General features: G+C 42.9%; 59 protein-coding genes, 1 pseudogene and 1 other annotated feature (1 of these 61 running past the window's edge). Of the genes and pseudogenes, 21 read left to right on the top strand and 39 right to left on the bottom strand.

All coding sequences use genetic code 11. The features are described 5' to 3' along the window. The 4 genes in view from Q0203_RS06105 to Q0203_RS06090 are tightly spaced (at most 47 nt apart) and all read right to left on the bottom strand, a layout consistent with a single transcriptional unit that may run on beyond the window. Positions 1–99, bottom strand: the beginning of a protein-coding gene (locus Q0203_RS06105) for a thymidine kinase (RefSeq protein ID WP_297930383.1). The gene continues 480 nt to the left of window position 1, outside the view; only the first 99 of its 579 coding nucleotides appear in the window; it begins with the start codon at positions 97–99; its stop codon lies beyond the left edge, outside the window. Between the two features lie 2 nt (positions 100–101). Continuing rightward, positions 102–335, bottom strand: coding sequence for a hypothetical protein (locus Q0203_RS06100; RefSeq protein WP_297930380.1), 234 nt, complete (start codon positions 333–335; stop codon positions 102–104). 47 nt (positions 336–382) lie between these two features. Continuing rightward, a complete protein-coding gene (locus Q0203_RS06095; RefSeq protein ID WP_297930377.1) occupies positions 383–1174 on the bottom strand; it encodes a TatD family hydrolase in 792 nt (263 codons plus the stop codon). A 44-nt stretch (positions 1175–1218) separates the two neighbouring features. Beyond that, positions 1219–1731 carry a peptidylprolyl isomerase gene (locus Q0203_RS06090; protein WP_109103932.1) on the bottom strand — a complete coding sequence of 171 codons (513 nt, stop codon included), beginning with the start codon at positions 1729–1731 and terminating at the stop codon, positions 1219–1221. Between the two features lie 99 nt (positions 1732–1830). On the opposite strand from Q0203_RS06090, the gene cysS reads away from it, so the two are divergent. Beyond that, positions 1831–3210, top strand: a complete 1380-nt coding sequence (cysS, locus tag Q0203_RS06085; RefSeq protein WP_297930368.1) for a cysteine--tRNA ligase — start codon at positions 1831–1833, stop codon at positions 3208–3210. Positions 3211–3344: 134 nt separating this feature from the next. Continuing rightward, positions 3345–3572: pseudogene (locus Q0203_RS06080) on the top strand (carboxy-S-adenosyl-L-methionine synthase CmoA); the annotation flags it as partial. 95 nt (positions 3573–3667) lie between these two features. On the opposite strand, the gene Q0203_RS06075 reads toward Q0203_RS06080, so the two are convergent. Next, complete coding sequence (locus tag Q0203_RS06075; RefSeq protein WP_297930365.1) at positions 3668–6223, bottom strand: GDYXXLXY domain-containing protein; 2556 nt, start codon at positions 6221–6223, stop codon at positions 3668–3670. A gap of 299 nt (positions 6224–6522) precedes the next feature. Between Q0203_RS06075 and Q0203_RS06070 the strand changes: the two genes are divergently transcribed. From Q0203_RS06070 to priC, 3 genes are all read left to right on the top strand, one after another. Continuing rightward, the gene (locus Q0203_RS06070) at positions 6523–8601 is read left to right on the top strand and encodes a TonB-dependent receptor (protein WP_297930362.1); all 2079 of its coding nucleotides are present in this window, start codon (positions 6523–6525) and stop codon (positions 8599–8601) included. 774 nt (positions 8602–9375) lie between these two features. Then, positions 9376–9504, top strand: a sequence feature (His leader region). Between the two features lie 102 nt (positions 9505–9606). Beyond that, positions 9607–10956, top strand: coding sequence for a Na+/H+ antiporter family protein (locus tag Q0203_RS06065; protein ID WP_297930360.1), 1350 nt, complete (start codon positions 9607–9609; stop codon positions 10954–10956). A gap of 62 nt (positions 10957–11018) precedes the next feature. After that, positions 11019–11585, top strand: coding sequence for a primosomal replication protein PriC (gene priC / locus Q0203_RS06060; protein ID WP_297930427.1), 567 nt, complete (start codon positions 11019–11021; stop codon positions 11583–11585). 55 nt (positions 11586–11640) lie between these two features. On the opposite strand, the gene miaB is transcribed toward priC, so the two are convergent. The 3 genes from miaB to ispB form a co-directional block, all read right to left on the bottom strand. Then, entirely contained in the window at positions 11641–13065 is a 1425-nt protein-coding gene (miaB, locus tag Q0203_RS06055) for a tRNA (N6-isopentenyl adenosine(37)-C2)-methylthiotransferase MiaB (RefSeq protein ID WP_109128104.1), read from the bottom strand. Between the two features lie 220 nt (positions 13066–13285). Beyond that, positions 13286–14014, bottom strand: a complete 729-nt coding sequence (locus Q0203_RS06050) for an epoxyqueuosine reductase QueH (RefSeq protein WP_006719036.1) — start codon at positions 14012–14014, stop codon at positions 13286–13288. 1 nt (position 14015) lies between these two features. Continuing rightward, positions 14016–15005, bottom strand: coding sequence for an octaprenyl diphosphate synthase (ispB, locus tag Q0203_RS06045; protein WP_297930357.1), 990 nt, complete (start codon positions 15003–15005; stop codon positions 14016–14018). 240 nt (positions 15006–15245) lie between these two features. Between ispB and rplU the strand changes: the two genes are divergently transcribed. Continuing rightward, positions 15246–15557 (top strand): 50S ribosomal protein L21, encoded by a 312-nt coding sequence (rplU, locus tag Q0203_RS06040; RefSeq protein ID WP_005695431.1) that lies wholly within the window; start codon positions 15246–15248, stop codon positions 15555–15557. A 20-nt stretch (positions 15558–15577) separates the two neighbouring features. Continuing rightward, positions 15578–15835 carry a 50S ribosomal protein L27 gene (gene rpmA, locus Q0203_RS06035; RefSeq protein ID WP_005539872.1) on the top strand — a complete coding sequence of 86 codons (258 nt, stop codon included), beginning with the start codon at positions 15578–15580 and terminating at the stop codon, positions 15833–15835. A gap of 163 nt (positions 15836–15998) precedes the next feature. Here rpmA and arsC read toward each other — a convergent pair whose 3' ends face one another. Further along, on the bottom strand, positions 15999–16352 hold the full coding sequence (arsC, locus tag Q0203_RS06030) for an arsenate reductase (glutaredoxin) (RefSeq protein WP_297930353.1): 354 nt from the start codon (positions 16350–16352) through the stop codon (positions 15999–16001). A 74-nt stretch (positions 16353–16426) separates the two neighbouring features. Between arsC and Q0203_RS06025 the strand changes: the two genes are divergently transcribed. Continuing rightward, complete coding sequence (locus tag Q0203_RS06025) at positions 16427–17482, top strand: AI-2E family transporter (RefSeq protein WP_297930350.1); 1056 nt, start codon at positions 16427–16429, stop codon at positions 17480–17482. Positions 17483–17543: 61 nt separating this feature from the next. On the opposite strand, the gene Q0203_RS06020 is transcribed toward Q0203_RS06025, so the two are convergent. From Q0203_RS06020 to glmU, 6 genes are all read right to left on the bottom strand, one after another. Continuing rightward, positions 17544–17981, bottom strand: coding sequence for a SoxR reducing system RseC family protein (locus Q0203_RS06020; protein WP_209364127.1), 438 nt, complete (start codon positions 17979–17981; stop codon positions 17544–17546). An 11-nt stretch (positions 17982–17992) separates the two neighbouring features. Continuing rightward, positions 17993–18952, bottom strand: a complete 960-nt coding sequence (gene rseB / locus Q0203_RS06015; protein WP_297930347.1) for a sigma-E factor regulatory protein RseB — start codon at positions 18950–18952, stop codon at positions 17993–17995. A 78-nt stretch (positions 18953–19030) separates the two neighbouring features. Further along, a complete protein-coding gene (locus Q0203_RS06010) occupies positions 19031–19618 on the bottom strand; it encodes a sigma-E factor negative regulatory protein (RefSeq protein WP_297930345.1) in 588 nt (195 codons plus the stop codon). A 41-nt stretch (positions 19619–19659) separates the two neighbouring features. Beyond that, positions 19660–20235 (bottom strand): RNA polymerase sigma factor RpoE, encoded by a 576-nt coding sequence (rpoE, locus tag Q0203_RS06005; protein ID WP_021615491.1) that lies wholly within the window; start codon positions 20233–20235, stop codon positions 19660–19662. A 121-nt stretch (positions 20236–20356) separates the two neighbouring features. Then, on the bottom strand, positions 20357–20611 hold the full coding sequence (locus Q0203_RS06000) for a succinate dehydrogenase assembly factor 2 (RefSeq protein WP_295973074.1): 255 nt from the start codon (positions 20609–20611) through the stop codon (positions 20357–20359). A 275-nt stretch (positions 20612–20886) separates the two neighbouring features. Beyond that, positions 20887–22254: a bifunctional UDP-N-acetylglucosamine diphosphorylase/glucosamine-1-phosphate N-acetyltransferase GlmU gene (gene glmU / locus Q0203_RS05995; RefSeq protein WP_297930342.1), complete on the bottom strand. Its 1368-nt coding sequence runs from the start codon at positions 22252–22254 to the stop codon at positions 20887–20889. A 178-nt stretch (positions 22255–22432) separates the two neighbouring features. On the opposite strand from glmU, the gene leuS reads away from it, so the two are divergent. Then, a complete protein-coding gene (gene leuS, locus Q0203_RS05990) occupies positions 22433–25021 on the top strand; it encodes a leucine--tRNA ligase (protein WP_297930340.1) in 2589 nt (862 codons plus the stop codon). Between the two features lie 63 nt (positions 25022–25084). Here the strand turns inward: leuS and recX are convergent, their stop codons facing one another. The 3 genes from recX to Q0203_RS05975 all read right to left on the bottom strand — a co-directional run bounded on the left by recX (position 25085) and on the right by Q0203_RS05975 (position 28738). Beyond that, a complete protein-coding gene (gene recX, locus Q0203_RS05985; protein WP_297930337.1) occupies positions 25085–25546 on the bottom strand; it encodes a recombination regulator RecX in 462 nt (153 codons plus the stop codon). Positions 25547–25626: 80 nt separating this feature from the next. Beyond that, a complete protein-coding gene (gene recA, locus Q0203_RS05980; protein WP_297930333.1) occupies positions 25627–26679 on the bottom strand; it encodes a recombinase RecA in 1053 nt (350 codons plus the stop codon). Between the two features lie 133 nt (positions 26680–26812). After that, positions 26813–28738, bottom strand: a complete 1926-nt coding sequence (locus tag Q0203_RS05975; protein ID WP_297930330.1) for an ABC transporter ATP-binding protein — start codon at positions 28736–28738, stop codon at positions 26813–26815. 79 nt (positions 28739–28817) lie between these two features. On the opposite strand from Q0203_RS05975, the gene Q0203_RS05970 reads away from it, so the two are divergent. Together Q0203_RS05970 and Q0203_RS05965 are read left to right on the top strand one after the other, a co-directional pair. Next, positions 28818–29435 (top strand): MarC family protein, encoded by a 618-nt coding sequence (locus Q0203_RS05970; protein WP_021615505.1) that lies wholly within the window; start codon positions 28818–28820, stop codon positions 29433–29435. 2 nt (positions 29436–29437) lie between these two features. Beyond that, positions 29438–30070, top strand: coding sequence for an HI_0552 family protein (locus tag Q0203_RS05965; protein WP_297930325.1), 633 nt, complete (start codon positions 29438–29440; stop codon positions 30068–30070). A 30-nt stretch (positions 30071–30100) separates the two neighbouring features. Here the strand turns inward: Q0203_RS05965 and Q0203_RS05960 are convergent, their stop codons facing one another. From Q0203_RS05960 to Q0203_RS05905, 12 genes are all read right to left on the bottom strand, one after another. Further along, positions 30101–30286, bottom strand: a complete 186-nt coding sequence (locus tag Q0203_RS05960; protein ID WP_021615507.1) for a zf-HC2 domain-containing protein — start codon at positions 30284–30286, stop codon at positions 30101–30103. Next, positions 30286–30876 carry a sigma-70 family RNA polymerase sigma factor gene (locus tag Q0203_RS05955; protein ID WP_297930424.1) on the bottom strand — a complete coding sequence of 197 codons (591 nt, stop codon included), beginning with the start codon at positions 30874–30876 and terminating at the stop codon, positions 30286–30288. The genes Q0203_RS05960 and Q0203_RS05955 overlap by 1 nt, the downstream gene beginning before the upstream one ends. A gap of 170 nt (positions 30877–31046) precedes the next feature. Next, positions 31047–31337, bottom strand: a complete 291-nt coding sequence (locus Q0203_RS05950) for a hypothetical protein (RefSeq protein WP_297930322.1) — start codon at positions 31335–31337, stop codon at positions 31047–31049. Positions 31338–31579: 242 nt separating this feature from the next. After that, the gene (locus Q0203_RS05945) at positions 31580–33553 is read right to left on the bottom strand and encodes an LTA synthase family protein (protein WP_297930319.1); all 1974 of its coding nucleotides are present in this window, start codon (positions 33551–33553) and stop codon (positions 31580–31582) included. 69 nt (positions 33554–33622) lie between these two features. Then, positions 33623–34282, bottom strand: a complete 660-nt coding sequence (locus Q0203_RS05940) for an NAD(P)H-dependent oxidoreductase (RefSeq protein ID WP_297930316.1) — start codon at positions 34280–34282, stop codon at positions 33623–33625. 141 nt (positions 34283–34423) lie between these two features. Next, entirely contained in the window at positions 34424–35539 is a 1116-nt protein-coding gene (gene fic / locus Q0203_RS05935; RefSeq protein WP_297930314.1) for a protein adenylyltransferase Fic, read from the bottom strand. A 166-nt stretch (positions 35540–35705) separates the two neighbouring features. After that, entirely contained in the window at positions 35706–37415 is a 1710-nt protein-coding gene (locus Q0203_RS05930) for a flotillin domain-containing protein (protein ID WP_297930312.1), read from the bottom strand. A 35-nt stretch (positions 37416–37450) separates the two neighbouring features. Then, a complete protein-coding gene (locus Q0203_RS05925) occupies positions 37451–38113 on the bottom strand; it encodes a YqiJ family protein (RefSeq protein ID WP_297930309.1) in 663 nt (220 codons plus the stop codon). Between the two features lie 22 nt (positions 38114–38135). Then, on the bottom strand, positions 38136–38804 hold the full coding sequence (locus Q0203_RS05920; RefSeq protein WP_297930306.1) for a PspA/IM30 family protein: 669 nt from the start codon (positions 38802–38804) through the stop codon (positions 38136–38138). A 19-nt stretch (positions 38805–38823) separates the two neighbouring features. Further along, positions 38824–39324: a hypothetical protein gene (locus Q0203_RS05915; protein ID WP_297930304.1), complete on the bottom strand. Its 501-nt coding sequence runs from the start codon at positions 39322–39324 to the stop codon at positions 38824–38826. Positions 39325–39527: 203 nt separating this feature from the next. Next, on the bottom strand, positions 39528–41186 hold the full coding sequence (gene cydC / locus Q0203_RS05910) for a thiol reductant ABC exporter subunit CydC (RefSeq protein ID WP_297930301.1): 1659 nt from the start codon (positions 41184–41186) through the stop codon (positions 39528–39530). Continuing rightward, positions 41179–42927 (bottom strand): ABC transporter ATP-binding protein/permease, encoded by a 1749-nt coding sequence (locus tag Q0203_RS05905; protein ID WP_297930299.1) that lies wholly within the window; start codon positions 42925–42927, stop codon positions 41179–41181. Before Q0203_RS05905 ends, cydC begins: the two co-directional genes overlap by 8 nt. A 350-nt stretch (positions 42928–43277) precedes the next feature. On the opposite strand from Q0203_RS05905, the gene Q0203_RS05900 reads away from it, so the two are divergent. From Q0203_RS05900 to Q0203_RS05885, 4 genes are all read left to right on the top strand, one after another. Then, on the top strand, positions 43278–44573 hold the full coding sequence (locus Q0203_RS05900) for an FAD-binding oxidoreductase (RefSeq protein ID WP_297930296.1): 1296 nt from the start codon (positions 43278–43280) through the stop codon (positions 44571–44573). Between the two features lie 120 nt (positions 44574–44693). Next, complete coding sequence (locus Q0203_RS05895) at positions 44694–45473, top strand: amino acid ABC transporter substrate-binding protein (RefSeq protein WP_297930293.1); 780 nt, start codon at positions 44694–44696, stop codon at positions 45471–45473. After that, a complete protein-coding gene (locus Q0203_RS05890) occupies positions 45457–46179 on the top strand; it encodes an amino acid ABC transporter permease (RefSeq protein ID WP_297930290.1) in 723 nt (240 codons plus the stop codon). Before Q0203_RS05895 ends, Q0203_RS05890 begins: the two co-directional genes overlap by 17 nt. Before the next feature lie 9 nt (positions 46180–46188). Beyond that, positions 46189–46956: an amino acid ABC transporter ATP-binding protein gene (locus Q0203_RS05885; protein WP_297930287.1), complete on the top strand. Its 768-nt coding sequence runs from the start codon at positions 46189–46191 to the stop codon at positions 46954–46956. An 8-nt stretch (positions 46957–46964) separates the two neighbouring features. On the opposite strand, the gene Q0203_RS05880 is transcribed toward Q0203_RS05885, so the two are convergent. The 5 genes from Q0203_RS05880 to Q0203_RS05860 all read right to left on the bottom strand — a co-directional run bounded on the left by Q0203_RS05880 (position 46965) and on the right by Q0203_RS05860 (position 49541). Next, positions 46965–47252, bottom strand: coding sequence for a DsrH/TusB family sulfur metabolism protein (locus Q0203_RS05880; RefSeq protein WP_297930284.1), 288 nt, complete (start codon positions 47250–47252; stop codon positions 46965–46967). Positions 47253–47254: 2 nt separating this feature from the next. Beyond that, on the bottom strand, positions 47255–47617 hold the full coding sequence (gene tusC, locus Q0203_RS05875; protein WP_297930282.1) for a sulfurtransferase complex subunit TusC: 363 nt from the start codon (positions 47615–47617) through the stop codon (positions 47255–47257). Then, complete coding sequence (tusD, locus tag Q0203_RS05870; RefSeq protein WP_297930280.1) at positions 47614–47991, bottom strand: sulfurtransferase complex subunit TusD; 378 nt, start codon at positions 47989–47991, stop codon at positions 47614–47616. The genes tusC and tusD overlap by 4 nt, the downstream gene beginning before the upstream one ends. Positions 47992–47993: 2 nt before the next feature. Further along, positions 47994–48662, bottom strand: a complete 669-nt coding sequence (locus Q0203_RS05865; RefSeq protein ID WP_297930277.1) for a transcriptional regulator — start codon at positions 48660–48662, stop codon at positions 47994–47996. An 87-nt stretch (positions 48663–48749) separates the two neighbouring features. Then, the gene (locus tag Q0203_RS05860) at positions 48750–49541 is read right to left on the bottom strand and encodes an FKBP-type peptidyl-prolyl cis-trans isomerase (protein ID WP_297930275.1); all 792 of its coding nucleotides are present in this window, start codon (positions 49539–49541) and stop codon (positions 48750–48752) included. 87 nt (positions 49542–49628) lie between these two features. Here Q0203_RS05860 and Q0203_RS05855 point away from each other — a divergent pair, with 87 nt between their 5' ends. Next, positions 49629–49850, top strand: a complete 222-nt coding sequence (locus Q0203_RS05855; RefSeq protein ID WP_021615529.1) for a SlyX family protein — start codon at positions 49629–49631, stop codon at positions 49848–49850. A 59-nt stretch (positions 49851–49909) separates the two neighbouring features. On the opposite strand, the gene pgdx is transcribed toward Q0203_RS05855, so the two are convergent. Further along, the gene (gene pgdx / locus Q0203_RS05850) at positions 49910–50638 is read right to left on the bottom strand and encodes a hybrid peroxiredoxin PGdx (protein ID WP_297930271.1); all 729 of its coding nucleotides are present in this window, start codon (positions 50636–50638) and stop codon (positions 49910–49912) included. Between the two features lie 158 nt (positions 50639–50796). Between pgdx and oxyR the strand changes: the two genes are divergently transcribed. Genes oxyR through Q0203_RS05835 form a run of 3 tightly spaced genes read left to right on the top strand, consistent with a single transcriptional unit; the run spans position 50797 to position 52818 of the window. Beyond that, entirely contained in the window at positions 50797–51690 is an 894-nt protein-coding gene (oxyR, locus tag Q0203_RS05845; protein ID WP_297930268.1) for a DNA-binding transcriptional regulator OxyR, read from the top strand. An 11-nt stretch (positions 51691–51701) separates the two neighbouring features. Continuing rightward, a complete protein-coding gene (gene fabR / locus Q0203_RS05840; protein ID WP_021615532.1) occupies positions 51702–52322 on the top strand; it encodes an HTH-type transcriptional repressor FabR in 621 nt (206 codons plus the stop codon). Further along, entirely contained in the window at positions 52318–52818 is a 501-nt protein-coding gene (locus Q0203_RS05835) for a protein disulfide oxidoreductase (protein WP_297930421.1), read from the top strand. The genes fabR and Q0203_RS05835 overlap by 5 nt, the downstream gene beginning before the upstream one ends. A 29-nt stretch (positions 52819–52847) precedes the next feature. Here Q0203_RS05835 and fadR read toward each other — a convergent pair whose 3' ends face one another. Beyond that, positions 52848–53585 (bottom strand): fatty acid metabolism transcriptional regulator FadR, encoded by a 738-nt coding sequence (gene fadR, locus Q0203_RS05830; RefSeq protein WP_297930265.1) that lies wholly within the window; start codon positions 53583–53585, stop codon positions 52848–52850. A gap of 184 nt (positions 53586–53769) precedes the next feature. Between fadR and nhaB the strand changes: the two genes are divergently transcribed. Then, positions 53770–55317, top strand: coding sequence for a Na(+)/H(+) antiporter NhaB (nhaB, locus tag Q0203_RS05825; protein ID WP_297930264.1), 1548 nt, complete (start codon positions 53770–53772; stop codon positions 55315–55317). A gap of 40 nt (positions 55318–55357) precedes the next feature. Then, positions 55358–55897, top strand: coding sequence for a disulfide bond formation protein DsbB (dsbB, locus tag Q0203_RS05820; protein WP_297930262.1), 540 nt, complete (start codon positions 55358–55360; stop codon positions 55895–55897). A 49-nt stretch (positions 55898–55946) separates the two neighbouring features. Here the strand turns inward: dsbB and smpB are convergent, their stop codons facing one another. Next, on the bottom strand, positions 55947–56429 hold the full coding sequence (gene smpB / locus Q0203_RS05815) for an SsrA-binding protein SmpB (RefSeq protein WP_021615537.1): 483 nt from the start codon (positions 56427–56429) through the stop codon (positions 55947–55949). 82 nt (positions 56430–56511) lie between these two features. Beyond that, the coding region (locus Q0203_RS05810; protein ID WP_297930418.1) for a L17 family ribosomal protein at positions 56512–56681 on the bottom strand (170 nt) is incomplete at its 5' end.

Raw genomic sequence — 56681 nt, 5'->3', positions numbered from 1 at the left:
CGTGTTCATGTTGCGTTCACGGTAGTTATAGGAAGATTGCAGCAAAGTCGTGGATTTTCCTGCATTCATAGTGGAATAATAAAAATACAGCTTAGCCATAATTATTTAAGCACCCATTTCCAAAAATAATAGCAAATAAAACCGGTGAACGGCGGTAACGAGGCAATCATGAAAACGCCGATCGTGGTTCGTCCGCCAGCCATCTGCCCAACCTCTGTTAAGAAATCAATAAGCTCATTTGTCGGTGTGGTGAATACGAAAAAGCCGATAATCGCTAACATAACGAAACAACCGATGCCGGCAGCACGCATTGCTCTAAATTTAATCTCGTCCATAGTCTTCCCTTATAGATAAAAGAAATAAACACTCATTTTTTAATACTTCACGCAAATTTTCTGAGGCTATTTTGCCAAATTGTCTCGGCAATGATCTCCGGCGTTTCACGTCTTAATTCACACAACACCTTAAAAACCTGTTGCACTCTTTCCGGGCGATTCGGTTGACCTTGAAAACCGAATACCGGCATGTCGGGCGAATCCGTTTCTAACAGCAAGGCATCAAGCGGCAATTTCGCGATGGTTTGACGGGTTTTATTGGCGCGTTCATAGGTAATCGTGCCGCCGACACCAATAGAATAGCCCAAATCCACAAAACGTTTTGCCTGATCGTAACTGCCTGCAAAACCATGCACGACGCCACGTTTCGGCACCTCAATGCGTTTGAGAAAAGAGAACAGCTGATCGTGCGACTTGCGGGAATGCATGTTCACCGGCAAATCGTACTTCTTCGCAAAATAGAGTTGCGCTTCAAAAAAATCGCATTGCTTGCGCCATAGTTCATCGGTTAATAATTCCGGCACGGCACGTTCCAAACCGATTTCCGCCACAGCGGTGCAATTTGGTGAACGCATTGCTAACGCCTGTTCCAATAAATCCAAATCCTGCGCTTGGTGCTCCTTGATATACAGCGGATGTAGCCCCAAGCCGTAATACAACTGTTGCGGATAAAGTGCGGTCATATCTTCAATCGTTTTGAAATCCCGCTGTAACACGGCGACGATCAAGATCTTTTGCACGCCAGCCGCCTGCGCATTTTGCATAAGCTGCGCTAACGGCTCACCGGTGGCTTGTTGCAAATAATCGAGATGAGTATGGGTGTCAAAAAAGGAATACATATTAATCTAAAAAAATCAGGCAACTCAATGAGTTGCCCATAGTCTTATTCGTCAACGGTAACAGAGGTAATCACCACATCTTCATTCGGCACGTCTTGGTGGAAACCTTTGTTGCCGGTTTTCACACCTTTGATTTTGTCCACAACATCCATGCCTTCAACCACTTCTCCGAATACCGCGTAGCCCCACTCTTGTACCACTTCTTTGCCAAACATTTCTTTTGAACGGTAATCCAAGAAGGTGTTATCCGCCACGTTAATGAAGAATTGTGCCGTCGCAGAATGCGGATCAGAAGTACGCGCCATGGCGATGGTGCCGCGCTTGTTGCTTAAACGATTGTTGGCTTCGTTTTTAATCGGCGCGTTAGTCGCTTTCTCACGCATACCGCTTTCCATGCCGCCGCCTTGAATCATAAAACCGTCAATCACACGGTGGAAAATTGTGTTATCATAAAACCCATTTTTACAATAAGTTAAGAAGTTTTCTGCCGTTACCGGTGCTTTCTCATGATTTAAGGCAATTTTAATGTCGCCGAAATTAGTGTGTAGTGTAATCATTGTGCTTTTCCTATACGAATTAAAGAGCGTCATTATTCCATAATCCGCCCCAAATCGCCATAAAGTGCGGTGCGTTTTCAAAAAGATTTGGATCCCAATATGTTAAAACTTTTCAATACCCTCACTCGCGAAAAAGAAATTTTTAAACCGATTCACGCCGGCAAAATCGGCATGTATGTTTGCGGCGTGACCGTTTACGATCTCTGTCATATCGGGCATGGACGTACCTTTGTGTGTTTTGATGTTGTCGCACGTTACTTACGCTATTTAGGCTATGATTTAACCTATGTACGCAACATCACTGATGTGGATGACAAAATCATTAAGCGGGCGTTGGAAAACAAAGAAACCTGCGATCAACTAGTCGATCGCATGGTTGTGGAAATGTATAAAGATTTTGATGCCCTGAACATTTTGCGTCCGGACTTTGAACCTCGCGCAACCCATCATATTCCTGAAATTATTGCCCTTGTTGAAAAACTGATTCAGCGCGGGCATGCTTATGTGGCAGACAACGGCGATGTGATGTTTGATGTGGAAAGCTTCAAAGAATACGGCAAATTATCCCGCCAAGATTTAGAACAATTACAAGCGGGCGTGCGTATTGAAATCAATGAAATCAAGAAAAATCCAATGGATTTCGTGTTGTGGAAAATGTCCAAACCAAACGAACCAAGCTGGGATTCGCCTTGGGGCAAAGGCCGCCCGGGCTGGCACATTGAATGTTCCGCCATGAACAGCAAACAACTTGGCGAACATTTTGACATTCACGGTGGCGGCTCCGACCTAATGTTTCCGCACCATGAAAACGAAATCGCCCAATCCTGCTGCGCCCACGGTAACCAGTATGTGAACTACTGGCTACATTCCGGCATGATCATGGTGGATAAAGAGAAAATGTCGAAATCCCTCGGCAACTTCTTCACGATTCGCGATGTATTAAGCCACTACGATGCAGAAAGCGTACGTTACTTCTTGCTCAGCGCCCACTACCGCAGCCAATTAAATTACAGCGAAGAAAACCTCAATCTGGCTCATGGCGCATTGGAACGCCTCTACACCGCATTGCGCGGCACCGATAAAAGTGCGGTGGCTTTTGGCGGTGAAAATTTTGTGGACGCCTTCCGTGAGGCAATGGACGATGATTTCAATACGCCAAATGCCCTTTCTGTGCTATTTGAAATGGCGCGCGAATTGAACAAACTAAAAACCGAAGACATGACCAAAGCCAACGGACTTGCCGCGCGTTTACGAGAACTTGCCGGTATTCTCGGTTTGCTCCAACTCGATCCGGAACAATTCCTACAAGCCGGTTCCGATGATGACGAAATCGACAAAATTGAAGGGCTTATCAAACAACGCAACGAAGCGCGCGCGGCAAAAGACTGGCCGGCTGCGGATGCGGCACGCAACGCCTTAACTCAAATGGGCATTGTATTAGAAGACGGCCCGAACGGCACCACTTGGCGGAAACAATAAGCCGGCAAGTTAAAAAACAAAAAGGAAAGTGAATCGTTCACTTTCCTTTTTTGTTTATTCTTATTTCAAATGTACTCCGATCTCACAACTTGAAGATTCAACTCATCTGTTGGCAATGAGATGTAACATTCTGCTTTGAGGATGAACAAACCAATGAATTGCTGATTGATCTCCACCATCAATTTAAACGTGCCAACGGTTACAGCGAATTAGAAGTGAGCCAAAAACGCACCGCACTTGAAAATGTGATGCGCACAGACAGCATTGAAACCCATAAAGCGCGATTAAAAAATGTCGGCTTTTCTCATGTGGAGCTTTGGTTCCAATGCTTTAACTTCGGTTCCATGATTGCGATGAAATAAGCGCAAAGCTCAAAATAAAAAAGTGCGGTGGACGTAAAACGTTTTAAAAATCCACCGCACTTTTTTCTTATCTATCAACGATCTTATTCTTGCTTTTATAAAGGTTTTAAATCCTGATCCAATAAACGGGCAAGTAATAAAATGCCGTCTTTAAAACGATATTCGGCGTACTCTGCCTGCGCATAATATTGCCCTTTTCCTTCCGCAAAGAAATATTCTTGGCTTGGCAATGCCGGCGACCAGCCTGTGTTATTAATCGGTAAATACAGGTTTGGTTCACAATCCGTGAAATCCGTTGGCTTACTTTTTTCCACGCGACACAAGGTGGCAACGCCCTGCTCATTTTGATGAATTAAGGCATAAACTCGTTTAGGTTGTGGTTTGCTCGTTGTCTGCCAAGTGTCCTCTTCGCTGGTTTGCTCATCATTTAGCTGGTCAGGCTCATCATTAAGTTGCGCTGCAATATCCTGCAAAATGACATAATTCAACGACATATAATCCCCTTGCATTAACGAACGTGGATCCACCGGCGCAATTTTTAGCACGATCGGTTTGCCGGTCGCCAACACATTCTCAAATTGCCATACCTTATAATTTAATGGTGATAACATCAGTAACGCGATAAGCAGTGCTATCAACGGTTTTCTTTTAGAAACACCGGAAAAATCGACCGCACTTTGTGTCGTCACTTTAGATTTCCGATGCAAGAAAAATAGGACAAAGGAAAATAATGCACCAAAGCATAAGAGTAAAAACGACTTATAAAGCAATGGGATAAAGAGCATGTAATAATAAAGCGCTAAATTTGTAATGAGCGCCAATAAGGCGATAAAAAATAAAGATCGGCTTGCTGAAACATAGGCAATTAACCACAGGGCAACAAAAAACAAAATAGACGGTTGAGCCACAAAACCAATCGTAAAGAGCATGAAAACAATGGCAATAAACCACTTTTCCGCCAGCGCAGATTTAAAAAAGAAGCTGATAACCCAATAAACACAGAAAGGTGTAAGACAAACAAAAAACGGTACCCACCATGAAAATGTCAATGTCGCTCGTGAAAAAATGCCATAGGTAATGACGCTGAAAAAGTCCGAGAACGTATCAATGGACGGTAACTCGTCGGCGACCTCGCTGAAATGATGAATCCAAGGAAAGAAGGTTTGGGACGCGGAATACATCCAAGAGCCAATACTAAAAAATAAAAGCCCCCAAGCAAGCGGTGTCACTGCCTCGCTCTGCTGGTGTTTTATCATCCACAAGAACTGCCCTACAAAAACACAAATACAGCACAACATAGAAAGATAAGGTAAAGGCAAGGCACCGGATGAAATCTCCTCCACGTAACTGAGGTGCCACATGCTTAAGATACTCACTACCGTTAAAGTTTGTAGCCAAACTTCTTTGCGAACGAAATAAAAAGCACCGACCACACAAGAAAACAACAACGGCACAAAAGCCTGCGTTGTTTCGCTAGACTCACTCTCCAAATGATCAAACCATAAATAACCACCAAGTAAGCCATATCCCATCAAAAAACAAATACCGACCACCAGCGACATTTCATTACTCGCTTGCGGATAAGCTCGATGTAATCCCAGTGCGGTAAGCAACATTGCGATCGCCAAAGCAAGTACAGCGAACAACGGGTCAGATATATCAAGAATAAACGCCGCCCAAATAATGGCGGTGACCATACCGATGAGAATGGCAAAAATAAACAGAACGGACAATGCCCAAGGCATTTTCGTCTGTTGCGGATAACGGGCTTGATAAAGCTTGTACAGATATTTCATTGCCAAGATCGTCAGCACAAAAATCAACAAACCTCTCGAAAAAACGGCATCCGCAGAATTGATATGAGAAAAGAGCAACATGCTAAAGGCAACAATTATCCCCAATGCACTTGCAACTAAATTGGTGAAATCAAAACGATATTGCTTATAAAAATAAAATAATGCGGCAGAAGGCACACTCACGATCAAGAAATTTAGCACTGAAAACCAACCCAAAGCGCTATAAAACATCGCGTCATCGACCATAAAACGAATGCCGAAGAGATGTATGATCACAAAACCAAGCAAGATTTTGGGTAAGATTCGCCAACGTTCATCATGCAATCGTCGTGTAAAAACCTCACTGAATACCAAGCCAACACCATTGAGAAATACGCCATAAACAGCAACATAGTCATAATTATCGATCTGAAGTAAATACACAGCTAAATTTGCTGTGACAATCAGCAATAAGGCGGAAGCAACATTAGGCAACAAAAGCAACCATGGAATTTGGCACACCGACCAAATAGCAAACAATTCCCATGCATTCGCGCCCGTTTGATATGTTTGCCCAACGAGTGCCAAGGTAGCGCCAATCAGGACGGCTGTGCAAAAGAAGAACGCAACCGAAACGAGTTTTAATTTCTCCGCTGATAACTGACGACTTTCGCGCATAAAAAAATAGCCGCCTATAATCACAGAAAAAACGAACAACGTTTGCAACCCGTAAATCTTCGCTAAATCAGAAAGATAATCCCAGTTAGCGGCAATAAATGTGACGACGCCGCTACTAAGAAAACCAACCGTTAACAAGAGAAACAATAAATTAAGATAACGTTCCCAAGATAAGTTGAATAACCCTGTTCGATTCATATTTTCATTTCCTTTCAATCAGCGGTGAAAAGTTAAGGAATTTTAGTCAATTTTTAGGAGAAAAAGCAAAAGTGCAGTGAGATTTTGCGATATTTTCCTTCTCAGGTTCATTCTTTCCTCATACCAATAGAGCTTCCGTTTTCCGTCTCTTTTAACAAAAACTACATACATTTTTATCCATAAAACGCCATTAGAAACAACTTAATATCAATAATAATTATCATTTGTATAAATTGAGCAAATACGTTAAATTGCCACGCTGTAAATTTCACCTTTCATCAACCTTTAGAGGAGCATTTATGCGCAAACATTTTTCATTGCTTCCCCTTGCAATGTTAGTTACCACCGCGGTTTATGCGGACAACTTAGACGTAATTAACGTGGTATCTGAAAATACCGGTGCCAAAAGTAAAACCAATGTGATTACGACTGAATCCATTAATCGCAGCACGGAAACCGAATTAAAAGGTTTATTGAAAGACGAACCGGCGATTAACTTCGGTGGCGGTCGCGGCACATCACAGTGGTTTACCATTCGTGGGATGGGGCAAGATCAAGTGGATGTGAAAGTAGATGATGCTTATACCGATGCCCAACTTTTCCACCATCAAGGTCGTTTCATGTTTGACCCGGCACTATTGAAGAAAGTGAGCGTACAAAAAGGCACAGGATCCGCCAGTGCCGGCATCGGTGCAACCAGCGGTGCTATCGTGGCAGAAACCGTGAGCGCAAAAGATCTTCTGAAAGAAGGTCAAGACATTGGTTTTAAGGTAAATGCAGGTGTGAGCTCAAACAAAGGTTGGAGCAAAGGTGCAACCGTTTATTCACGCGCCGGTATGATGGATGCGTTAATTTCCGGTAACTGGGTCAAAGAAAGCGAGTATAAAGCAGGCAACGGCTACAAAATCAAAAATAGTGCATTAGGTCAACGAGGCTTATTAGCAAAAGTTGGCGCAGATTTAAATGAAGATCACCGAATTGAATTAAGTCATCGTCAAGAACGCCATTATGGCGTTCGTGCACTTCGTGAAGAATTTGACTTTTCACAGGATTGGCTAACGGCAAATGGGCGAAATGGCACTCCACCGGCACTCACAAAAGAACAGCGTGCAAACGGCTATACGTTAAACCAAGAAGGGAATATTTGGTATGTTTTAGATCGCAATGGCAACAAAATTCCGAATACGGAAAATAACGCCCCTCGCTATCGCATCACCACGAACGATACCAGCAAAATTGAATGGACTGGCAAAAACATGGGCTTGATTAGCAATGCTAAGGCTAATGTATGGCGCAGTGTAATTAGCCGTGAAGAGCCAAGTGAACGTTCCAGAATCCGATTAATTGCCAATGGTGCCAACGTAAACTTGGACTCACCTATTGGTGAATCTCACTTAATCAAATACGGTGTCAATTACCGCGACCAAGAAGGTAAACCAAATTCTCTTACCGTACAAAACGGTGTCCAAATGAAGACCCAAAAGAAACGTGAGGTGGGTGTTTACACGGAAGGTATCTGGGGCTTAGGCGCGTTCACCTTAACCACCGGTTTGCGTTACGACCACTTCAATTTCCGTGCCATGGACGGTTCAAAATCGAAGAAAGGCAGTGTGAATCCAAGCGTTGGTTTGATTTATGAAGTCACCAATGATCTTAGTTTAAATACCAGCTTAAACTATGCTACCCGTAGCCCGCGTTTCCACGAAATCATGCTTTCTTCAGGCGCTAGCCGGGGAGGCACGGCCGTGTATTCCATCGCCAACAACATTAAACCGGAAAAATCACGCAATGCGGAAGTGGGTTTCAACTATAAATTCGCCGATAGCCTTTCCTTAAACGGTAGCTATTTCTGGCAAACCGTTCAGGACACGCACGCCTTTACGCAAATCAGACAGGGTTATTATGAAATCCAAAATGCCGGAAAATTAAGAAATCACGGCTATGAATTAGGTGCAGCCTATAAATATGAAGGCTTAACCTTGCGTACCGGCGTGGCTTACAGCAAGCCGGAATTGGACGGCAGAACCGTGGATAGCACCGTCACCGCCATTCCGATCGGTCGTACTTGGACCACCGGCGCCTCTTACCGCTTCGAACAACCTGACGTAGAAATCGGTTGGAAAGGCCGTTTTGTACAACATACCAGCTACGATTCCACCACCAACAACCGTGGCGGCGGTGCAACCACCACCAAACGTCCGGGCTATGGCGTAAACGATTTCTACGTGACTTGGAAACCGACTAAAAACGTAAACCTTAACTTAGCGTTAAACAACGCGTTCAACAAATACTATCGCAGCCACAGCCAACGCGCGGGCGTATCCACCTTGCCTGAGCCGGGTCGCGATGTTCGTTTAAGTGTAAACTACACGTTCTAAACCTGAAAAGTGCGGTGAGATTTTACCGTGTTTTTTCACTTCATAATGAAGGATTAAGTTCAGTTGAACTTAATCCTTTTCATTATAGCCAACCAAGGTCTGGCTATAAAAACCTATGCGATGCGTAATTCACGATTTCATGCGTAGCGTGCTACGAATGATTTTCCTCACGAGCGTTTTTATTCGTGCAACGAGTTGCACGCTACGAGGAGCGTAATTTCATATTGTAGCGTGCATCTTGATGCACGACCAAACCATGCACGGAACGTCATTTAACCCTTTCTGGCATTCATAATTTCGTGCGTAGCGTGCATCTTGATGCACGAACAAACCAGGCACGGAACATTATTTAACCCTTTCAGGCATTCACGATTTCATGCGTAGCGTGCATCTTGATGTACGACCAAACCAGGCACGGAACATTATTTAACCCTTTCAGGCATTCACGATTTCGTGCGTAGCGTGCTACGAATGATTTTCCTCACGAGCGTTTTTATTCGTGCAACAAGTTGCACGCTACGCTTCTAAAAAGTGCGGTGGGATTTTACCGTGTTTTTTCTTAAATAGGTTACGTATGCGTTTATTGCATATCGGCGAAAATCCTAAAACAAACTGAGGCAAATTCCTGTATGTTTTCTTCGAAACGTAAAAAACATCAAAAATATCGACCGCACTTCACATTTTTTGAAAAAACACTTGCAGTAAAATTTTTTTTGAAGTAGCTTAAAAACCAATTCACATAGGAGATTCCAAAATGCGCTTTATTCGTCGTCACCATCATCACCACGTAACTGAATGATCTTTCAGGTATTTGGTGTGCTTGGAAGATAACTTCCGAGCAGGCACGAATAAAACGCTACCCTTTAAAACCCCTCGGAAGTTGACTTTCGAGGGGTTTGTTTTTTTACCGTAAAAATAAATTCCTCAGAAATTAGCCGCTGATTTTATTAGACAAATTTTATTTCTCTAGTAAATTATCAATAACTTAATCATAAGGACAAAAAAATGCTAACCAATCCAGTTGTTATTTCCATCGCAGTCCTGCTGATTCTCAGCTTGTTGCGAATTAACGTGGTCGTTGCCTTGGTTATTTCTGCCCTCACCGCAGGTTTAATCGGCGATTTAGGCCTAACAAAAACCATTGAAACCTTTACCGGCGGCCTTGGTGGCGGTGCTGAAGTGGCAATGAACTATGCCATGCTCGGTGCCTTTGCTATTGCCATCTCCAAATCCGGCATCACTGATTTACTCGCCTATAAAGTGATTACCCGCATGAACAAAACCCCCTCTGCCAATGGGATTGCCATGTTCAAATATGCCTTATTGGGGATTTTGGTCTTATTCTCGATTTCATCACAAAACCTGTTACCGGTGCACATTGCGTTTATTCCAATTGTTGTTCCACCGCTACTTGCTGTGTTCAACAAACTAAAAATTGACCGTCGTGCCGTGGCTTGCGTCCTCACTTTTGGCTTAACCGCCACCTATATGTTATTACCTGTGGGTTTCGGTAAAATCTTTATCGAAAGCGTTTTGGTGAAAAATATTAATAATGTCGGTGCCTCATTAGGGTTACAAACAACAGTAGGTGAAGTCTCCCTCGCTATGATGATTCCGGTAACCGGGATGATTTTAGGCTTATTGACTGCCGTATTTATCACTTATCGCAAACCGCGTGAATATGCCGTCACCACAGCAGAACCAACAACGCAAGACATTGAGCAACACATTGCTAACATTACACCAAAACAAATCACCGCAAGCCTTGTTGCGATTGTGGCTACCTTCACCACACAATTAGTGACAAGCTCTACTATCATCGGTGGTTTGGTCGGTTTAGTCATTTTTGCCGTGTTCGGCATCTTTAAGCTCAAAGAAAGTAACGACATTTTCCAACAAGGCTTACGCTTAATGGCCATGATCGGCTTTGTGATGATCGCTGCCTCCGGTTTCGCTAATGTGATTAATACCACCAGTGGCGTAACAGACTTAGTGCAAACCTTAGGACAAGGGTTACAAAGTAAAGGACTGGCCGCATTCTTAATGTTATTCGTCGGCTTATTGATCACCATGGGAATCGGTTCTTCCTTCTCTACGGTGCCAATCATCACCTCGATTTATGTACCGCTTTGTTTGTCTTTCGGCTTCTCCCCACTTGCTACAGTGTCTATCGTGGGCGTTGCGGCAGCATTAGGTGATGCGGGCTCACCGGCTTCCGACTCAACCTTAGGACCGACATCCGGTTTGAATATGGACGGTAAACACGACCACATTTGGGATTCTGTTGTACCAACGTTCATTCACTATAACATTCCGTTGTTAGCCTTCGGCTGGCTTGCAGCAATGACTCTCTAAACCTAAAAGTGCGGTCGGAAAAACACCTAAATTTTCCACCGCACTTTTGCTTTTTTATGTCTATGAACAACATTTCCACGCAACGCTTAAAACAAAGCCTTCAGCATTTCTTTGCACGTTATGCCTCGCAAAAAGAAGAGATTGTTTACGCAAAATTTTCACCCAATCTGTTTACGGAAAATTGGCAAAAAACGGCATTTTATTTTGAGCAGATCGAACACTCTCTTATGCAGCTTGAACAGATTGAAAGCAATAACATTGAAGCATGGCAGTTTTACACGCAAAAACTATCCGCACAATGCACCGCACTTTCGGATGCTTTAACGCGTCAACAGCAAAATGCGCAGCTCTTTCCGGTTAAAGATAAAGAAGAAAATAAACCGCAAAATAAACGTCAACATCCTGTACACAGCCTGCCACCGCGCGAACGTCTGGCAAAATATTATGAATATTTAGCGTCTTTCAATGAAAAAATTCAGCATGAGCAAGATAGTTTAAGTGAAGCGCAGAGAGAGGGACTTCCATTTAACCGATTAAAACTGGAACAACTAGAACAACGTCGAGCCCGTTGTTTGGAAGCCATTGAAATGTTGGAGGAATATTTAATTTTCCTCGAAAAGCAGAAATAGTCGTAATAAAAAACCTCGCAAACATCGCGAGGTTTTTTCATTCAGCTCAGATAAATTAGCCGGTGTAACGGCCTACACCCAGTTCATCTTCTTTACGGGTGCGGTTAATTACCATTTGTGGCGATTGCAACACACGCAAGCCCATTTGATCTTCAGTGCGTACCACTTCACCACGTAGGGAGTTCGTGAATACGTCGGTGATTTTAATATCGACAAATTTCCCGATCATTTCCGGCGTACCTTGGAAATTCACAATACGGTTGGTTTCCGTACGGCCGGTTAATTCCATAATATCTTTCTTCGATGGGCCTTCTACCAACACGCGCTGCTCCGTGCCTAACATCGCACGACTGAATTGAGCCGCTTGATTGTTGATGCGTTGTTGCAACAAATACAAACGTTGTTTTTTCTCGTCTTCAGTCACATCATCTGGGTAATCTGCCGCCGGTGTACCAGGACGGGCAGAATAAATAAAGCTGAAACTCATGTCGAAATTCACTTGAGCAATCAAATTCATAGTCTGCTCGAAATCTTCATTGGTTTCACCCGGGAACCCCACGATGAAATCAGAGCTGATTTGAATATTCGGACGTACCGCTTTTAGTTTGCGAATAATGGATTTGTATTCAAGCGCTGTATGTCCGCGTTTCATCATGGTTAAAACGCGGTCTGAACCGGATTGCACCGGCAAATGAAGGAAACTCACGAGCTCCGGCGTATCACGATACACATCGATAATATCGTCGGTGAATTCGATCGGATGGCTCGTGGTAAAACGTAAACGGTCAATACCGTCAATGGCAGCGACTAAACGTAATAATTCTGCAAAAGTACAAATTTCACCGTCAAATGTCGGGCCACGATAAGCATTCACGTTTTGACCAAGCAAATTCACTTCACGCACGCCCTGGGCGGCTAACTGTGCAATTTCAAATAAAATATCATCTACCGGACGACTGACTTCCTCACCACGGGTATAAGGCACCACACAATAAGTACAATATTTATTACAGCCTTCCATAATAGAAACGAAGGCAGTTGGTCCCTCTGCACGAGGCTCCGGCAGACAGTCAAATTTTTCAATTTCCGGGAAACTAATATCTACAACGGAGCTTTTCCCACCGCGAATTTGATTAATCATTTCAGGCAAGCGATGCAATGTTTGCGGCCCGAAAACAATATCCACATAAGGCGCGCGGGTACGAATGTGTTCACCTTCTTGCGATGCCACACAACCGCCCACGCCAATCAATAAATTCGGGTTATTTTTCTTTAATTCTTTCCAACGACCTAATTGATGGAAGACTTTTTCCTGTGCTTTTTCACGAATGGAACAGGTATTTAATAATAAAACATCCGCTTCTTCCGGCACCTCGGTAAGTTCCAAACCGTGTGTGCTGTGTAATAAATCCGCCATCTTAGATGAATCGTATTCGTTCATCTGGCAGCCCCAAGTTTTAATATGTAGTTTTTGCGTCATACTGGCTAAAATTTACTCTAATGGTTCATAAAAATTGACTGGCTATTCTACCGAGTTGCGCTTTTTCCCGCTAGTAAAAATGCAGTTTTCCTGAAGATTTTTACCTGTTGGAGGTAGAAAAAAATAACGGTTGTAGAGAAAAAAGGAAAGGCAGATAAACACCCTAGAAAAGCAAGCTTTGCCTGAAATTTATCTGCCATGAATCAATACATGGAATGACTTACTGATTGGGGGAATAATAAAGTTTACCGATTTCAATTTTTTGACGACCGGTTTGTTCGCGCCACTTATTGCTGTCACGCAACGAATAAACACAACCGCAATATTCTTGCTGATAAAAACGCTCACGTTTACTGATTTCAATCATCCGTTGTGAGCCACCTTCTTTACGCCAGTTATAATCCCAATAGATCACATCGTCATATTTTTCTGCCGCACGATGACCGCAACCGTTAATTTGCTCCATGTCTTTCCAACGCGAAATACCAAGGCAACTGGTGAACACCGGGAAACCGTGCTCATGTGCATATTCAGCCGCTTTTTCAAAACGCATATCAAAACACATGGTACAACGAATGCCGCGCTCCGGCTCCCATTCCATCCCCTTAGCACGATCAAACCATTCTTGACGATCATAGTCGGCATCAATAAACGGAATACCAAATTTTTGCGCAAAACGAATATTTTCTTCTTTGCGAATTAAATATTCTTTTAACGGGTGAATGTTCGGGTTGTAGAAATAAATCGTAAATTCAATACCGGACGCCAAAATGGCTTCCATCACCTCCCCCGAGCAAGGCGCACAACAGGAGTGCAAAAGCAGTTTATTGTGTCCTTCAGGCAATTCCAATTTTTCACGAATAAAAGGTGCATTTGGATCTTTGCGCGGTTTTTGTTTGCGTGTTTTATGTTGAAAACCGACCGCACTTTGAGATTGTTGTTCTGTCATCTTAATAACTTCTATCTACCGATAAATAGGCTAAAGAAATCAACGCGTTTTTATACTCGCTTTCTGGCAAAACTTGAATCGCATCCACGGCTTTTTGCGCTTCTTGTTTAGCACGATCCATTGCGTAATCAAGAGATTTGTGTTCTGCCATAATGGCTAACACCTCATCAATCGCCTCGCGTTTTCCGCCTTGTTCGATGGCCTCACGAATTAATGCGGCTTGTTGCTCATTGCCGTGGTGCATCGCGTGTAATAAAGGAAGGGTCGGTTTGCCTTCGGCTAAATCATCACCCACATTTTTCCCTAAGGCCTTGGCATTCGCGCTATAATCTAGCACATCATCCACCAACTGGAATGCCGTGCCGAGATAACGACCGTAATTTTGCAATGCACGTTCTTGCGCTTCAGTGCCGCCGGCAATAATTGCGGCTGCCTGTGTTGCCACTTCGAATAAACGGGCGGTTTTGCTGTAAATCACCCGCATATAATTTTCTTCACTTGTTTGCGGATCATTGACGTTCATTAGTTGTTGAACTTCGCCTTCTGCCAACACATTGGTGGCATCCGCCATAATGCGCAAAATTTTTAAGGATTCCAGCTGAGCAACCAATTGGAACGCGCGGGTATAAATGAAATCGCCTACCAACACGCTTGCGGCATTACCAAACTCCGCATTTGCCGTGGCACGCCCACGACGCATATCCGATTCATCGACGACATCATCATGCAACAAAGACGCCGTGTGAATAAATTCCACAAAGGTGGCACACGTAATGGCTTTTTGCCCTTCAAAACCTAAGGCTCTTGCCGCCAGCACGGCAATTAACGGACGAATACGCTTACCACCGCCTTGTACGATATAGAATCCCAATTGATTAATCAGCACCACATCTGAGTTCAGCTGGGCTAAAATCGATTCGTTCACTTTTTGCATATCCGCTTGGCTTAACGCCTGGATCGCATTCATATCCATTAAGTTTGTTGTCTTCATTTTGGTCAATTTGAGCTAAATAGGGCCGGTTACGTTAAAACTGAGGCATAAAGTGCGGTCGATTTTACCTGATTTTTTAGGCTTTCTGAAATCGTTCCGAGGAATTTGTGGGATTTTTTATTTTCTTTTAAAGAAGTCCTTGCCATAAGGCAAATTTTTACGTAGAATTTGCGCCCTATTTATATGAATTTTATGTGCGAAATGAAATAACATTAGAGCACAATTTATAGCGGAGTATTTATGTACGCAGTTTTCCAAAGTGGCGGTAAACAACACCGAGTAAGCGAAGGTCAAGTCGTTCGTTTAGAAAAACTTGAACTTGCAACTGGCGCAACAGTTGAATTCGATTCAGTGTTGATGGTCGTTAATGGTGAAGATGTTAAAATCGGTGCCCCAGTCGTTGCTGGTGCAAAAGTAGTGGCTGAAGTAGTTGCGCAAGGTCGTGGCGATAAAGTAAAAATCGTTAAGTTCCGTCGTCGTAAACACAGCCGTAAACAACAAGGTCATCGTCAGTGGTTCACAGAAGTGAAAATCACTGGGATTCAAGCATAATTTCAGAGGAGATCAAGTAGATGGCAACTAAAAAAGCTGGTGGTTCAACTCGTAACGGTCGTGATTCTGAAGCTAAACGTCTTGGTGTTAAACGTTTCGGTGGTGAATCTGTATTAGCAGGTAGCATCATCGTTCGTCAACGTGGTACTAAATTCCACGCAGGCAACAACGTTGGAATGGGACGTGACCACACCTTATTCGCGACAGCCGATGGTAAAGTAAAATTTGAAGTAAAAGGCGAGAAAAGCCGTAAATACGTAAGTATTGTTACTGAATAATTTTACACAGAGAACAAAAAAATACCCTGCTTTAGCAGGGTATTTTTTTAGGTTATTTCAATCATTAAATCCTCATCCAATTTACGCTTCAATCAGTTTTTACGCTGCAAGCAGTTAATTCATCACGCCCTTCAAAGTGCGGTCCAAAATAATTGCCTTTTTTCTAATCTAAAATAGCCAATACGCTTTCCGGCGGGCGCCCTATTTTGGCTTTATTGCCGTTAATAAGAATGGGACGTTCTAAAAGTGAGGAATGCCGACTAATCGCTTGCAAAAGCGCTGCCTGACTCAAATTCGGGTTATCCAGACCCAGTTCGTCATATAACGCGTCTTTTGTTCGCATCATTTGTCGAACATCGCTAATACCTAATTTATCTGCAAGATGCTTTAATTCAGCCGGGGTATAGGTGTTTTGCAAATAAAGCTCAATTTTAGGATGAATATGGCGCTGTTCTAATAAAGCTAATGTTTCACGGCTTTTTGAACAACGAGGATTATGAAAAAGAATAAGTGACATGGAAATTCCTTCTGTATATGTGATTCGCTCAAATTTTAACTTATAATCGTACCCGTTTTACAGAGGTATTTATTATGATTGAAATGTTAAAAACGTGGTACGCTCGTCGTTTCAGCGATCCGCAAGCGATGGGATTATTTGCCATTTTGTTGTTTGGCTTTATCTTAATCTATTTTTTGAGTGATTTGATTGCCCCCTTGCTCGTTGCCATTGTGCTTGCTTATCTTTTAGAATGGCCCGTTCGTTGGTTAAATACACGCTTAAAATGTCCAAGACTACTCGCTAGCACCATTATTTTAGGTGGATTTATCGGCTTGGTTTTCTTAATTGTTGTCGTTTTAATCCCTAATCTATGGGGGCAAATGGCGGGATTATTAGGCGATTTACCACATATGTTCAATAAATTTAATGAATGGCTGCTCTCCTTGCCGGAACATTATCCGGAATTGATTGATTATCAAATGGTTGATTCTATTTTCAGTTCCGTGCGTACTAAAATTCTCGGTTTAGGCGAATCTGCCTTAAAACTCTCTCTTTCCTCGATCATGAACTTAGTGACATTGGGGATTTATTCTTTTCTTGTGCCACTCATGATTTTTTTCTTGCTGAAAGATAAAGAACAATTAATTGCCGGCGTCAGCCGTTTTCTACCGCGTAACCGAACATTAGCCTCTGTGGTTTGGTTAGAAATGCAACAACAAATCGCCAATTATATTCGTGGAAAATTAATGGAAATTTTGGTGGTCACCATCATCACCTACGCCACCTTTCTCATTTTCGGCTTAAATTACCCATTATTATTAGCCGTAGCGGTCGGACTTTCCGTATTAGTGCCTTATATCGGTGCGGTGTTAGTGACCATTCCTGTCGTGCTGGTTGCGATTTTTCAGTTCGGTGATACCCATACGTTTTGGTACATCGTGATCACATTTATCATCACACAGCTCTTAGACGGTAACCTACTTGTGCCTTTTCTTTTTTCGGAAGCCGTGAATTTACATCCGCTGATTATCATTATTGCGGTGCTCATTTTTGGCGGCTTGTGGGGATTCTGGGGGGTATTTTTCGCAATTCCGCTCGCCACGCTGGTTAAAGCCGTTGTCAATGCTTGGCCTTCCAATGAAATATAAGGAAGGCTCAAAGCCATCGCCTAGAGACGAAATAATGCGATAAAATAGAGCGTCATCTACGTTAAAGTACGCGTAATAACACCGGTTGGTAAGCCGATTTACGGTTCAGTTTTTGGGCATACCAGCGCACACCAAGGAAGGAAAGTGCGGTTGAAATAAAAATAAAAAATACACTGACAAGCTCGTGACTCAACAACGAATCAAACAATAGCGTGCTGAATAATAAGGTGAACAACGGCACGCAATACATCAGCAACGCCGATTTGATCAAGGAATGTTCAGACAAACCAATCTCCACCCTCTGCCCAACTTTTAGCGGGGTAATGGTTTCAATGGTGAAAATATGCTCACCACGCGCACCGCTACCGGTTAATTCCGATAATGCGGAATTTCCACAAGCGGATTTTGCCGCACAACTGCCACAGGCACTTTGTGACTGGCATTTTACTTTCGCCTTGCCGGATTCGTATTCAATCACGACCGCACTTTCTGTCAACATAATAAGCCTATTTAGTTTTTGTTAAATTGAATGTCTTGCACAATACGTTTTGCCGTAGAAATCGGTAATTGCCCAATAATTGTTACCTCTTTATTGCCCACGGTTTCGTTATAAATCGTGTATGCGCCTTGTCGCCAAGTATTATCCGGCTGTGTATTTTCAGTCATTTTGTCAGATACATATAGCGTAAAAGAAAAAAGTCCATCGCTATAAAGTTGTGATTCAATTTTATCATTGCTATCACGTTCAATACTACGATTTACTGCTTTAAAACCTTGTGGCAACCAACCCGGCGCCCAAGTAAAGTTTGGCGTTTGATTGGCATTTTTATTCATTAGTAATGGAGGGAAAGCCACTTGATTGAAATAATCCACTAAGCCTGAAATTCCATTTCCCACATACACATTAACGACACGGAATTGATCCAATAAATTGCCATCGCGATCCAACATATCGCTGCGCAACAGCAAGTTATTCTCTTCATCAATAAAAGCAACATATTGATAACGAAAATCGTCTTTCGGCAAAATTCGAATGGTTTGTACCACATGATCCGCTACGCGATTACGCCCGATATTCACAAAATCATAGTATTGTTCCAAGGTATCAAAATTCGCACGAATAAGTGGCGGTAAATTATCGGTAATGCCTTCGCTGTTAATACTAAAAGGTTGATAGTTTGGCTGGAAATAGCTAATTAATTTATCGCGTTGAATAATTTCTTGTTGAGCGCCATCAAGCGTCACTAATTGTGCAAATGTTTTGCCGTTCACTTTAAAATGACGATAACGCAACGAATCCATATTGGACGGCGTAGTTTGCACAAAAGAAAACTCATAATTGAGCTGATCGGCAGCTTTCTTCATTTCCTGCAACAACTGTTTCGCCGAAAGCGTTTCGGCACCGACAGAAGAAAATGAAGTACTGAGTAAGAAAAAAAGTGCGGTGGTTTTTAGAAATGTTTTTAACATGATCAAATTCCTAATAAACAAATTCACCACCAAAAATGGTGGTGAATTCTTACAAAATGGCCATCCCGAAACGCGGGATTATTTATTGTTGCGGTTTTGCCCCAAATTGATGGAATCAGCATAAACCCGGCGTTGTAGTTCATAACTTTGCAACATCGCACCAATACGCTTATTTTTTTGCTCAAGCTGCTCAGCTGTCATCACATCTTTGCTTGGCGCATTGTAACTCACTTCTTGCACACCATTGTTAAAAGGCAAGGTCTGTAATACTGGCGCATCCACCGCACTTTGAACGGTAGATTTCGCATTAAAAGACTGCACACCTAATACGGCTACCAAACACACGCTTGCTGCAACGGCAACCTGTGTTATCGGCATAAACCACGCTTTTAATTTTTGCATGAACGGCGCATTTTCCACTTCCTGCGGCAACGGTTGAGACGTCATTGCGTTAGACACTTGAATCTCTTCTGTTGCAATTAAACTTTCCATTTTGGCGGTGAAATCAGCACCTAACACAACACTCGATTCTTTACGCATAATAGAACGGATGGTGTGAAAATCTTCCCAACTTTCCTGCAATTCCGCATCTTGGCATAATTGTTCGGTGAACGTAGGATTCACTTGCTCACCATCCATATATGCTGAAAGTAATTCTTTTTGCATGTTTGTACTCCAACTAACCGTAGAGGTATTCCTATTTTCAATCAACGTTGTAAAAGCGGTTTGACCTTGCTTTCAATAATTTCACGTGCTCTAAAAATTCGTGATCTGACCGTCCCCACCGGACATTCCATAATTTCCGCAATTTCTTCGTAACTCAATCCTTCAATTTCGCGCAAAGTAATTGCTGTGCGTAAATCTTCTTGTAAGCCTTTAATGGTATCAAACACAATTTTCTTTAATTCGTTAGATAACATTTCGTTTTCAGGTGTCGCCACATCCCGTAAATTCGATCCGACATCGTAAGACTCTGCCTCTTCAGCCAAAATATCTTCATTTGGAGGACGGCGACCCTGTGCCGTTAAATAATTTTTTGCAGTATTTACTGCGATTCTATATAGCCAAGTATAAAAAGCACTATCACCACGAAAAGCACCGATAGAACGGTAGGCTTTTATAAATGATTCTTGTACAACATCGGGAATATCATTCGGTGAAACATACCGCGTTAACAATCCGGCTACTCTATTTTGATAACGCGATACCAACAAATTGAAAGCTTTCTTATCTCCCTGCTGCACCCTTTCTACCAAAGCTTGATCTGTTAGCTGTTCAGCCATATCACCTCAAATATTACGTCTCACAAACTTTAATTTCAAAGCCAGCAAGCTTACAGCAAATTAGACGAAATGAATAAAAAAAAGTTCAGTTCTTTTATAAAAATGAATAAAACAGTGTAAATCAATGTGTTAGGTTGAGCTTTTGTTGAATTTCCTGCACCATGTCAGCCAATTGCGGATCCGCAATTTCGCCATGATTAAAGAACCAAGAAAACAACTGCAAATCACTGCAAGCCAATAAGCGAACAAAAATGGCTTTTTTATGCTCGCTTAACTGTTCAAAATGCTGTTTATAGAACGGCATGATGACCTTATCCAATTCCAGCATCCCACGCCGACAATCCCATTCAATACGCAGCGGATCATAATGTTTCATGCTATTCTCCAATCAAATACATTCGCCTTTTCCGAAGTGGATAGAAAGTGCCTATCCTCTGAAATCAAATCCGGCGCATTTCCACATCGCATTTTAACGATATGCCTTTAGTTTAACGTGAATGCATACATAATTATAGTGATGAATAGATCGAGATTTGAAGTCGCTCAAAAAATATAAAAAAACAACCGCACTTTATGCCTCAAAAGCCATAAAAAGAGCAATACAGCAAAGCCATATTGCTCTTGTGAATGCTTAACTTCGATTAAACCGAATTATTTCTTCTTCGGTCTTTCCCAACCTTGTACGTGTTTTTGCGGCACGCGTGTGGTCACCAGTTCATCTTGTTTCACATGACGGCGAATGGTGGAGCCTGCACCAATCGTTGCGCCGCTTTCAATGGTCACCGGCGCGATAAGTTGGCTATCGGAGCCGACAAAGACGTTATCGCCGATAGTGGTTTTAAACTTATTGGCACCATCATAGTTACAGGTAATCACGCCTGCGCCGATATTACAATTTTGACCAATTTCCGCATCCCCCACATAGGTTAAGTGGTTCACTTTGGAACCTTTGCCGATTTGTGCTTTTTTAATTTCCACAAAGTTACCGACGTGAGTATTTTCTGCCAATTCTGCGCCCGGGCGTAAGCGAGAGAATGGACCAATAGCCGCATTGGTGCCCACAGTGGCATCTTCCAATACGGAATACGGTTTGATTTCCACATCATCGCCGATATCACAGTTTGTCAGCACACAACCGGCACCGATTTTCACGCGATTTCCCAACCGCACTTCGCCGTTTAAAATCACGTTAACATCAATTTCAACATCCTTACCGTGAGTCAAGTTGCCACGCAAATCAAAACGCTCAGGATCTAACAACATCACGCCTGCCAACATCAGTTTATCCGCTTGTTTACGCTGAAAATAACGTTCCATACGCGCTAATTGTTGACGGTTATTGATACCTTCAACTTCCATAAAATCCTCAGCTTGTACTGCAACAACAGCGCGTCCATCACGATTTGCTAAACCAATGACATCTGTAATGTAATACTCGCCTTGCGCATTATTATTGTCTAACTGAGCAAGCCATTTTTTAAAACTCGCGCCGTCAGCAACTAAAACCCCCGTATTGATCTCCCGAATCTCCCGTTGTTCCGGTGAGGCATCTTTTTGCTCCACAATACCAACGACTTTACCGTTTTCACGTAAAATTCGGCCATATCCTGTTGGGTTATCCAATACCACCGTTAAAACAGCAACGCCATTTTCAGGCTTGGCATCAATCAACTTTTGCAAGGTTTCAGGCGTGATCATCGGTCCATCGCCGTACACCATCAAAATATTTTCGTCATCAGCAAAAAACGGTGCGGCCTGTTGCATGGCATGGCCTGTACCGAGCTGTTCTGTTTGCAAAACCCAATTCACCGGTTCAGCCGCCAAACGCTGTTGCATTAAATCGCCACCGTGTCCGTAAACCAAATGAATATTGCGCGCGCCAAGTTGTTTCGCTGTGTCAATAACGTGTTTCACCATCGGTTTTCCCGCAATCGGATGTAATACTTTGGGTAAATCGGAATACATGCGGGTGCCTTTGCCGGCCGCCAAAATGACGACGCTGAGTGCTTGAGTTGTCATAAAAATGTCTCTTTTGTTCGCTAAAAATTGCGCGCTAGTATATCACTCTTGGTATTTTGTAAAAGAATAAAAAACACCGCACGTCTTCCTGTTATTTTTCCCTATTTTACGCTATTCTATGGCGCATTTTCTAAGTTAAAACCCGCTAAAGTGCGGTCTATTTTTAAGGTGATTTTTTATGCAAGAACAATATCGTCCTGATTTGCTTGAACCGGAAGTGCAAAAATTCTGGCAGGACAATAAAACTTTCAAAGCGGTACAAGATAACAACAAAGAAAAATATTACTGTCTTTCCATGTTGCCGTATCCATCCGGCCGTTTGCACATGGGGCATGTGCGTAATTACACCATCGGTGATGTGGTTTCCCGTTATCAACGCATGATTGGTAAAAACGTGTTACAACCGATGGGGTGGGATGCGTTTGGTTTGCCGGCAGAAGGCGCAGCGGTAAAAAATAATACCGCCCCGGCAAAATGGACTTACGAAAATATTGAATACATGAAAAACCAGTTACAACTGCTCGGCTTCAGTTATGACTGGGATCGCGAAGTAACTACCTGCCGTCCGGAATATTACAAGTGGGAGCAATGGTTCTTTACCGAGTTATACAAAAAAGGCTTGGTGTATAAGAAAACCTCTACGGTGAACTGGTGCCCGAACGATAAAACCGTCTTGGCAAACGAGCAAGTGCATGAAGGTTGTTGCTGGCGCTGCGATACGCCGGTGGAACAAAAAGAAATTCCACAATGGTTTATTAAAATTACCGACTATGCCGAACAATTATTGAATTGCTTAGACGATTTACCGCAATGGCCGGATCAAGTCAAAACCATGCAACGTAACTGGATCGGTCGTTCTGAAGGCGTGGAAATCACCTTTGATATTAAAGATACCAACGAAAAATTAGCCGTTTATACCACCCGTCCCGACACGTTCTACGGCGTGAGTTATGTTGCTATTGCAGCGGCCCATCCATTGGCAACGCTTGCAGCGCAAAATAACCCTGAATTGGCGCAGTTCATTCAAGAAGCGAAAAACACTAAAGTTGCGGAAGCAGACATTGCCACCATGGAGAAAAAAGGTATGGCTACCGGTTTATATGCGGTGCATCCGTTAACCGGTGAACAAGTGCCTGTGTGGGTGGCGAACTTTGTATTAATGCATTATGGTACCGGCGCCGTGATGGCCGTGCCGGCACACGATCAGCGCGACTATGAATTCGCACAAAAATACGGTTTGGCAGTGAAACAAGTGATCGAACCGATGAACGGTGAAGAAATTGATTTAACCAAACAAGCCTTTACCGAGCACGGCAAACTGATTCATTCTGCTGAGTTTAATGGCTTACCATTTGATGCGGCATTTAATGGCATTGCCGACAAATTAGAAAAGTTAGGCGTGGGCAAACGCCAAGTGAATTACCGTTTACGCGACTGGGGCGTCTCCCGTCAACGTTATTGGGGCGCGCCGATTCCAATGTTAACCTTGGAAAACGGTGATGTAGTGCCGGCGCCAATGGAAGATTTACCTGTCATTCTGCCGGAAGATGTGGTGATGAATGGCGTGAACAGCCCGATTAAAGCGGATCCTGAATGGGCGAAAACGACCTATCAAGGCAAGCCGGCGTTAAAAGAAACCGACACCTTCGACACCTTTATGGAATCCTCTTGGTATTACGCCCGTTACACTTGCCCGGAATATCAACAAGGCATGTTAAACAGTGAAGAAGCGAACTACTGGTTGCCGGTGGATCAATATATCGGCGGTATCGAGCATGCGACCATGCATTTATTGTATTTCCGTTTCTTCCATAAATTATTGCGTGATGCAGGCTTGGTAACCAGTGATGAACCGGCAAATAAATTGTTGTGCCAAGGCATGGTGTTAGCGGATGCGTTCTATTACACTAGCCCGACCAACGAGCGCATTTGGGTTTCGCCAACCAAAGTGACTTTAGAGCGTGACGACAAAGGTCGTATCGTGAAAGCGGTGGATGATGAAGGCCATGAGTTGGTGCACGCCGGTATGACGAAAATGTCGAAATCCAAAAACAACGGCATCGACCCACAAGAAATGGTGGAAAAATACGGTGCGGATACCGTGCGCTTATTCATGATGTTTGCCTCGCCTGCGGAAATGACCTTAGAATGGCAAGAATCCGGTGTGGAAGGAGCGAAACGTTTCTTAGCGCGTGTGTGGAATTTGGTGTTTGAATACAGCAAAAATCCAACAAAAACAGCCGTCAATCCGACCGCACTTTCCGGTGCGCAAAAAGCGTTGCGTCGTGATGTCCACAAAACCATTGCGAAAGTCAGCGATGATATCGGCCGTCGTCAAACGTTCAATACGGCGATTGCGGCAATCATGGAATTAATGAATAAACTCACCCGCGCGCCGTTAGACGACGAACAAGATCGCGCCGTGATGGCGGAAGCCTTGAGTGCTGTGGTGCGTATGCTTTATCCAATTACGCCGCACATTTGTTTCCGTTTATGGAAAGAACTGGGTAATCAAGACATTATCGACTTTGCCCCTTGGGTGGAAGCGGATCCTGATGCGATGATTGAAGATGAAAAATTGATTGTGGTTCAAGTGAACGGAAAAGTGCGTGGTAAAGTCACTGTGGCTTCAGAGGCAGATGAAGAAAGTGTGAAAGCGATTGCCTTTGCCGATGAAAACGTCAAACGCTTTACCGACGGAACGCAAATCGTTAAGGTGATTTATGTTGCCGGCAAGTTGCTTAATGTTGTGGTGAAACCGCAGTAATCTAATCAAAAAATGACCTCACTTAACGCAAAGTGCGGTCATTTTCCTTGTTATTTTTCGAGATCAAAACTCGTCCTCACACTCACCAGTGCCCACATAATCCGCAAAATCCTCTTGATGAAACCCATGTGACAGCATGTATTGCCAAATTTTCTGGCGCATTTTCGGCGGTTGCTTTTCCTTATAATCAGGAAACTTTTTGCGTAACACATTTAACGCCAATGCCGACCAGTCAATATCGCATTCACGGACAACCGCTTCAATGGTTGCGCTGTCAATCCCTTTTAATTGACGCAATTCTTGTTTGATTCGATTAATGCCATAGCCTCGCTGAGAACGGCTGTTCAAATAACTTTCGGTAAAACGTTGATCACTTTGCCAGTTTTTTTGCTGGCAATGTGCGATGGCCTGATCAATGTCTTCCTCGGAAAAGGCTTTTTCCTGCATTTTACAACGCAGTTCAAATTCGCTGTATTCACGGCGAGAAAGTAAATTCATCACATAATTGAGGGCAAAGGAGGACATATTGTGTTACTTGTGATTATGGTTAAAAAACAGATAGAAAAAGTGCGGTCTTTTTCACCGCACTTTACCTATTACTTATTTTATTCGAAATCAGATTCAGCTACTTCGTCTTCAACATCGGCGGTAATCGCCGTTTCCGGATGCGCTAACAATTCCTCACGCAAAGTACTTTCAATTAATTTCGCTTGTTCCGGATTCTCTTTTAACCATTTCATCGCATTGGTTTTACCCTGACCGATTTTCTCGTTTTCATAGGCATACCATGCACCGGCTTTGCTGATGAGCTTGTGTTTTACGCCAAGATCAATCAATTCGCTTTCTTTAGAAATGCCTTCACCGTACAGAATTTGGAAATCCACTTGACGGAATGGCGGTGCGACTTTGTTTTTCACCACTTTCACGCGGGTTTCGTTACCAATGACTTCATCGCCTTCTTTAATTGAACCGACACGACGAATATCCAAACGCACAGAGGCATAGAATTTCAGTGCATTACCACCGGTAGTGGTTTCCGGGTTACCAAACATCACGCCGATCTTCATACGGATTTGGTTGATGAAAATCACTAAGCAGTTGGCATTTTTAATTTGTCCGGTTAATTTACGCAACGCTTGGGACATGAGACGTGCTTGCAAGCCCACATGAGAATCGCCCATGTCGCCTTCAATTTCTGCTTTCGGCGTTAAAGCAGCAACGGAGTCAACAATAATCACATCTACCGCACCGGAACGTACTAAGGCATCACAGATTTCTAACGCTTGCTCACCGTTGTCCGGTTGAGAAACCAACAACTCTTTCACATCCACGCCCAGTTTAGAGGCATAAATTGGGTCTAAGGCATGTTCCGCATCGATAAAGGCACAGGTTTTACCTGCTTTTTGCGCTTCAGCGATCACAGAAAGCGTCAAAGTAGTTTTACCGGAAGATTCCGGGCCAAAAATTTCAACGATACGTCCCATTGGCAAACCGCCGATCCCTAACGCTAAGTCAAGACCGAAGGAGCCGGTGGAAATCGCTTCAATATCCAATTTTTGGCTGTCGCCTAATTTCATGATGGCGCCTTTACCAAATTGTTTTTCGATTTGACCTAATGCGGCTTCGAGCGCTTTTTGTTTTTCTTCTTGAGTTGCCATGTTTATACCTCGGGGGAAAATCATTATCAAAATTTGCGCTTATAATAACTGTATCGATATACAGTATCAAGTGAAATTTTGATCTTTTTAAAAATAATGTGACACCGCTTCCAAAACCACATTATTTTGTGGTTTATTCTGCTTGAGACATGATGTCCTCTATGCTTTCTTGGAGTGCTAACCAGTCAACTTCTACCTCTTCCAGCTGTTTTTTCACCTGCACCTGCTCGGCTAAAAGTGCGGTCAATTTTGCTTTCATTTCTGCATCGTACAAACTCGTATCCGCCAAATCCGTTTCAATCTGTTGTAATTTCGCCCCCAGTTTTTCCATTTGAGTTTCCAGCTGCGTTGCCTGTTTACGTAATGGCGCAAGTTGTTGGCGAAGTTCGGCTTCTTTACGTTTTTGCTCTTTACGGTTGGCAGCAGAATTTTCATTTTCACTGGGCTCATTTTGTTCTTTTATCGCCGTTGGCTGCGCGTTTTGCTCGTTCAACCACTTCTGATAATCCGCCAAATCCCCTTTAAATTCTTCCACTTGCTTGTCATGCACCAAATAGAATTCATCCACAGTATTACGCAACAAATGGCGATCGTGCGACACCAACACCAAAGAACCTTGATAATCCACCAAGGCTTCTGTCAGCGCCTGACGCATATCCAAATCCAAGTGGTTGGTCGGTTCATCCAGCAACAGTAAGTTCGGACGTTGCCACACAATAAGCGCCAACACCAAACGCGCTTTTTCACCACCGGAAAAAGACGCCACCGGCTGATTCACTTTGTCGCCGTGAAAAGCAAAGCCACCTAAATAATCGCGCAGTTGTTGTTCTGTTTGTTGAGGCGCAATTTTTTGCAAATGCCACAAGGCGCTTTCATCCGCACGTAGCGTATCTAATTGATGTTGTGCAAAATAACCTAACTGCACGCCTTTCGCTAATTGAATGGTGCCGCCGGTCGGCGCAATTTCGCCTGCCAATAATTTAATTAAGGTGGATTTCCCTGCGCCGTTTTTACCGAGCAACCCGATACGTGAACCGGGCACCAGATTCAGTTTAATTTTACTTAAAATTTCCACCGCACTTTCACCCGAGCCATAACCGGCAGAAGCGTTTTCCATCATTAATAGAGGACTTGGCAGGGAGAGCGGTTCACGAAATTCAAAATGAAACGGATTATCCACATACGCCGGCGCAATTTTTTCCATGCGTTCCAATGCCTTAATACGGCTTTGCGCCTGCTTGGCTTTGGTGGCTTTGGCTTTGAAACGGTCAATATAATGCTGTAAGTGATCAATTTTCAGTTGTTGCTGGCGATACATGGCATTTTGTTGTGCTAATTTCGTTGCCCGTTGCAATTCAAAGGAAGAATAATCGCCCGTGTATTCATTGAGTTTTTGTTGTTCAATATGCAAAATCTTGCCGACAATCGGATCTAAAAAGTCACGATCGTGCGAAATTAGAATTAATGTACCCGGATATTGTTTTAACCAACGCTCCAACCAAATCACCGCGTCCAAATCTAAGTGGTTGGTCGGTTCATCGAGCAATAATAAATCAGAGCGACAAATCAAGGCTTGAGCCAAATTCAACCGCATCCGCCAACCACCGGAAAACGCCTTCACCGGTTGCACTAATTCAGCCTGAGAAAACCCCAAACCGTGCAATAATTCGCCGGCGCGTGCTTCAATCGTCCAAGCATCAATGGCATCAAGTTGATTATGCAACGTGGCAATCGCATTACCGTCATTGTCCGCGTTCGCTTGTTGCAATGCCTGTTGCAGACGGCTGTATTCACGGTCACCCTGAATCACATAATCAATGGCGCGACAATCCAATGCGGGCGTTTCTTGATTCACCCACGCCAACGCCAACGTTGACGGAAAAGACACCTCGCCACCTTCGGCGCTCATTTCATTTTTAAGCAACGCAAATAATGAGGATTTGCCACAACCGTTTTTGCCGACCAGGCCAACTTTTTGTCCCGGATTAATGGTGGCGTTGGCGTTTTCGAGGAGCGTAGTCAAGCCCCGTTTTAGGGTTAAATTTGTGAAAAAAAGCATTGGTTTATAACGAATTTAATATAAGATATCAGTTCATAAAATACGTAGGTTATTTTCCACTTTTTTATTGGAGTTGCCAATGTTTGATTCTCTCGTCGTTCAATTTGTCGTGCTATGGGCGGTTATTGACCCGATTGGCTCCATTCCTGTCTATTTAACCAAAACCGTTGGATTATCCGTAGAAGATCGCCGAAAAATCGCACGTAAAGCCGTGATGATTTCCGCCGGTATTTTGATTTTCTTCCTCATCGCCGGACAAGCCTTGTTAGAAGCCATGCAAATTCCCCTCACCGCCTTCCAAATTGCCGGCGGTTTGGTGTTATTACTGTTCGCCTTGACCATGATTTTCGGCGAAGGCAAACCGGAACAAGAAATTAAACTTTCATCCAATCTCAACGAACTGGCTGTCTATCCGTTAGCCGTGCCGTCTATTGCCTCGCCCGGCGCGATGATGGCGATTGTGTTGCTCACCGACAACCATCGTTTCAGCCTGTTCGATCAAACCATGACAACCTTAATCATGCTTTCTGTGTTGTTGATTACCTATCTTTTATTCCTTGCCGCCAACCGCATTCAACGCTGGATTGGTAACACCGGCGCAGCGGTGATTAGTCGCGTCATGGGATTAATTTTAGCCGCCGTTGCCATTAATAATATGTTGGTGGGCATTCGCGATTTCTTTACACAAATGAGTTAAACATGAACCTAATTAATGCCAGTGCTTGTGAGCTGTTTAATCTTCCTTTTTTCCAATTTGCTCAAATGAAAAAATTTTGCCCGGAAGAGATTCCGCGCATTAAAGCTGACTATAAAGCCCATTGGGAAAACTGGAAAGCGACCATTTTGCAAGCGTCCACAGAACTCGGTGCGCCTTTTGCTAAACCGCATATTGAAAGTTGGACGAATGGGTGGCAGGTACGCGGACATTTTTTTGCTTATTTTAAGTATGAAGATCATCTTAATTCCGCGGCGATTTTATCGGTATTATTAAACTCTCGCCGTTTGTCCGTCAGTTTAGATTGGCACTGCTATCGCGCCGATCGTTCACAAATTAATGTGCAACAATATAACCAATGGCTCGAAAATATGGACTTTACCACCTTTGCGGAGTTTGATATTTGGCGCGGTGATGAAAGCGAATACGATGATTTTCGTCAAGTCAAGACGCTTTCGCCGGCTGATTTAACGTTGCGTTCTGACGACGATTTTTGGTGCATCGGGCGAAATGCAGAAAAAGCCGAATTGGATTCACTGGATGCGACCCAATTTATCGTCAATAGCATTCGCGAACTCTTACCGCTGTATGAAGCCTGTCATCGCAAGCCAGCATAGAAAACACGGCCACTACCTTATGAGGTAAATTTAGTCTCGGCGTTCTCCTTGCACAGAAAACGTTCGCATTAACTGATGCATTTTATGGCAATTTTTATGAAACGCTCGGCAATAAGGACAAATCGCCAAATGCAGATAAACTTGTCCTTGTTCTAATAGGGTCAAGGGGTTTTCTTGATGCTTAGAAATTAATTGAGTCACTTGACGACATTTCATCATTTCTCTCCGGCGTTATCCGTTTGATCAAACCAATGGTGGGACAAACACGCTTGTAATTGTAAGCGGGCGCGGTATAGCAACACGTGCAAATTAGAGATGGATAAATCACATTCTTGGCAAATTTGTTCACTTTGCATATCAAAATATTCCCGCATCATAAAAACACGGGCTTGCTGTGCCGGCAGATGATCCAAGCACGCTTCAAAAATAATCCAAAACTCGTTTTTATATACCTGTTCTTGAGGTTCTTCCCAAGTTGAGGGTAAAAATCGACTACGATCCCAATGCCCTTCTTGATCAAAAAACGCATTCGGGTCATCGTCATCACTCACTTCTGAAACCGTCACTACACGTTGACGATACTTCAGCAAATCAATAATCTGATTTTTCAAAATAGCGAAAAACCACGTTTTTAACGCAGCCGCGCCTTTAAATGACGCGGCATGCTGATACGCCCTTGTCAGAGTTTCTTGTACCACATCTTCCGCCAAATCCTTGTCGCGCAACTGCAGCAGTGCAAATTTTAACATTTGCTCCCGAATCGCTTGTATTTGCTGAGATGAAATCGATTGAAACGCCAGCGGCATCGTTGAAGACATAAAAAATCCGTTTTATCTATACTTGCAGGCATTCATCATAATCCAACCTCTTTCACAAAGAAAGCCATACAGCAGAATTCATAGATACGAATGATATGCTTTGTGAAAAGGCTTGTTTACCACAAGCCTTTTCATTAAATGAACCTTATCTAAAAAAGTTACATTTTTGGCTTCATTGCTTCAGATTCTTTCATGCCCTGTTCCATGTTATTTTCCATCATCTTTTTATCTGATTTCATTTTTTTCTTCATATCGTGTTTCATCGATTTTCCTTCTTTCATCTTATCCATTTTATTATCCATCATCGGCTTGGCATCTTTCATGCTCTCCATTTTATGTTCCATTTGCTGTTCCATCGGTTGCATGTTTTTCATTTCCGCAGAAACTTGAAAGGCCATTGCCATACCAAGCACACCGGCTAATGTGACGAATGATGTCATTTTTTTCATAAGAAACTCCTTTAATCCTATTGAGATGTGTTGAATTTTTTTGATTAAGAAAAACCGTAAGAAAACGAACGCTTTCCTACATGCTAATTAGACGGAACTCGCCGACAATTTCTTACAAAAATTTTTATGAAAAAAGAGGTGATGGGAAGAGGAGATGAGCTGCGATGACAGGCGATGACAGAAAACAAAAAAAGTGCGGTTAAAATCTATCGTGAATTTCCACCGCACTTTTCATCTTCAAATTAACGCTTGCTTTCTGCCTGTTTGATTTCCGGCGTTGTGTATAAACGATGTTTATACAAGTAGCTGCCTAACAGCGCATGAGCCAAAGCTTCTTTCACCATGCTTTGCGGCACTTCTGCTTCCGTTAAGGTTTCGGTGGCTTTGTCGTAACGGTAGGTTTTGGCACCCACTTTCGGGAATTGAATCACCACATCATTGCCCCGCATAAGCGCCTGCACTTGGTCGTATTGCATAATGGCGCGATTTGGATCGTTTGGTTTGGTGAGGTCATAACCGATCATCGGGTAATCGCCACTAATGCCTGCCAGAGAAAGTAACGTGGTCGGCATATCAAATTGGCTGACCAAACGATTATCGCGGCGCGGTTCGATGCCTTCACCCAAAATCAATGCCGGAATGTGGAAATGCTTAATCGGCATCAAGCTGGCACCTGCTACACGAGAGTCGTGGTCGGCAATCACTAAGAAAATCGTGTCTTGCCAATAATTGGAGGCCTTCGCTAGCTTGAAGAAATGCCCAATCGCATAATCCGCATATTTTGCCGCATTGTTGCGCGTAGCTTTCGGTTGTTCGTACAGATCGATTTTGCCGTCCGGGAATTCAAACGGATCATGGTTACTGGAGCTAAACACGAGGCTAAAGAACGGTTTGCCTTCGTTGTGTAATTGGGTAAACGTCTCATTGGCTTTAGTGAACAAGTCTTCGTCACTCACGCCCCAAGTCCCGGTAAAGCTTGGGTTTTGATAATCCATTTGGTCGATAATACGCTTAAAGCCGTTTCCGTAGAAAAAGCCCGCCATGTTATCAAAATGCTTTTCCCCACCGTAAATAAAGGACGTATCGTAACCCCGTTGGCTTAATAACTGTGCCAAGGTAAAGAAACCGCGTTGGCTGTTGTTGAGTTTCACCACAGCACGTGCCGGCGTTGGTGTGAAACCGGCGGTAACCGCTTCAATACCACGCACGGAACGGGTGCCGGTGGCATATAAATTATCAAACAACCAGCCTTGCTGTGCCAACTTGTCAAATTCGGGCGACAATGGCAAACCACCTAGCGTGCCGATAAATTGCGCACCGAAGCTTTCTTCCAACACAATCACGATATTTTTCGGCTTACCTTGGTAAGTGGCTTGGTTGCGAGTCAAGGTTGGAATGTCCTTGGAAATATAAGCCTCAGCCGGGCGGCTTCCGCTGTTTTTCACAATAGAGAGCATTTCTTCCACCTCCATTTTGCCATAGGCTTCGGAAGAGGTGCCTTCATCTTTAAACTGTTGTGCTGCATAAATCACAGAATAGCCTGAATTCAGCACCAAAGAATTCACCATGGCATCAGAAGAAAATGCCACCATCGCCGGGTTGATTCCGCGGTGTTGCAAGCTAGAACGCGCACCGAGAAAACTCAACGCAATCACCAACAACGCCACCACCGGACGCCATGTCCAACGCATTGGTGTGATATTGCGCACCGCCCAACCGGCCAGTTTCCAATACACCACCGCAGCAATAAGGGTAAAAATGAGGCTAAAAATGACCGCACTTAAATGCCCTTCCATCAACATGGAGAACACTTCTTTCGGGTAAATCAAATATTCGATGAACAGGCGATTCGGACGATAATCATAGGTTTCAATAAATGCCGGTGTCGCCAGTTCCATAAACACGATAAACACACTGCCTGCCGTCAACCAGAAACGCAAAATACGCTGCCAAATGCGCCCTAACGCGTTTTGATGATAAAGCAATACCGTCAATAATGCCGGCATACCGAATAAATAACACAAAGACACCACGTCCATGCGTAGGCCTTGCAAGAACAATTCGCCCCAACCGTTGACTGCATTGACCCGATCCAGTTGCCATAAAGACAAACCGAGACGAGATAGGGTGAAGACAATGAGATTCACCAAAGAAAAGAAAAAAATCGGGAACAGCAGCGAACGCGGTTTGCCTGCCGTAAATAAATGTCGTGACATTTCAGTCTCCAAAATGTAAAAAATCCGCTCTTTTAAGCCATGACAACAAAGAACGGATTTAAGAAAAAATTATTCGATCCAATGAACAATCTCATTGAGTGGTTTGCGGGATTTCGGGCGAATGTCTTTGGCACGATAACCAAAAGTCACCGCAACAGACACCGCATATTTTTCTGCGTCATACGCACCGGTTTGCGCCAAAATACGGTTGACTTCAGCATAGTTAAACCCTTCGATCGGGCAACTATCGATACCGATTAAGGCCGCGCCTGTCATCATATTCGCCAGTGCGATATAGGTTTGTTTGCTTGCCCAGTCGAATAAAGTGCGGTCGTTTTCCAACACGTTTATGTGTTCTGTTTGAAAGCGTTGATAGGTTGCCATATTGGCTTGCATTTGCTCTTCCGTTAAGCCGCGACGTGCAAGGTTTGCGCGAAAATCCTCAGAATCATAACGCATATGTTTATTCGCCAAAATCACCACCACATGGCTGGCATCATCTAACTGCGTTGCCATGCCCCAACTCACCGGTTTTAAGGCTTGGCGTAATTCGGGATTTTGCACCACTAAAAATTGCCATGGCTCGGATCCTACGGAACTTGGCGATAAGCGACCAAGTTCTAAAATATAGTCAAAATCTTCTTTGCTGATTTTGCGCTCGGGATCGTAATAACGTGTTGCGCAACGGAAATGGAAGGCATCTAATACTTGTTGTTTGGTAGCAAACATTGAATTCTCCTTTATCATCATAAATATGATGGCGGTAGTTTACGTTTGTTTAGGCGGAATCACAATATAACGCCCAAAATATGACAACAAAGTAGAATCACATGATTTCGCCGAAAAGAAAAAGTGCGGTGATTTTTTTATTTAATTGGTTGCATAAGGTGTAAATACATTATTCTCACCTCTCAGCAACTCCATTAGTTTCGGATGAATAAATAATTTATCCCTCCCCACAGATTGTTCACTTAAAACCCCTGCATCACACAAATCTTTTAAATATTTAGACGCGGTTTGTCTTTTAGCAATGCCTGCCCGTTCTAAATTTACGATGCGAGTATAAGGTTGCTCAAACAACAATTCGACCAATTCTAAACTGTAAAGATGAGGCAAAGATTGTTGAATGTAACGTTTTGTTTCAATAGACAAGGCTTTGATTGCCTCAATTTTCCTCAACGTCCAAATTGCCGTCTCTTCAATCCCTTTTAAGAAATATAACAACCAATCTTGCCAATTTTGATTGACGGTGACATCCAACAACAAGCGGTAATAATCTGCTTTATGCTCAATAATATAACGACTTAAATATAAAATCGGCAAATGAAGAAGTCCTTTTTCAATCAGCAATAAACTATTTAACACTCGCCCTGTTCGCCCATTACCATCTAAAAAAGGATGAATAGCCTCGAATTGATAATGCGCAACTGCCAAAATAATCAACGGATCCAACGCTTCATTGTTATGAATAAACGTTTCCCAATTTGCTAGTTTATCCCGAATCAGCCGCTCTCCTTCCGGTGGCGTGTAAATGACCTCACCATTCACACCATTGCGTAATGCCGTTCCTGTTACCTTCCGAATATCCATTGCGCGTCCTTTTATCTCACTACATACCAATACGGCTGTTTGTGTACAAAGTGGACGCTCCTTTAAACTCTCAAATCCGGAAAATAATGCTGTTCGGTATTGCAATGCTTCTTTGGTCGCCGCATCATCTTCTTCACTATCAAGCTGTAATGACCGGAAAAGTTTATCTGTTGTGGTAACGATATTCTCAATTTCACTACTTGCACGCGCTTCCATAATCGGCAACGTATTGATTAACATCGACTGATTAGGAATAAGCTCAGCCGCTTGTTTTAACTCCGCTAATGCTGCTCTCGCTTTGATCGTTTGCTTTAAAACGTCTTTCGTTTCCAATTCTTCCGTTGGTGGAAGATCAGGAAGCTGATTAAACGCAAACGTTGGGCTCCATTGTCTCATCTTTAAAAATCTCATTTTTTTAAACAGATCCGGAGTATATGTTTATCAAATCAACATATCAACAAAATAGGTTTAAAATTTCTCCATTTTTAAACATATGCGAAGAAAGCGGCTTGCTCTTCGGGTAAGTAGGATGGAATATCGAAATCCACCGCACTTTTCATCCTTATGATTCTTGGTTTGATTTTGTCACTTGTTGGTTAAGATTTTGAGTCAAACCATTGATGTCGGCACCGTTTAAGCCTAGCTCTTTTAGCAGATTATCCACCAGTGGTGCTTGCCCGCGGTAGCGTAATGCGCTGTTTACAAGCTGATCGGATAAACTGGTCTGGGAAGCAACTTCACCCTGCTCGGCAGATGTCGCGGCACCAAACCCACCAAGGCCGTTTACTTGCAAGATTTTAATATCGTCAATATTTTCCATTGGACGTACGCTTTCACGAATAATGTCCGGTAAATGTTTCAATAGCGCAAGGCGAACTTGCATTTCCACTTGCTCAACGGACAAGACATTCGCCGCTTCATTGACGGCGCGGGTCCCTTCGGCATCCACTTTATATTGTTGTTCCAAGGCTTTCGCTAACAAGATTTTTGCATCCGCTTCCCCTTTGGCTTGTAAACGTTGTTTCTCCGCCTCGGCTTCCGCCACAATGCGTAACGCTTCCGCACGGTCGAATGCGGCTTGTTTCTCTGCCTCCGCCGCGACGGTGATCGCAATGGCATCTTTTTGGGCGATTTCTTGAGCCGCAATCAATTCAACGGCCTTGGCACGTTCCGCTTTTTCTGTTTCACGCACCGTGATAACACTTTCCTCTTCTCGCACAGCCGATGCACGCGCTTTATCCGCCAGTGCTTTGGCTTCCGATTCGGCACGTGATTTTTCCGCAACGGCAATGGCGCGATCTTGCTCGGCTAATTCAATCGCTTTCTTACGTTCTACTTCCGCGCGTTCAATTTGTTGATCTTTTTGAATTTTTTCATTTTCAATATCACGTTCCGCAAGAATGCGTTTTAAGTCCACTTCTCGAGATGCTGCGATTTTAACTTCTTCCGCTTCGCGTTTTTTCTGCGCTTCCTGTCCGGCAATTTCGGCATTTTGTTCCGCCCGACGTATCGCAATCTCACGCTCTTGTTCTAATTTGGCATATTCTTCTTCACGCAAAATTTGTAAACGAGTACGTTCGGCTTCCAAATTTTTGGTTTTTATCGCCAAATCCGTATCCTGTTCAATATCGTTACGTTTTTTACGGCGCACCTCGATGGTTTCCGTTAAGCGGGTTAAACCTTCCGCGTCAAAGGCATTTTGCGGATTGAAGTACTCAAAACTGGTTTGATCCAAGCCGGTCAGCGATACGGTTTCCAATTCCAAGCCGTTTTTAAACAAATCTTCCGAGACCACTTGTTGCACTTTTTGCACAAAATCCACCCGTTTTTCATGCAATTCTTCCATGGCCATTTCCGCTGCAACCGCCCGCAAACTGTCAACAAACTTCCCTTCCACCAATTCTTTTAATTGTTCCGGTGACATGGTTTTCATCCCCAAGGTTTGCGCCGCCGTGGCAATGCTTTCGGCGGTCGGTTTCACTCGCACATAAAACTCTGCCGTCACATCCACCCGCATACGATCTCGGGTAATCAACGCCTGATCTGCTGCGCGACGCACTTCCAAACGCAAGGTATTCATATTCACGGGAATCACTTCATGTAACACGGGCAAGACAATCGCACCGCCATTCATGATCACTTTTTCACCGCCAAAACCGGTGCGTACAAATGAGACCTCTTTGCTGGCGCGACGATATAATCGGGTAAGAATGAGGCCGAGAATTAATAATGCAATGAGTACAATGCCGGCAATGATTGAAATCAGTTCCATAATTTGTCCTTGTGTTTGAGAAAAATACGTCGTCGTTAATCAACCAAATTTCCATTCGGATTTTTGATTGCTTTAAAAAGATTATCTTGTAAAGAAATCAACAATATGGTTTCGCCTTGCATGAGTGCGTTATCATCGTCAGGTTCGACCATGACATAATGTTGCTGACCGTAACCATCCTTTACGCGCGCTTGGGCGGGACTGCCTCGCTTTGCCGTGCCAAGTATCACCACCCCGACACAACCGACCAAACTCGCTTGGGTAACTGCGGTCGTTTCATCTTTAGGAAAGATGTGATAAACCCCGGTAGCTGCCATGCGTACCAAAGGTAGGCTGGCAAACCAGACAATCACGGCAGCAACACAACCCGGCAAATAAAAACCGGAGAACTGATATAATGCATATTGCAAGCTATAACCCAGCAAGCCAAAAATAGCGAGAAAAATCACCACTAACATTAATAGAGGCAACTTGCCGACATATAACCAACTTAAAAATCGGATCACAAGACCACTGTCGGCGTAATTCAGCCCAATTTCTGCCTGTGTGTCCGTTAAGCTATCCGGTAAAAAATCATCGACCCACTCATTAATACCGCCCAGCATAAATGATGCCAATTCAAGAATACCAAGCAATAACATCAGCATAATGGCAATGCCGAAAATGCTATTTTGTGGTGCAGTAATCAGTTCCCACATAATATATCCTTATTTCAAGCCGCTATTTGGCGGTTTTCAGTTGCGCTAAACGTTCTTTAATCCGATTCGTTCTGCTCACCTCTTCCAAATCTTTTAATTTGGCTAACTGTGACGGATCACGTCCTGCCATATGCAAGCCGGTTTGTCGCCCCATCAGCCGATCAAACGCATTGGCGGTCTTTTCCGTATTGCGCAAAATTTGATTTAATGTGGAGCCGTTGCGTCCCTTTTCATGCGTTGCCGCTTGCGTTTGGCTTTGCTTCCAATCTTGAACGGCCTGTTGCATTTCACGTCGTTTCGCTTGCAATGCCACAATAAACCCTTCAAGCTCTTTTTCCTGCGCCGCACAGTCCGCCACCGTATTTTCCAACACCGGCAAGCGCGCCTCAATGTCCATTTGTTCGGCAATTCCGATTTCCGCCAAGTCATCACGATTGGATTTCAGTGCTTCTTGAATATCCGCCTGCAACGTTTCATGGCGATTGCTTTCATCTGCCATTTTTTTCGTGGCTAAATGCTTCTGCACTAAAACCTTGCCTAATTCTGACCGCACTTCATCTATCGCGCGCTCAATCTCGCGAATATTTTCATTCATCACCGCTTCCGGTGCTAAATTTTCTGCGGCATCTAAAATGGCATGAAATCCGCCACTGACTAAACGTCCGACACGACGAGCTAATGTTTCGCTCATATTCTACCTCCTTCTTTTTTTATTTTTCATCACGTTGACGAATAATGTGAGCCAAATTCAATGTGTTTTTCAGTTGGGCTAACACACTGTCATCGAATGCGGCTCCTTTCCCCGTCACCGCCAGTTGCAAAATGCTGTCAGTTAAACGCACAATACGCCACATGACTTCGCATTCATATTTTTTTAACGCCTCCAACTCGCTTTCCGTCGGAACGTCTGCGACTAATGTTGCGGTTAAATCCGGTAACAATTCAAATAAGCGCGCCAGAATGTGCGAATGAACCCCCAGTTCTTTTTCCGCATGCAACACATCGCGCTTGGCATTTTGTAAAAACTGTTCCGCTTGCGCTAAAGCGGTGCCGTAATCTTGCGGCTGTGTATAACTTTGCCGGGCTTGTTTTAATAATTCACGAATTTTTTCCGAAGGCGTATTTGCCCCTTCAACCTGTAAATTTGCAATAAAATCCGCATCTTCCTGAGAAATTCTCACGCTTATCGGAATTCGATTTGCTACGCTCATATTCAAACCTCATTGTTTGTATTCATTTGAATACAATATACAGAGATCGTTTTCAAAAAACAACTGATTATTTAAACATTTTGTTGTTTAGCTGATTTGCCGATAGCAAACAGAAAAAATACACAAAAAAAGTGCGGTGGATTTTCTCAGCGTTTTAAAACACCATGAAAACCCACCGCACTTTGACGTTCAACAAGCCTTAACTATGACATTCGTCCGTTAGCGATTGGAATAACTTGATCACAAATTGCCATAGTAGAAGCGCGATGGCTCACTAGGATAATCAGTTTTTCTGCTTTTACGTTTAACAAGGATTGCAAAATCATGGCTTCGTTTAAGCTGTCCAGATTACTGGTCGGTTCGTCTAACAAAATAATCGGTGCATTGTGCAAGAAGGCGCGGGCAATTCCGATACGTTGTTTTTCACCGTCAGAAAGGTTGCTCCCCATTTCAGTGATTTTGGTGTCGTAGCCTTCCGGTAAACTCATGATAAATTCATGAATAGAGGCTTTTTTCGCTGCTTCAATCACTTGCTCTTTCGTTGCCTTGCGGTTTGCCAACACAATATTTTCATACACTGTTTCATTGAAAATATAGGTTTGTTGGGTGATGTAAGCAATATTGTCGCGCAAATTCACCGTATTAATGTTTTTTAAGTCCGTATCGTTAATGCAAATACGGCCTTGTTGCGGATCGTAAAAACGCATCATTAATTTCAAAAGGGTACTTTTACCGCTACCGCTGCGACCATGAATACCGAGAATTTCGCCTTTATTGAGCTGTAAATTCACATCAGACAAAATTTGTTCGTCCACATAAGCAAAGCTGACGTTTTCTACGTTAATTTGCTGCACGTCAGTGATATTCACGCCGTTTTCTACGTCTTTTAATTCCGGTTGTTCTGCCAATAAGGCCAAGACACGTTCGCCGCTGGCGAGGGTTTGCAATAAGTTGTTGGACAGATTACTTAAAGCAATCACCGGGCCGTAACTGGACATCAATAAAATCACACCAATGAGCAAACCGGCAAAATCAATGTAATCATAAGCAAAGAGGGTTAAGCCCACCAATAAAATCACGATATTGAAGAAAGACACCGCGATTTCCGTGAACGAACGCACGTTGCCTTCTTGTTGTTTGATTTTTAAAAAGGCTTGGTCGATTTTTTCACTGCGCTGGTGGATTTCCTGTAAGCGTTTTTCCTCGTTACCGAAAAGTTGAATTTCTTTCATGCCGCGAATGCTGTCGAGGAAGAAATCGTTCATTTCGCCAACTAAGTCACGGTATTTGCGGCCATCTTCACGTGCCATTTGGGTGGTGACAATAGGCAAAATAATACCGATGGTGACATAGGCTAAAAATGCTACCAACACGAACCACCAAGAAATATGCGCGAACACCGCCAATAAAATACCGGAGGTTAAAAAAGCAATGGCGATCGGCGCGATGGTGTGCGCATAAAACACTTCCAACAATTCAATATCATTGGTGACCAAGGAAAGCAATTGACCGGATTGTTTGTCCTGCAATTTTACAAACGCCAAACGACGTAATGCACTGAACACTTTGTCGCGCAACAACGCCAATAATTTGAAGGCGATGTAATGGCCGGACATTTGCTCCAAATAACGCAAAATGCCACGCGCTACCGCCAGCACAATAAGTGCGGTCAAAATTTGCGATAAATTTAAGTGGGTGTGGAAGTTAAGCAATTCCGACAAGCCCATGGCACCTAGCACCATAATGAAAATAGCGCTAAGGAAACCGAGGGTGCCCATAATAATGGTGAAACTCATGATATGTGCCAACGGCGTCACCAATTTCATGAGCTGCCACATGACGACAAATCCGTTCTTACGCATGATTTGCCCCCGTTCTGATATTTTCTAAGTTCTTTTGTTGATTAAACATTTCTGCATAAATTCCGTTTTCAGTCATTAAAGAAGCATGATCGCCTGATTCTGCCAAGTGACCGCTTTGTAACACATAAATTTGGTCGGCATTCACCGCATTCGCGAGACGATGAGAAATCATGACGATAGTTTTTTCGTGTTTAAGCTGTTGAATAAATTGCAGAATGATTTCTTCACTTTCTACGTCGATGTTACTGGTGGCTTCATCGAAAACGTATAAGTCGGCATTGTGCAACAACGCTCGCGCCAACGCTAAACGTTGAATTTGACCGCCGGACAAGTTGGTTCCGCGACTTAATAACATCATGTCTAACCCGCCGTTTTCACGGACGAAATTCGCCAAATTCACTTGTTCCAAGCATTGATAAATGGCGTCATCAGAAGCATCGGACAATGCCATCAACATATTTTCTCTGAGGCTGCCTTTGAAAATGTAGCTGCTGTGGCTTACCAACGAAACATGACGATATAAGGAATGACGGTTAATTTGTTTAATATCGACGCCGTTAAACAAAATTTCCCCTTGCTGCGCTTGGTAAAAGCCCATGAGCAAAGAAACCAGCGTGGATTTACCGCAACCGCTTTTACCCACAAAAACCGTTAATTGCTTCGGTTGAATATTAAGGTTTAAGCCGTTAATGGCCGGTTTCTCTGCAGAATAGGCAAAATGTAAATCCTTAATTTGCACGCTGACTTCATTTTTAGCCGGAAAATCCACCGCACTTTTGTTTTCTTCTACCGGCGTATCTAGCAGCGTAAAGATTTTTTCTGAAGCCGCCTTGCCGTTCATCGCGACGTGGAAGAAAGAACCGAGTAAGCGTAACGGAATAAAAAATTCAGAAGAAAGCAAAATGAATAAAATGACACCAAAAATGCTTAAATTACCGTCTTGGTATTGTAAAAGCGCCGTCAAAATTCCCAACGCCGCACCGCCGTAAGCCAATAAATCCATTAAAGAAACGGAGTTCAGCTGCATGGTCAGCACTTTCATGGTGATGGTACGGAAATTCTCCGCTTCGATATCCATTTGTTTAGCTTTGTAATCGTCATCTTGATAGATTTTTAAGGTAATCAAGCCTTGTAGGTTATCCAAAAAGCTGCTGCCTAAACCCACATAAATAGACCAATATTTCGCCAACAAACGTTTCGCGATTTTATTTACCGCAATGATGGACATTGGAATTAACGGCACGCAAACCAAAAGAATTAATGAGGTCGGTGCGTTAAAAAAGACCAGAAAAACAAACAACGTGAGTGGCGCAAGCAGGCTGTAAAACAATTGCGGAAGATAACGTCCGAAATAAATTTCCAGCTGTTCCACCCCTTCAGATGCCACTTGGATCACCGAAGAGGTAGATTGTTGGTTAACCTGATTCAGCGGCATAGAAGATAATTTTTGATAAATCAGCGTGCGCAATTTATGTTTCACTTGCGTACTCGCTTTATAGGAAGCTTTCACCGCCATTTTGCCCGCCCAAGCACGCAACGCCAAACAAGCAACCAAAACAACGGTAAAAATGACCGCACTTTGTAGCGTAAGTGTGCGCTCAAACGCCCACTGCAAACAAATGGCAAATACCACCGCACTTATAATCCCGCCGATTAAGGCAACCCAGTTCCATAAGACATTAATAGCAATCCATTTTTTGCTATCCGCGACTGTGCTTATCAGCCGTTTATCTATCATCATGATAGAAACTCCTAAAAATAAAAAAGAAGTACGCAGGCAGCGTACTTTTGTTTAACGAATCCTGTCTTCCTCTCGACAACACGCTCATTTCCTTGCGAACAATCACTTTTCGCAAGTGACACATGGTGACGATAAGCCAGGGTTTATTATAAAAAATAAAATAAAAGGAATATAGACGTGTATGAGAATTATTTTTATTTTTGTAATGAAATGGAAGAGAGTTTATTTTTATCAAAGATACCCTAAAACAGGCTTATAATTGACCGCACTTTTTCGTGTGTTTGTTCAAATATTGACTTCTCCCCCTTGCGTAGTAATATGCACCCACTTTTCATTACAGGCGTTTATTTATGCTAGCGTTTTCACATCAAGAACATATTGAATCCTATTATTCCGTCACCCGTAACCAACATTTTGAGTTACCGCCGTTAAATCAAAAAGAATCTGCTGACGTGTGCGTTGTCGGTGCAGGCTTTTTCGGTTTATCCACAGCATTAGAACTTGCAGAACAAGGCAAAAGCGTGATCGTACTGGAAGGCGCACGGGTCGGCTTTGGCGCATCGGGGCGTAGTGGCGGGCAAGCCATTAACGGTTTTGAAGACGGCATCGATGAATATATCGAACAAGTAGGCTTGGAAACTGCCCGTAAGCTATGGCAAATGTCCTTAGAAGCCATTGATATTATTGATGAACGCATTGCGAAATACGGTATTGAGTGTGATTGGAAGAAAGGCTATGCCACGTTAGCGCTCAACGAGCGTCGTATGGAAGATTTAATCGCTATTGAAAAAGCCAGCCACGAAATTTTTGGCTATCAACATATGCAGCTATGGGACAAGGCAAAACTGGAACAACATCTCGGCAGCAAAATTTATTGTGGTGCGTTGTATGACAGTAATTCCGGGCATTTGCATCCGCTCAATTATTGCTTAGGTTTGGCAAAAGCGTGTTTGGATTTGGGCGTGCGTATTTATGAGCAATCGCCTGTGGTGGATTTGCGTGAAAAAGCAACAGACATTGAAGTCGTAACAGATAAAAGCCTCGTTGTCGCCAAAGATGTGGTGTTGGCGACTAACGCCTACATTGATGTACTACCAAAAAGTATTCACCGTGGCATTGCCCGTAAAATTCTACCGGTAGAAAGTTTTATCATCGCCACTGAACCGCTTGATCAAGCCACGGCTGATTCCGTGATCAACAACGGCATGTCTGTGTGCGACAGCAATTATTTGCTGGATTATTACCGCTTAAGCGCCGACAACCGCTTATTGTTTGGTAGCGATTCCAGTTCCGAGAAAAACATGATTGAGGTCATGCGACACAATATGTTGCGCGTTTTCCCACAGTTGGAACACGTTAAAATTGATTATGGTTGGGGCGGCCCTATCGATATGACCATCAATTCCAATCCCCATTTCGGACGCATTTCGCCACATATTTATTTCGCCCACGGCTATTCCGGCCACGGCGTAGCGCTCACCGGTTTGGCCGGTCGCATTGTCGCAGAAGCCATTTTAGGCAACGACGAACGCTTGGCTATCTTCAGTAAATTAAAAGTGCCTTCAGTATTCGGTGGCAAATTAGTGAAGAAGCTGGCATTAAAAATCGGCGTGAACTATTACCGTTTCTTGGATAAATACCGCTGATGAATAAATCGGCGGATTTTATTGCTTTCAGTTATAACCTAGAGAAAACAATTATTTTGCTTTCTAAAAACTTACTGTAATAATCCACCGCACTTCACCTTATCAAAAAAGGAACACTTTATGAAAAAATCATTTATTGCAAAAACATTCTTATTATCCGGTTTAGTTTTCGGCATGGCGACCCAAGCCCTCGCTGGAGAAATTTCCGATCGCGTAGAAAAAACCAAAACCTTATTAGTAGGCACCGAAGGCACTTATGCGCCATTCACCTTCCATGATGACAGCGGTAAGTTAACCGGCTTTGACGTAGAAGTGATTGAAGCGGTGGCACAACGTTTAGGCTTAAAAATTCAATTTAACGAAACCCAGTGGGATTCTATGTACGCCGGTTTGAATGCCAAACGTTTCGACTTAATTGCCAACCAAACCAATCCAAGCCCGGAACGCTTGAAAAAATACCTTTACACTGCGCCGTATAACTATTCCACTGCGGTTATCGTGACCAAAGAAAGCGACAATAGCATCAAAACTTTTGAAGATTTGAAAGGTAAAAAAGCAGCACAATCCTTAACCAGCAACTACGGCAAAATAGCCAAAGCGAATGGGGCAGAACTCATCGTCGTCGAAGGTTTGGCACAAGCCTTAAAATTGATTACCCAAGATCGTGCTGAAACTACCGTGAACGACCACTTGGCAGTCTTGGATTACTTCAAGAAACAACCAAATTCCGGTTTAAAAATTGCCGTAAAACGGGATGACAAAGTGCCTTCCGGCTTCGCGGTATTAAAAGGTGAGGAACCGCTGGTCGAAAAAATTAACCAAGCATTGGAAGAGCTAAGAAAAGACGGCACCTTGAAACAAATTTCAATCAAATGGTTCGGTGATGACATTACTCAATAATTTTCTCGCCTCACTTCCGTTTATGAATGCAGAAAGAGCTGATGAGGTCATCAGCTCTTTTTGGCCTATGTTAGAAGCGGCTATTGATAAAACCATTCCGCTGGCGGTGATTTCTTTCTTTGCTGGAGTAGCTATCGCGTTAGTTGTGGCGTTGATTCGCATTGTGGAAAAACCAAATTTCGGCATGCGTTTATTGCAAATACTTTGCCGTATTTATGTTTCCACCATTCGCGGTACGCCGATGTTGGTGCAGATTTTCATTATTTTCTACGGATTACCGGAAGTAGGGATTAAGCTCGATCCGTTTCCAACGGCAATTATCGCCTTTTCCATTAATATCGGCGCTTACGCTTCAGAAACCATTCGCGCGGCGATTTTATCTATTCCGAAAGGACAATGGGAAGCCTCCTATTCCATCGGCATGAATTATTATCAAACTTTCACTCGCACCATCATGCCGCAAGCCTTGCGCGTATCGGTGCCGCCATTAGCAAATACCTTTATCAGCAACGTGAAAGATACGTCTTTGGCGTCGTTAGTATTAGTGACGGAAATGTTTCGCGTGGCACAAAACATCACTGCGGAAAACTATGAATTTATTATGATTTATAGCGAGGCCGCGCTGATTTACTGGTGCATTTGTTTGATTTTATCCTTTGCGCAAGATCGCTTGGAACAACGCCTATCCCGTCATCTCAAGGCCTAAGGAAATCACATGTTAGAAGTGAACAATATTCATAAAACATTTAATGGCAATGCGGTGCTAAAAGGGATCGATTTTCACATTGAAAAAGGCGAAGTCGTGGCGATTCTCGGTCCGTCCGGCTCGGGCAAAACCACCTTTTTACGCTGCCTAAACTTATTGGAACGACCTGAACTTGGCACACTGCGTTTTTGTGATGGAAGTTTAACATTGGATTTTTCTCACAAAATCAGCAAAGCCGATGAATTGAAATTACGTCGTCGCTCTTCCATGGTATTTCAGCAATACAATTTGTTCCCCCATCGCACTGCACTTGAAAATGTGATGGAAGGCATGGTTGTAGTGCAAAAGAAAAGCAAAGCGGAAGCGGAACAACGTGCCGTGGAATTGCTTACCAAAGTGGGCTTAAAAGACAAAATGCACTTATATCCATCGCAACTTTCCGGTGGTCAGCAACAACGAGTAGGCATTGCCCGCGCACTAGCGGTTCAACCGGATATTATTTTGCTAGATGAACCGACCTCGGCGTTGGATCCGGAATTAGTGGGCGAAGTGCTACAAACCTTAAAACTGCTAGCTCAGGAAGGCTGGACGATGATTATCGTCACCCATGAAATGCAATTTGCCCGTGATGTGGCGGATCGCGTCATTTTGATGGCTGACGGGAATGTAGTGGAACAAAACAGCGCGCGCGAATTTTTTGAAAATCCACAACATGAACGCACTAAGCAATTCTTGTTGCAGGCAAAAATTCCCGTTTGCGTGGAATATGAAATTTAACGCATTCTTTATAGCGCAATTTGCGGAAAATATTGTTCGCTGAGCGCAACAAAATCCGCTAACGAAATGGACCGCACTTTTGCATCATTTGGCAGAAGTGCGGTTAAATTTCTCGCCCAAATATCGTTCTCTAAGGCAAAACAGGAAGCATGACAACGCGCCAACACATCCGCGTGTTTTAGCGCCAACAACACGCCATCTTGCCATAACACCACCGCATCCTGCGCCGTGGCATTTAGCAAATAATGTTCCAGTTCTGTTTGTGAATAATGGGCTTGAGAAAAAGTATAAAGCATAATCAAAAAGTCAAAATTTTTTCACTTTGTTGCAGGATTTGTAACAACGCTTGACGCGACAACACATCACAATCCAAGACGAAATCCGACGATGTCAGCTGAAATTGTTGCAGTGAATCCGCGCACACATAACGCTGTTCAATGTCGTATAAATCCAATAATTTCAACGCACTTGCCGTGTCTTTTTGCAAGACGACTTCCGCTTGTTGCTGTTTTTGCAAGTTCAACACACCGTCATCTAGGAAAAACACCGCAATGTCTTCTTCGGCACAAAATGCCGTCGCGGCAAGCAGCGCATCTAATCCTTCTCGCGTATTGGCCGTGCCGTAAGGCGCATGACGAAAAATAAAAGCAAGTTTAGTCATAGGGTAATCACTCGATCTGCTTGTAGCAAGGCTTGGCTAAATTCACCTAAGCCGGCAAGTTGAAAAACGTCCGCCAAACTGACCGCACTTCTATCCGCCGCCGAATCGCTATCCACCACGCCACGGCGTTGCGCCGCGGCAACACATAAATGTAACGGCACATTAAATTGGCGAGAAAACGCTTGCCATGCTTTGACTAAATTGAATTCATCATTGGCGGGATATACCAAGGCATTGCCATTGCTGACACCGTCTTGATAGAAAAAGATTTGGCGGATGTGATGTTTGTGAACCAGTTCTTGTGCTAACTGATAGGCAAGAAAAGCGCCTTGGCTCCCATAAACCGGCTGTTTAACCACCAATACATAATCCATGATTACTCGTCCTGATCCTGTTTAATTTGGCGGATGTATAAATACACGGTATGACGGGAAATATTGAGGCGTTCCGCCACCAAATTGATGGCATCTTTAATGTCGAAAATGCCTTTTTCATACAACGAAACGACAATTTGGCGATTTTTATTATTATTTGCCACCATGCGGTCAGAAGTGACTTCCTCAATGGTTTTTTCCACGGTTTGAACCACCAATTCCTCCACCGAACTGGCAAAGTTCACCGCAGAGGTTTCACCATGATCCGATGCTGGAATAAAGTTTTGTAGGAATTGCGACATAGGCACATCTAAATTAATGTTGATGCAAAGCAGGCCAATGATACGTTTTGCGCTGTTACGAATCGCGATAGTCACCGACTTCATCAAGCCACTGCTTTTCTTGGCGCGGGTAAAATACGGTTTGCTGACGCTTTCCGATTTCATATTGTGCAACGAACGCAACGCAAAATCCGTCATGGGCGAGCCCACTTGGCGGTTGGTGTTATGTCCGTTGGCGATGTAAATGGCGGAGTGTTCTAAATCCTCAAAAGAATGTAGAACGATTTCACAATGTTGCCCGATGAGCGCACTGACACCGTCAACCACGGCAATATAGGAATTTAAGATTGTGCGATCTTCGTCAGTAAAAGGGCGTTTATCCGTTAACATGAATGTGCATATGCATTTTATTCAAATAAGAAACCGCACTTTTAAATGCAAGGCTCTAAAAGTGCGGTCATTTTTCAAAGGTTTTAATTATTTTTTCTCTGGAATCACATCTAAGACTTCGACATCAAAATAGAGTGTCGCATTCGGTGGGATGCTCGCACCAGCACCTTCTTTGCCATACGCTAAATCAGCCGGTAATACTAATTCAATTTTACCGCCTTTTTTCACTAATTGCAGACCTTCGGTCCAACCTTTAATCACTTGATTTAACGGAAATTCTGCCGGTACGTTACGTTCACGTGAACTGTCAAATACGGTGCCATCTGCTAATTTACCGGTGTAATGTACTTTAACGACATCTGTTTCTTTGATCGGATTGCCTTTACCTGCATCAACAACACGGTATAACAAGCCGGATGGCGTTTTCTTCACGCCGTCTTTTTTCGCAAATTCTTCTGCGAATTTTTTACCTTCTTCTTCCGCTTTCTTCGCTGCTGCTGCAAATCTTTCTTCGCTTGCGGCTTTTAATTTGCCATCAATTTCTTGTAAGACAGAGGTAATTTCTTTATTGTTTTCTAACTTAACTTTGCCGCCTAGCACGTCTGCAATACCGGCAACGACTTTATCACTGTTGTAATCGATCACGCCTTTTTGTGCATCAATTAAACCTTGTAAATCTGAACCAAACAAAACACCAACCGCGTAAGAAGCTTCGTCATTAAATGAACCTTCTTTTTTTGCATCTGCCGCTTTCATTTCAGTCGCTTCTGCTTTTGCAGCTTCCGGTTTTGCCTCAGTTTGCGTATCGGCAAATGCATTAGCAGAAAGAACGCTTGCGAGCATAAGTGCAACAGTTGACAATTTTTGAAATTTTAACATGATGTTAGATCCTTTATAATACATGAAACACGAAGTCATAGAGTAAAACGGATTCAATAAATTCACAACATTTATTTAGGAATTATTATGTCGATATCGAAAAATTTAGAACCACGAATTGCCGAATTAGAAATGAAATTGACTTTCCAAGAAACTATCATTGAAGAATTGAATCAAGCGCTTATCGAACAACAATTTCTAATTGATAAAATGCAGGTACAACTTCGTTATTTAGTGAATAAACTGAAAGATGTACAACCCTCCAACATTGCCACTCAGGCAGAAGAAACCCCACCGCCGCATTATTAATGTAAAAAAGGGCGCTATATTTAGCGCCCAAAAGAAGGGTTTTCTTATTGTTGTTGGAATTATTTTGCGAAGTACGCTTCTAAATCATCGCTACCGCCAATGTGTTTACCACCGATAAATACTTGCGGCACAGTTGCACGGCCGGAAACTGCACGTACACTTACGATAGTAGCATCATGACCTAACACGATTTCTTCGAAGTTCAAGCCTTTTTCATGCAACATTTGTTTTGCTTTCGCACAGAATGGGCAGCCCGGTTTAGTGAAGATTGCAACAGATTCTTGAATTTGGTGTTGTGGTGCGATGTATTTCAACATAGTATCTGCATCAGATACTTTGAACGGATCGCCTGGTTCGTTTGGCTCAACGAACATTTTTTCTACTACGCCGTTTTTCACGAGCATAGAATAACGCCATGAACGTTTACCGAAACCTAAATCTTCCTTACCTACCAACATACCCATGCCTTCGGTAAATTCACCGTTACCATCCGGAATAAAAGTAATGTTTTCTGCTTTTTCATCTTCTTTCCATGCATTCATAACGAAAGTATCGTTCACGGAAACCACAAGAATGTCGTCAACGCCGTATTTTTTGAATACTGGTGCTAATTCATTGTAGCGTGGTAAGTGAGAAGAAGAGCAAGTTGGGGTAAATGCGCCCGGTAAAGAGAAAACGATAACGGTTTTGTTATCAAATAATTCAGATGAAGTTACATCAACCCATTTGTCACCTTGACGAGTACGGAATGTAACCTGAGGAACTTTTTTTCCTTCCATAGTAGACATAAGTTTTTCTCCTATTCTATAAGTGTTGCTATGAATTAGAAAGCCAGCCTAAATTACAGGCAGTTTTTAAAGATGGTATGAATTATAGATAAAATTGTGATATAGTCACAATCAATTAATTCTATTCTTTTAATTGCTACTTTCTATAATGAGGACATATGAATATCCGTGATTTAGAATACCTTGTTGCCCTTGCAGAACACAAGCATTTTCGTCGTGCAGCAGACGCCTGTCATGTGAGCCAACCGACGCTAAGCGGTCAAATTCGCAAATTAGAAGACGAACTTGGCATCATTTTATTGGAACGTACCAGTCGTAAAGTGCTCTTTACACAATCGGGTTTATTGTTGGTAGATCAGGCTAAAACCGTATTGCGTGAAGTAAAACTCTTGAAAGAAATGGCAAGTAACCAAGGCAAAGAAATGACCGGTCCGTTACATGTTGGCGTGATCCCGACAATAGGTCCTTATTTAATGCCTCATATTGTCCCGGCATTACAAAATGCGTTCCCGGATTTGGAACTCTTTCTCTACGAAGCGCAGACCCATCAATTATTGGAGCAGCTTGAAACCGGCCGCTTAGATTGCGCCATTGTAGCATCCGTACGTGAAACCGAACCGTTTATTGAAGTATCATTATTTAAAGAAAGAATGTTATTGGCCGTTGCTGAAAATCATCCTTGGGCAAAAGAACAAACCATTCCAATGTCCATGTTAAAAGATCGTGAAATGTTAATGCTCGATGATGGTCACTGCCTGCGCAACCAAGCCCTTGGCTATTGTTTTACCGCCGGTGCAAAAGAAAATTCTCATTTCCAAGCGACCAGTTTGGAAACCTTGCGTAATATGGTCGCTGCCAATGCCGGCATGACTTTAATGCCGGAGTTAGCCGTGCTAAGCGAAGGTGAACGCGGCGGCGTGAAATATTTGCCATGCCAACCCGAACCTTCTCGAGATGTTATTTTGGTTTATCGCCCCGGCTCACCGCTCCGCGCTCGTTATGAACGCATTGCCGAGGCTATTACGAATTCGGTTAAATCGATTTTATCTTAACGGAGCATTTCATGGTCGGTATTCGCGCGCAGCAAAAAGAAAAAACCCGTCGCGCACTCATTGATGCGGCATTTAACCAACTGACAGCAGAAAAAAGCTTTTCCAACCTGAGTTTAAGGGAAGTTTCCCGTGAAGCCGGCATCGCGCCGACCTCTTTTTATCGCCACTTCCGTGATATGGACGAATTAGGCTTAACGATGGTAGATGAAGCAGGTTTAACCCTTCGCCAACTCATGCGTCAAGCCCGTAAACGCATTGCCAGCGGCGGGAGTGTGATTGTCATTTCAGTGGAAACGTTCTTTGAATTTATCCATAACAGCCCAAACGTCTTCCGCTTATTGTTACGAGAAAGTTCCGGCACCTCACAAGCTTTTCGTACGGCGGCGGCTCGAGAGATTAAGCATTTCATTGATGAACTCTCGGAATACATCGCACGCAAAAATAATTATTCGCAATATATCGCTTATGTACAGGCAGAAGGCATGGTGACCATCGTATTCACCGCTGGTGCCAATGCGTTAGATATGAGCAAAGCAGAACGGGAACAGCTAAAAGAGCGGTTGATTTTACAGCTTAGAATGTTAGCCAAAGGAACAAAGCACGAAGCAAGAGATCGCCGTGAAAGCCATTAACTACAAAAAATTTCTCAAAAACATCCTTTCGCTATTTCTCACCTTGCTGGTGATGAGTAACCTCATGGATTTTATTCGTAAACCGACTGTGCCGGAAGATATTAACGCAACGGCATTATACGATTTGCAAGGAAATCCGTTTTTTCTACCACAACTGACGCAGGACAAACCCACTATTGTCTATTTTTGGGGAACCTGGTGTGGTTATTGCCGTTACACCTCGCCGACAATTAACGCGCTGGCAAAAGAAGGCTATCCTGTCGTTTCCATTGCCTTACGCTCTGGTTCTGCGCAGGATGTCACTGATTATCTTAAGGAACATCAATACGAATTTACGACTGTCAATGATCCCCATGGTGCACTAGCAAATCAATGGGGTGTGAGTGTGACACCGACGATTATTCTTTTGCATCAAGGTAAAATGGACTTAGCCACAACAGGCTGGACAAGCTACTGGGGATTAAAAGTGCGGTTATTTTTAACCACGTTTTTATAGGATAGGCTTAGCCGACTCACGGTGTCATTTCACTTAAGCGACTCTGCTGCAAAATTCTCTGGTAATTGCGTCTGCATACTTGCCCAAATCGCTCCGCTGTCCTTGCCATACTGCAATACGCAAGGTGCCACCTCATCGATGGCTTGACGTTGGCAAATGTCCATCAAATTTGCATAAAAACGCTTTGCCAAAAGGCGTGCTTCTTCATTTTGGAAGTAAAACATGCCAATATGGGAATATAAATTCTTAAAACTATTTAAAATTAAACCATACACCGGATTATTAGAAGCAAACGCAAGATTACGGAAGACGTCATAGTCAAATTTTGTGTAATCTTCCGCCGTATCTTGTAATGTATCTAACGGTTGTAAAATACGTAAAGATTGTTCCGGTGCCCGTCTAAAGGCTTTAGGAATGTAAATCATTGAAATATCGGTACGCGCCGAACGCATATTTGCAATAAGCGAAGGCTGACGAGTGCCATCCAATTGAATCATGGTTTCTAGAATATTTAAACCGGAGGTTTCCCAAATATCATTGACTTTTGTCGGCTTACCGTGTTGAATATTTAACCAGCCATCTCGCGCTAAGCGTTGTAACACTTCACGTAATGTAGTGCGCGTCACACCAATTTTATCTGCTAATTCCCGCTCTGCCGGTAAATCTGATCCTGGTGGAAAATGATGACTCCAAATGCTCTTCACAATATATTCTTCAGCTAAGGCCGCGGGACTTTGTGCCTTCAAGAGAGGAGGGGTATTATTCATAAGATTCTTGTTCAATAAGTAATAACAGCGTCCTTATTATCGTTGAAACTGCTAGACATTACAATGAGATAATTATTTGGTAAATTCATTGACATCATTTAGGATTTTTGACACAGTTGAAACTTATTTACCTAGAATAGCGTAGTTTAGCGTTATTTGATATTCGATGTAGGGGACATCATTTATGGATGATCGTAGTTATACACAAGCATTTCTTAAAAACTTTTTGGGAACCAGTCCGGATTGGTACAAAATCACCATCATTACCTTTCTTATCCTCAACCCGATTTTATTTTTCATCACTCCCTTTTGGGCCGGTTGGTTATTAGTTGTTGAATTTATTTTTACCTTGGGTATGGCATTAAAATGCTACCCGTTACAACCCGGTGGTTTGCTTGCCATTGAAGCGATCATTATCGGGATGACAAAACCGGAGCACATAAAAGCAGAAGTCTTGGCTAATTTTGAAGTAATTTTGTTATTAATGTTTATGGTAGCAGGCATTTACTTCATGAAGCAATTATTGCTCTTTGTCTTCACCAAGTTATTACTCAATATTCGCTCAAAACTGGTCTTATCATTGGCATTTTGCTTTAGTGCGGCGTTTTTATCTGCCTTTTTAGATGCATTAACCGTCGTTGCGGTAATTATCAGTGTCGCCATGGGATTTTACGGTGTATATCACAAAGTTGCTTCCGGTGGGACATTTTACGATTCTACAGATATCACTAATGACGAAAAAATCGGTAATCATCATGAAACCTTAGAACAATTCCGCGCCTTTTTACGCAGCTTAATGATGCATGCCGGCGTTGGTACAGCTTTAGGCGGAGTAATGACCATGGTGGGTGAGCCTCAAAATTTAATTATTGCCGATCAAGCAGGTTGGAACTTTGTTGAATTCTTCTTCCGTATGGCACCGGTGACTGTGCCCGTATTTATTTGTGGTATCTTAACCTGTGTCTTGTTAGAAAAATTTCACTTGTTTGGCTACGGAGCAAAATTACCACAAAAAGTCTGGGAAGTTCTGGCTGATTTTGATCGTGCCAATATGAAAAAACTGACCAAACAAGAACGTTTGAAACTCATTATCCAAGCAATAATTGGAGTTTGGTTAATTATTGGATTGGCTTTCCACTTGGCTTCAGTGGGTTTAATCGGATTAAGTATTATCATTCTATGCACCTCGTTCTGTGGCATTACCAACGAACACGCATTGGGTAAAGCATTCCAAGAATCCTTACCGTTTACCGCACTTTTAGTCGTATTCTTCACGATTGTTGCTGTTATTATCGACCAAAAACTTTTCGCACCAATTATTCATTATGTTCTATCAGCAGAAGAAAGTACTCAACTCACCCTATTTTATGCTTTCAATGGTTTACTTTCTGCTATTTCCGATAACGTATTTGTGGCAACGGTGTACATTAACGAAGCGAAAAACGCATTATCTGCGAACATTATCCCGCCACATCAATTTGAGTTGTTAGCTGTTGCAATTAATACTGGAACTAACTTGCCTTCCGTTGCAACACCGAACGGACAAGCGGCGTTCTTATTCCTGTTGACATCATCACTCGCCCCCCTAATTAACCTATCTTATGGTAGAATGGTTTACATGGCATTGCCTTATACCATTGTGCTGTCTTTAGTAGGTTTATTTGCCGTAGAATATATTTTGCCATCAATGACTATTTGGCTAACCAATTTAGGTTTAATTATGCCAATTTAATAAATTTGAAGGTTAATTAAAATAGAGAGGAAAAAACGCAATGCTACATCTTTTCAAAACACTTTCCGTCCAACGTTCCGGTTGGTTATTGTTATTGATTTCAGCATTAGCGTTAGAAGGCACTGCACTTTATTTCCAGTATGGCATGGGCTTACAGCCCTGCGTAATGTGTATTTATGAACGTGTGGCATTATTTGGTATCGCCTTTGCCGGCATAATCGGCCTAATTGCTCCACGTTTTTTAATCATGCGCGTATTGGCGTTAATCGTTGCTTTTTTAAGTGCGGTCAAAGGATTATTTATTTCGATCAAACATGTCGACTACCAACTCCACCCGGCACCTTGGAATCAATGTTCTTACTTACCTGAATTTCCACAAACCTTACCATTGGATCAATGGTTCCCGGTATTATTTCATCCCACAGGTTCTTGCAGTGACGAAGTATGGTCTTGGCTAGGGCTTTCTATGGCACAATGGATTGTGGTGATATTTGCAGTGTATTTACTGATATTCCTCTTCGTTTTAATCAGTCAATTCAAACGCGTTGAAATCCATCGAAGCAGACGCTTATTTAAATAATCAGTTATAAATAACCTAAATCTCAAGATTTGGGTTATTTTTATATTGGTTAACCTTTATTTGAATTCTTCATAATACGATCTTTCGCAACGCGCCACTCACGTTCTTTGATATCATCACGTTTATCATGTTGCTTCTTCCCTTTCGCTAAACCAATTTTGATTTTAGCCCAGGCACCTTTCCAATATAAAGAAAGCGCAATCAACGTAAATCCATCTCGGTTTGTTTTCCCAAATAAAGAATCTAACTCACGTTGTTTTAAGAGCAACTTACGTGTACGACTCGGATCACAAACAATATGTGTAGAAGCTACGCTGAGAGGTTGTATCATTGAGCCAAACAAAAAGGCTTCACCATTTTTGAAAATAACATAGCTATCACTAATATTTACCTTACCTGCTCGCATAGACTTTACTTCCCAACCTTGTAGCTCAAGTCCTGCTTCGATTTCATCTTCAATAAAGTAATCATGTCTAGCGCGTTTATTTAAGGCAATTGTATTACTACCAAGTTTTACTTTTTTCTTTGTCATTTTTTGAAATCCAAATTAATGAGTAAAAAAAAAGACTGAAGACTATACAGCCTTCAGTCTCTAGTTTTAGTAGAATGAACTTTTATTCCGCCGCTACTTCTTCAGAAGAAACTTCAGGACGATCAACTAATTCAATGTAAGCCATTGGTGCATTATCGCCTGCACGGAAACCACATTTAAGAATGCGGGTGTAACCACCTGCACGTTGTGCAAAACGTGGTCCTAATTCATTAAATAATTTAGCAACAGTTT

Source organism: uncultured Aggregatibacter sp. (genome assembly GCF_938046485.1).
GTDB lineage: Bacteria > Pseudomonadota > Gammaproteobacteria > Enterobacterales > Pasteurellaceae > Aggregatibacter.
The sequence above is the reverse complement of the archived record's forward strand: the minus strand, read 5'-3'. Positions and strand labels throughout refer to the sequence as shown.

What these genes read in the sequence shown, in the direction of transcription:
- Q0203_RS06010 (WP_297930345.1), bottom strand. Translation starts at nt 19,618, where the DNA reads ATGCAAAAAGAATTACTTTCAGCATATATGGATGGTGAGCAAGTGAAT.
- rpoE (WP_021615491.1), bottom strand. Translation starts at nt 20,235, where the DNA reads ATGGCTGAACAGCTAACAGATCAAGCTTTGGTAGAAAGGGTGCAGCAG.
- Q0203_RS05905 (WP_297930299.1), bottom strand. Translation starts at nt 42,927, where the DNA reads ATGATGATAGATAAACGGCTGATAAGCACAGTCGCGGATAGCAAAAAA.
- Q0203_RS06075 (WP_297930365.1), bottom strand. Translation starts at nt 6,223, where the DNA reads ATGAATCGAACAGGGTTATTCAACTTATCTTGGGAACGTTATCTTAAT.
- rplU (WP_005695431.1), top strand. Translation starts at nt 15,246, where the DNA reads ATGTACGCAGTTTTCCAAAGTGGCGGTAAACAACACCGAGTAAGCGAA.
- Q0203_RS05885 (WP_297930287.1), top strand. Translation starts at nt 46,189, where the DNA reads ATGTTAGAAGTGAACAATATTCATAAAACATTTAATGGCAATGCGGTG.
- priC (WP_297930427.1), top strand. Translation starts at nt 11,019, where the DNA reads ATGAACAACATTTCCACGCAACGCTTAAAACAAAGCCTTCAGCATTTC.
- Q0203_RS05900 (WP_297930296.1), top strand. Translation starts at nt 43,278, where the DNA reads ATGCTAGCGTTTTCACATCAAGAACATATTGAATCCTATTATTCCGTC.
- Q0203_RS05940 (WP_297930316.1), bottom strand. Translation starts at nt 34,282, where the DNA reads ATGTTTGCTACCAAACAACAAGTATTAGATGCCTTCCATTTCCGTTGC.
- cydC (WP_297930301.1), bottom strand. Translation starts at nt 41,186, where the DNA reads ATGCGTAAGAACGGATTTGTCGTCATGTGGCAGCTCATGAAATTGGTG.
- nhaB (WP_297930264.1), top strand. Translation starts at nt 53,770, where the DNA reads ATGGATGATCGTAGTTATACACAAGCATTTCTTAAAAACTTTTTGGGA.
- Q0203_RS05865 (WP_297930277.1), bottom strand. Translation starts at nt 48,662, where the DNA reads ATGTTAACGGATAAACGCCCTTTTACTGACGAAGATCGCACAATCTTA.
- Q0203_RS06000 (WP_295973074.1), bottom strand. Translation starts at nt 20,611, where the DNA reads ATGAAACATTATGATCCGCTGCGTATTGAATGGGATTGTCGGCGTGGG.
- Q0203_RS06090 (WP_109103932.1), bottom strand. Translation starts at nt 1,731, where the DNA reads ATGATTACACTACACACTAATTTCGGCGACATTAAAATTGCCTTAAAT.
- Q0203_RS05925 (WP_297930309.1), bottom strand. Translation starts at nt 38,113, where the DNA reads ATGTGGGAACTGATTACTGCACCACAAAATAGCATTTTCGGCATTGCC.
- Q0203_RS05880 (WP_297930284.1), bottom strand. Translation starts at nt 47,252, where the DNA reads ATGCTTTATACTTTTTCTCAAGCCCATTATTCACAAACAGAACTGGAA.
- Q0203_RS06070 (WP_297930362.1), top strand. Translation starts at nt 6,523, where the DNA reads ATGCGCAAACATTTTTCATTGCTTCCCCTTGCAATGTTAGTTACCACC.
- ispB (WP_297930357.1), bottom strand. Translation starts at nt 15,005, where the DNA reads ATGAAGACAACAAACTTAATGGATATGAATGCGATCCAGGCGTTAAGC.
- Q0203_RS05960 (WP_021615507.1), bottom strand. Translation starts at nt 30,286, where the DNA reads ATGAAATGTCGTCAAGTGACTCAATTAATTTCTAAGCATCAAGAAAAC.
- cysS (WP_297930368.1), top strand. Translation starts at nt 1,831, where the DNA reads ATGTTAAAACTTTTCAATACCCTCACTCGCGAAAAAGAAATTTTTAAA.
- Q0203_RS05895 (WP_297930293.1), top strand. Translation starts at nt 44,694, where the DNA reads ATGAAAAAATCATTTATTGCAAAAACATTCTTATTATCCGGTTTAGTT.
- recA (WP_297930333.1), bottom strand. Translation starts at nt 26,679, where the DNA reads ATGGCAACTCAAGAAGAAAAACAAAAAGCGCTCGAAGCCGCATTAGGT.
- fabR (WP_021615532.1), top strand. Translation starts at nt 51,702, where the DNA reads ATGGTCGGTATTCGCGCGCAGCAAAAAGAAAAAACCCGTCGCGCACTC.
- Q0203_RS06050 (WP_006719036.1), bottom strand. Translation starts at nt 14,014, where the DNA reads ATGACAGAACAACAATCTCAAAGTGCGGTCGGTTTTCAACATAAAACA.
- Q0203_RS06095 (WP_297930377.1), bottom strand. Translation starts at nt 1,174, where the DNA reads ATGTATTCCTTTTTTGACACCCATACTCATCTCGATTATTTGCAACAA.
- Q0203_RS06020 (WP_209364127.1), bottom strand. Translation starts at nt 17,981, where the DNA reads ATGTTGACAGAAAGTGCGGTCGTGATTGAATACGAATCCGGCAAGGCG.
- Q0203_RS05930 (WP_297930312.1), bottom strand. Translation starts at nt 37,415, where the DNA reads ATGGAACTGATTTCAATCATTGCCGGCATTGTACTCATTGCATTATTA.
- fadR (WP_297930265.1), bottom strand. Translation starts at nt 53,585, where the DNA reads ATGAATAATACCCCTCCTCTCTTGAAGGCACAAAGTCCCGCGGCCTTA.
- Q0203_RS06025 (WP_297930350.1), top strand. Translation starts at nt 16,427, where the DNA reads ATGATTGAAATGTTAAAAACGTGGTACGCTCGTCGTTTCAGCGATCCG.
- glmU (WP_297930342.1), bottom strand. Translation starts at nt 22,254, where the DNA reads ATGACAACTCAAGCACTCAGCGTCGTCATTTTGGCGGCCGGCAAAGGC.
- oxyR (WP_297930268.1), top strand. Translation starts at nt 50,797, where the DNA reads ATGAATATCCGTGATTTAGAATACCTTGTTGCCCTTGCAGAACACAAG.
- fic (WP_297930314.1), bottom strand. Translation starts at nt 35,539, where the DNA reads ATGAGACAATGGAGCCCAACGTTTGCGTTTAATCAGCTTCCTGATCTT.
- Q0203_RS05890 (WP_297930290.1), top strand. Translation starts at nt 45,457, where the DNA reads ATGACATTACTCAATAATTTTCTCGCCTCACTTCCGTTTATGAATGCA.
- Q0203_RS05855 (WP_021615529.1), top strand. Translation starts at nt 49,629, where the DNA reads ATGTCGATATCGAAAAATTTAGAACCACGAATTGCCGAATTAGAAATG.
- Q0203_RS05945 (WP_297930319.1), bottom strand. Translation starts at nt 33,553, where the DNA reads ATGTCACGACATTTATTTACGGCAGGCAAACCGCGTTCGCTGCTGTTC.
- Q0203_RS05955 (WP_297930424.1), bottom strand. Translation starts at nt 30,876, where the DNA reads ATGCCGCTGGCGTTTCAATCGATTTCATCTCAGCAAATACAAGCGATT.
- tusC (WP_297930282.1), bottom strand. Translation starts at nt 47,617, where the DNA reads ATGACTAAACTTGCTTTTATTTTTCGTCATGCGCCTTACGGCACGGCC.
- Q0203_RS05975 (WP_297930330.1), bottom strand. Translation starts at nt 28,738, where the DNA reads ATGCTTTTTTTCACAAATTTAACCCTAAAACGGGGCTTGACTACGCTC.
- recX (WP_297930337.1), bottom strand. Translation starts at nt 25,546, where the DNA reads ATGTCCTCCTTTGCCCTCAATTATGTGATGAATTTACTTTCTCGCCGT.
- Q0203_RS05860 (WP_297930275.1), bottom strand. Translation starts at nt 49,541, where the DNA reads ATGTTAAAATTTCAAAAATTGTCAACTGTTGCACTTATGCTCGCAAGC.
- Q0203_RS05950 (WP_297930322.1), bottom strand. Translation starts at nt 31,337, where the DNA reads ATGAAAAAAATGACATCATTCGTCACATTAGCCGGTGTGCTTGGTATG.
- arsC (WP_297930353.1), bottom strand. Translation starts at nt 16,352, where the DNA reads ATGTCACTTATTCTTTTTCATAATCCTCGTTGTTCAAAAAGCCGTGAA.
- leuS (WP_297930340.1), top strand. Translation starts at nt 22,433, where the DNA reads ATGCAAGAACAATATCGTCCTGATTTGCTTGAACCGGAAGTGCAAAAA.
- dsbB (WP_297930262.1), top strand. Translation starts at nt 55,358, where the DNA reads ATGCTACATCTTTTCAAAACACTTTCCGTCCAACGTTCCGGTTGGTTA.
- pgdx (WP_297930271.1), bottom strand. Translation starts at nt 50,638, where the DNA reads ATGTCTACTATGGAAGGAAAAAAAGTTCCTCAGGTTACATTCCGTACT.
- rpmA (WP_005539872.1), top strand. Translation starts at nt 15,578, where the DNA reads ATGGCAACTAAAAAAGCTGGTGGTTCAACTCGTAACGGTCGTGATTCT.
- Q0203_RS05965 (WP_297930325.1), top strand. Translation starts at nt 29,438, where the DNA reads ATGAACCTAATTAATGCCAGTGCTTGTGAGCTGTTTAATCTTCCTTTT.
- tusD (WP_297930280.1), bottom strand. Translation starts at nt 47,991, where the DNA reads ATGGATTATGTATTGGTGGTTAAACAGCCGGTTTATGGGAGCCAAGGC.
- Q0203_RS06065 (WP_297930360.1), top strand. Translation starts at nt 9,607, where the DNA reads ATGCTAACCAATCCAGTTGTTATTTCCATCGCAGTCCTGCTGATTCTC.
- rseB (WP_297930347.1), bottom strand. Translation starts at nt 18,952, where the DNA reads ATGTTAAAAACATTTCTAAAAACCACCGCACTTTTTTTCTTACTCAGT.
- miaB (WP_109128104.1), bottom strand. Translation starts at nt 13,065, where the DNA reads ATGACGCAAAAACTACATATTAAAACTTGGGGCTGCCAGATGAACGAA.
- Q0203_RS06100 (WP_297930380.1), bottom strand. Translation starts at nt 335, where the DNA reads ATGGACGAGATTAAATTTAGAGCAATGCGTGCTGCCGGCATCGGTTGT.
- smpB (WP_021615537.1), bottom strand. Translation starts at nt 56,429, where the DNA reads ATGACAAAGAAAAAAGTAAAACTTGGTAGTAATACAATTGCCTTAAAT.
- Q0203_RS05970 (WP_021615505.1), top strand. Translation starts at nt 28,818, where the DNA reads ATGTTTGATTCTCTCGTCGTTCAATTTGTCGTGCTATGGGCGGTTATT.
- Q0203_RS05920 (WP_297930306.1), bottom strand. Translation starts at nt 38,804, where the DNA reads ATGAGCGAAACATTAGCTCGTCGTGTCGGACGTTTAGTCAGTGGCGGA.
- Q0203_RS05915 (WP_297930304.1), bottom strand. Translation starts at nt 39,324, where the DNA reads ATGAGCGTAGCAAATCGAATTCCGATAAGCGTGAGAATTTCTCAGGAA.